The organism is Rhizobium sp. AB2/73 (genome assembly GCF_020871915.1).
GTDB lineage: Bacteria > Pseudomonadota > Alphaproteobacteria > Rhizobiales > Rhizobiaceae > Rhizobium > Rhizobium dioscoreae.
In genome coordinates this window covers 338,082-393,550 of the sequence record NZ_CP067071.1, presented here as the reverse complement: position 1 = coordinate 393,550, position 55,469 = coordinate 338,082, and the positions used below count along the sequence as shown (strand labels likewise).

Below are 55,469 nucleotides of genomic sequence, written 5' to 3'. Positions count from 1 at the left end.
CCATCAAGGTAACCTGCGGGAGCGTCCGTCGCCCGACCTCCAGGCCGATCTGCGCAAGGTTTGCCGTCCCGACCACCTCTATGTGGTCGAACGTCTCCAGCACGGCTTTCAATCCGTCCAACACCACGGGATGATTGTCGATCAACAGAACACTGATCCTGTTGCTTTTCATGCTGCATCCACCTTTGCTCTTGGCGAGGCGTTGGCCGATTTCGGCAGCATCGCAATCAGTGTGGTACCATCCGCCGTGCTTTGGACGAGAAGAAGGCCGCCGAAATGTGCCATCCGCTCCTGCATGTTCCTCAGCCCAAGTCCGCCCTTGCCGTCGCCGGTGCCGTCGAAACCAATGCCGTTGTCCGAAATTCTCAAGCGTGCGCGCCCGCGATCACTCCAAAGTTTGATCGCAAGAACAGTCGCCCCGGAATGGCGCTCCACGTTGTTCAAGGCCTCCTGCGCGACACGGTAAAGCGCGGTATTGGCTTCCGGCTTCAGCATGCTGGTGAAGCCGGAAGCCTCGATCTCGGTTGCGATCCCGGTCCGCTCGGCGAAATTGTTCGCGAGCGCGGTCAGCGCCGCCGTCAAGCCGAGATCATCCAGCACGCGGGGACGCAGATCATGCGAGAGCCGCCTGATGTCCTTGATCGCGCTGTTCAGAGTATCGATACCCTTCTCGATCGTCGTAGCGGCATCATCGACCTGGTTTCGTACCTTGCGGTTGGCAAGGTCCATGACATAGCGCACGCCGAGGAGATTCTGTGACACGCCATCGTGCAGTTCACGGGCAAGGCGGGCGCGTTCCTCCTCCTGCGTATCAATCACTCTTTGCGTCAGCTCCTTCAGCCGACCATCGGCCATGCGTCGCTCACGGAAGGTCAAGAGCATGCAAGTCGTGAAGACGACCAGAACAGCAGGGACGGCAATGAGTGTGACGACGACAAAGGTTCCTTTTATGTTTGCCCGCATGGCGGCATTGGCCGCCGCAGTCTGGGTGAAAATATCATCCAGATAGACGCCGGTTCCGACAACCCAGTGCCATTTATCAAGGCCGACAGCGAATGAGAGCTTATCGGCGACACGGCCGGTGGAAGGCTTCTCCCATTTGTATTGGTGCAGGCCCCCGCCAGTTTTTGCGGTCTTGATGAGCTCCGCGATGACCTTGTCGCCGTCCGGATCGGTCAAATCGATCCAATTGCGCCCGTTGCGAAATCTCTCGCGCGGATGAACGACGTTGTTGCCATCGTAGTCGTAGACAAAGAAGTATCCGTCCGGTCCATAATCAAGCGACGTCAGGATCGCGGCTACCTTGTCCTTCGCGGCCTGATCGTCCGGGGCTGCGTCCCGATAAATCGCCTGAATGGCCGACACGGCAAGATTCGTAAGGTTGACGATCTCCGTTTCCTTCGCCCTCAGCATGTTCTGTTCGAAGGTCTCGATATTGCTCTTGGTAAGATTGGTCGACTGCCAGGTAATGAAGGCAGTGATTGCCAGGATCGAGATGACGAGAGGCGCGAGCGCGAGCGCAATAATCTGGTTGCGTAGTGTCAACGACTGCTCCTCCCAAGAACCGGCGCGGAACAATGACCCTTGTCCGGCATGAATTCAACAGTCTCTCGGCGGCGTTGATGTCAGCCCGAAATCGGAGCGATGATACAAGGCGGAAAACCTTTCCCACCCCATCACTTCGCGAATATCAGTCGAAGGCGATGGCGCGATCAAGCTCGCTGAGCGGCTGGACGCCGGCAAGCAGCGCGCGTGCTTCGTCCTCATCCTTGCGGATCTGCGCGACCAGCGGATCAAGACCGTCGAACTTCAGTTCGGGGCGGAGATAGCCGAAGAAGGAAACCGAACAGATCTGGCCGTAGAGATCGCCGCTGAAATCGAAAACGTAGGTCTCCAGCAGCGGCGAGCCGTTGTCCGTCACCGTCGGACGCCGGCCGTAGCTGGCGACGCCATCGCGGACGATACCGTCGGCCGTTCGAAAGCGAACCGCATAGATGCCTGCCCTCAGCGATGACTCCGGCGGCAGCTGCATGTTTGCCGTCGGGAAGCCGAGCGTGCGGCCGAGCTTCTCGCCGCCGATAACGGGCGCCTGAACGGTATAGCGATAGCCAAGCAGACCGGCGGCTTGGGCTACATCGCCTTCCGCGAGCAGCGCGCGAATGCGGCTCGACGAGATGACCTCCGTGTTTTCGTCGCGGAAGGCATCGATCAGCGTCACGCCGAAGCCGTTATGGCTACCGGCATTCATGAGGAAGGCGGGGCCTCCCTGGCGATCATGGCCGAAATGGAAATCGAAGCCGGTGACGACTTCCGACGCGTGCAGCCAGTCGATCAGGATCGAATGCACGAATTCATCCGCCGAACGCTGCGAAAAGAGGCGATCGAAGGGATATTCGATGACGGCGTTGAAGCCGAGCGCTTCGAGGAGACGTGCTCTGAGCGGCGCAGGCGTCAGACGGAAAACGGGCTGATCGGGTTTGAAGACGGTGCGCGGATGCGGCTCGAAGGTCAGCACCAAAGCAGGCAGGCCGCGCTCCCTGGCAATCTCCAACGCACGCGTCAGCACCGATTGATGGCCCCGATGCACACCGTCGAAATTGCCGATGGCGACCACCCCGCCCCTCAGGGCATGGGGAAGCGGCTCGCGGGTTTCGTTGCGATGGAAAACGGTCATCGACTGCCACTCTCCTCAGACAAGGCGCGGCATCCACCACTTCGGCGAGGCCTGCTCGCGCGCCAGGAAGGCGCCAACAGCGGCCTCATCCGTATGCCCTTCGACGACATATTCCCGGGCGTGGATGCCATGGCTGATATAAAGAAGATCGAGGCCGTAATCGAGTGCGCCACGCACGTCGGTCGGCATGCCGTCGCCGATCGCCACGACGCGCGACAGCGGAAATTCGCTCTTTACCTCGCGCGCTGCCGCAATTGCCGCATCATAGATCGGCTGGTGCGGCTTGCCGGCGATGCGCGTCTGTCCGCCGAGCCGCTCATAATAGGCGGCCATGGCCCCGGCACAGGGTATCATGCGATGGCCGCGCTCAACGACGAGATCCGGATTGGCGCAGATCAGCGGCACCTTGCGAGCCGACCAGGCCGTCAGCATGTCGGTATAATCGTCAGGTGTTTCGGTCTCGTCGTCAAAGAAACCGGTGCAGACGATGCTTTCGGCCTCGCCAGCCTCGACGCGCTGAACGTCAAGGCCTTCGAGGATGCCGATGTCACGCTCGGGGCCGAGCAGAAACACTTTTTTCGGTCCCTCGGCAATCAGCCTGCGGGTGACATCGCCCGAGGTGATGATGCGATCGTAAACGCTGTCGGGAACCCCGATCGCACGCAGCTGCTCGACGACCTTCGGAGCAACGCGTGGAGAGTTGGTGATAAGGACGACGGCAAGGCCTTCGCCGCGGGCCGCTTCGAGCGCGATGGAGGCCTCCTTGTAGGCCGTGACGCCGTTATGGAGCACGCCCCAGACATCGCAGAGCGCGACATCATAAAGTCCGCCGATGTCGCGAAAGCTCTCGATCCGTTTGCCCATGCCATCCTCGCAACAAATAAATCACGGGCTGACATCGCAAACCGGCCGGCAAATTACAAGAGCGGCATGCAAGGTTTTTGCGGCGCACAAGTCCTGAGAAGCAGACGTGCGCAAGATCGGCGAGCGGCAAGATTGCGCAGCGGAAGCAACAGCATGACACTCTGGAAAAAGCGCGATCTGACCCTTTCCGGAGAGGAGAAAATGAGAGGAACTTCGCAACGACGTGCTACACGCCACCGCCATCGGCGTTAATCATCCTCAAAACAAGCCGTTACGCGCCGTAAAAAATTCACAGTGCTGTCCTTGACTCGCTCGGAAGCCACCCCTAAATCACCGTCGCTAGCACTCGCCAACAGTGAGTGCTAACAAAGTCCATACGGATCCCCCGCTGATCCGTGAATGTCATTTGATCGAGGGATTAGACAATGGCAAGCACCAATTTCCGCCCCCTTCATGACCGCGTCGTCGTTCGTCGCGTCGAGTCGGAAGAAAAGACCAAGGGTGGCATCATCATTCCCGATACCGCCAAGGAAAAGCCGCAGGAAGGCGAAATCGTCGCCATCGGCTCCGGCGCTCGCGATGAATCCGGCAAGGTCGTAGCACTCGACGTCAAGGTTGGCGATCGCGTTCTGTTCGGCAAGTGGTCCGGCACCGAAGTCAAGCTCAACGGCGAAGACCTTCTGATCATGAAGGAAGCCGACATCATGGGCATCATCGGCTAATCCGGCCGGTTCCCTTTTCCGATACAGCTGACGGGTCTTAAAGCCCGGAAAACGCGAATTCAGGAGTTTCAAACATGGCAGCTAAAGAAGTAAAATTCGGCCGCGGTGCCCGCGAAAAGATGCTTCGTGGCGTCGATATCCTCGCTGACGCAGTGAAGGTCACGCTCGGCCCGAAGGGTCGTAACGTTGTGATCGACAAGTCCTTCGGCGCTCCGCGCATCACCAAGGACGGCGTTTCGGTCGCCAAGGAAATCGAACTGGAAGACAAGTTCGAAAACATGGGCGCCCAGATGGTCCGCGAAGTCGCTTCGAAGACCAACGACGTCGCCGGTGACGGCACCACCACTGCAACCGTTCTCGCCCAGGCCATCGTTCGCGAAGGCGCCAAGGCTGTTGCAGCCGGCATGAACCCGATGGACCTGAAGCGCGGTATCGACCTCGCTGTTGCAGAAGTCGTCAAGGATCTCCAGGCCAAGGCCAAGAAGATCAACACCTCGGAAGAAGTTGCCCAGGTCGGCACGATCTCCGCAAACGGTGAAAAGCAGATCGGCCTCGATATTGCCGAAGCCATGCAGAAGGTCGGCAACGAAGGCGTCATCACGGTTGAAGAAGCCAAGACCGCCGAAACCGAACTTGAAGTCGTCGAAGGCATGCAGTTCGACCGCGGCTACCTCAGCCCCTACTTCGTAACCAACCCGGAAAAGATGATCGCCGACCTTGAAGACGCGTTCATCCTCCTGCACGAGAAGAAGCTCTCGAACCTGCAGGCAATGCTCCCGGTTCTCGAAGCCGTCGTTCAGACCGGCAAGCCGCTCCTCATCATCGCTGAAGACGTCGAAGGCGAAGCTCTTGCTACGCTCGTCGTCAACAAGCTGCGCGGTGGCCTGAAGATTGCTGCCGTCAAGGCTCCCGGCTTCGGCGACCGCCGCAAGGCCATGCTGGAAGACATCGCCATCCTGACGGGCGGCACCGTCATCTCCGAAGATCTTGGCATCAAGCTCGAGTCCGTGACCCTCGACATGCTCGGCCGCGCCAAGAAGGTTTCGATCTCCAAGGAAAACACGACGATCGTCGACGGCGCTGGCGCCAAGTCCGACATCGAAGGCCGTGTTGCCCAGATCAAGGCTCAGATCGAAGAAACCACCTCCGACTACGACCGCGAGAAGCTGCAGGAACGTCTTGCCAAGCTCGCTGGCGGCGTTGCCGTCATCCGCGTCGGCGGCTCGACGGAAGTCGAAGTGAAGGAAAAGAAGGACCGCATCGACGACGCTCTGAATGCGACGCGCGCCGCTGTTCAGGAAGGTATCGTCCCGGGCGGCGGTATCGCTCTCCTGCGTTCTTCCACGAAGATCACTGCCAAGGGTGAAAACCAGGATCAGGAAGCCGGCATCAACATCGTTCGCCGCGCCCTGCAGTCGCTGGTTCGCCAGATCGCTGAAAACGCTGGTGACGAAGCTTCGATCGTTGTCGGCAAGGTTCTCGACAAGAACGAAGACAACTACGGCTACAACGCCCAGACGTCGGAGTTCGGCGACATGATCTCCATGGGCATCGTCGACCCGGTCAAGGTTGTTCGTACGGCTCTGCAGAACGCAGCTTCGGTTGCTTCGCTGCTGATCACCACCGAAGCCATGATTGCTGAACTGCCGAAGAAGGATGCCCCTGCTGGCATGCCGGGCGGCATGGGCGGCATGGGCGGCATGGACATGATGTGATAGGCCAGCGGCCTAATCGCGGGAATGTCCATAAAGCTTCGCCCATGCACTTCAGTGCTCCAGGCCGCCAAGCGGTCTGGAGTGGCGGCATGGACATGATGTGATAAGGCCTCTGCCTAATTGCGATCGTTCAATCCGACATCCGTAATTGACGAAGGGCGGCCCTCGGGTCGCCCTTTTCGTTTCGGCATCTAAGATTTCAAGCAAGGTTGCCAAGTTTTACGATAGCGCAAATTTACGCAATTTGCCCCATTGCCGTTTTCAAAAAAGCTCTTATAAATCGCAGCGCAGCGATTTGAGATGGTTAGCTGAAATGCGCGTAAATTTTACTTATTTTCGGCGCGATTAATCGGCGCCCATGCATGGATATGATCTTCCGAGTTTATGGTTGTCCGGATTTTTTACTTGAAATGACTTCATAATCGGAATCGGCAAGCCGGAAGAAGCATGGCAAAAAATGGAAGCAGCAGAGAGGAATGTTCTGCTTTTCATTCAGCGTGGCATGCAGGAAGACATCCCATCCGGAAGAGGCATGGGAACTTGGACGAAGCGCAAGGGGGACCTAGCGCTCAAATGGGGATCATCTTGTTCAAGATTGCCAAAGCCAATTTTTCCGCACCATTTGCTCCCGGCTCGCTGGAGTTCGAAGGCCATGACCCCGATCTTCTGGTACAATTCTGTGTTTCCGAGGGATGGACGGGCGATCTTTCAAGCGGCCTCATCAAACTTGGGCAGTGGAGCACGATGCTGCACGGGCTGAGCTCCTCGGAATGTGGCTTGCTGAGCCTCATGCATTGCTATGATCCGCACGATCGAGCGCGTATCCTCGATCTCTTCGAGCAAGCGGCAACCGCGAACTCTTCTTTCTGTTATTCCACGACGACGCTTGGCATCGGCGGCCATCGCCAGCCGGTCTTTTGCGTTGGCGAATCCGTTGCTGCCGACAAGCAACGTGCCGGCAGCATGGTCGGCGTCTTCCTGTTTCCACGCTTCAAGCTGGAACCGGGCAGCCAGCTCGCCACCCGGCAGTAAACGGCTGTCGATGATGGTCGGGTGAGTTCGCCTGACCAGTTACTTGGTTCAACCTGATCAATCCCGCTTAGGAATGCTGAGACCACGCTGGCTTGCCGGGCGCGCAAGGGCTCGCTCCAGCCAGGCCATGACCGAGGGGAAACTTTCGAACTCCAGCACCTCGCGGCCGCCGTAGAAGACGTCGACGCCGCGGACCCATGGGAACGTGGTGATGTCGGCGATGGTGTATTCATCACCCATGATCCACTCGCGCCCCTGCAGGCGGTTCTCCAGAACGCCGAGCAGGCGCTTGGCCTCATCGCGATAACGCTCGACCGGATAGGAGTTATTGGCAACTTTTTCGGCGGCGAATTTGAAGAAGTGGCCGAACTGCCCGAACATCGGGCCGATGCCGGCCATCTGGAAGAAGACCCATTCCAGCGTTTCATAGCGCATGGCTGCGTCGCTTGGCATGAGCTTGCCGGTCTTCTCCGCCAGATAGACTAGGATCGCGCCGGATTCGAACAGGCCGATCGGCTTGCCGTCGGGACCATTGGGGTCGATGATTGCCGGGATGCGGCCATTCGGGTTCAACGAAACGAATTCCGGAGACTTCTGGTCGTTGGTGCCGAAGGAGATCAGATGCGGCTCATAGGGCAGACCAAGCTCTTCCAGCGCGATCGACACCTTGACGCCGTTCGGCGTCGGCAGCGAGTAGAGCTGGATAATATCCGGATTGCTGGCTGGCCAGCGCTTCGTGATGGGAAACGAGGATAGATCGGCCATGGGATTTCCTTCCGAAGATCATGATTTGGCGGATAAATTCGCGCCACCATAGCCGATATGGAGCCGATGGGAAGAGCGCGCGCACAATACCATTGTTCAATGATTGTGAACTAATTGTGCGCAGTTGTTTATCTTTCCAACCTCCCAAAAATCACGAATATCTGTCTCCAGAAATTGTCGCCACCCGATCCCGACTGAATTTACTGGAGACTGTCATGTCCAACACCAACACCAACAACATCATCATTCTTGTGGCGCGCATTCTGCTCGCCTTCATGTTCATCTTCGCCGGTTTCGGCAAGCTGACCGATCCGGCCGGCACGGCTGGCATGATTGCCGGCGCCGGTATGCCTGCTGCAACGCTGCTTACCTATCTTGCCGGCGCGTTTGAATTCGTCACCGGCGTCTGCGTCCTCATCGGCTTCCAGGTCCGTATCGTCGGCTGGCTGCTCGCCCTCTTCTGTGTCTTCACCGGCATCGTCTTCCATCTGGGTACCGTCAACGTTCCGGACTTCCCGGCTGCCGCCAACGGATGGATCAACGGCCTGAACTTCGTGAACTTCCTGAAGAACATCACGCTCGCCGGCGCCTACATCATGCTCGCCACCAACGGCGCAGGCGTCTACTCGGTCGACGCACGCCGCGGTGCCTACGCCGCCGCCTGATTGCCGCAGACTTTCCAAGACAAAAGGCCCGCCGGAATTCCGGGGGGCCTTTTCGCGTGAACAGGAAATTGGAAAATCAGAGCGCGCTGCGCACGGCAGATATGATGCGCTCAACCATCGGATCGCCATTGTGGCTTTCCTTGCGGGCACGCACCAGACACGCCTCAGAGCGCAGGATGACGCCATCCGACAGGACCTTCAGATGGTTCGCTCTAAGCGTCGAGCCGGTAGAGGTGATGTCGACGATGATGTCGGCCGAGCCGGCAGCGGGTGCCCCTTCCGTCGCACCGAGGCTTTCGACAATGCGATAGAGCTGAATGCCATGCTGGCTGGAGAAGAACTGCTGCGTCAGCCGCCAGTACTTCGTCGCGACCGTCAGCCTGTGACCATGACGGGTACGGAAATCGGCGGCAACGTCGCCAAGATCGGCCATGGTATCGACATCAAGCCAGATTTCCGGCACTGCCACGACGACATCGGCGTGACCGAAGCCGAGCCTGGCGCAGAATTCGACGCGGCGATCAGCCTCCGCCATGCCCTCGCGCACGAGGTCTTCGCCGGTAATGCCGAAATCGACGCTGCCATTGCCGATCTCTCGCGAGATTTCCGAGGCCGACAGAAAGGCGATCTCGACGCCATCCCAACCTTCGACACGGCCGCGATAGGAGCGGTCATTGCCGACGGCGACGATCGGCATGCCGGCGCGCTCGAAAACAGCCGAGCAATCGTCCTTCATCCGACCCTTGGAGGGAAGCGCAATGGTGATGGTCATCAGGCCGTCCTCGCGGTTTCGATACGGTCGAGCCAGAGCGCGAAGCCGACGGCAGGAATATGGTCCTTGGCGCCGAGCAGGGTCATCAGCCGATCGAAGCGGCCGCCACCGGCCAGCACCGCGCTCGATCCCTCCACCGTCACTTCGAAAACGAGGCCCGTATAATAATCAAGCGGACGGCCGAAGGCGGCGCGATAATCGATCTTCGAGGCATCGACGCCGGCTTTGGCTAGTGCCGCAACGCGGGCATCGAAGCTCTTCAATGCGCTCCCGAGCTTTAACCCTGCAGCGTCGGCAAAACCTGCCAGTGCCGCGGAAGCATCCGAGAGCGGCACGCTCAGGGACAAGAACTCCTCCAGCACGCGGAAGGCCGCATCGTCGAGCCGCGTTTCCGACAGGACCAGCTTCTCACGAAGGCGGCGCGCGATCTCCTGCGGCGAGCGGCTGGCATTGGTGGAATAGCCGGTTGCGTGCATGGTAGCATCGATATGCCTGACCAGCCCCTGCTCGTCGCCCCGGCTCAGGAAATCGAGTACATGGGCATCGAGCCCGGTGACCGGCTGCGGGCTTGCAAGATGCGCCAGCAAGGTTTCGAGCTGCATCATGTTGCCGAAAGCGTGTATCAGGCGCTTCTGCCAGCCGGATGGCAGGCCGAGCGCCTGCACCACGGCCTCGAACACGGCCTGATCGCCAAGCGTCACGGAGAGCGGTTTGCCGGGCACCACGCGATCGAGGATACCGATGGCATCGCTGATGGCGCGGGCGTCGGCACTCGCCGTATTGCCATCACCCAAATCCTCGATGCCGGCCTGATAAAACTCATGGCCGCCTTCGCGGCGCTGGCGGAAGATTTCACCGAGATAGGAATAACGCTTCGGCGTGCCGGTGGCGGTCTCGATATGGCGCAGGCAGACCGGAATGGTGAATTCCGGGCGCAGGCAAAGGCTGGCGCCGGTTTCGCTTTCGGTCATGAAGATGCGCCGGCGGAGATCCTCGCCGGCCATATCGAGAAAGGGTTCGGCGGGCTGAATGATGGGCGTATCCACCCTCTCCGTTCCGCGAACGGAAAATTCGTCCAGCAGGTCGCCGGCAAAATCCGGGAGGTTGATCAGGGGCATGGGGCTATTCTCCCCTTCTCCCCGGCGGGGAGAACGGGAAAGCGAGACTGCTCGATCCACTCAGCCATTGCCGAGCGCCCTCTTCCGGTCTTCCGCCTGCGCCGCCAAGATAGCTTTGACCTTCTCGATCAATTCGGCCTCCGGCACGGTTTCCTGCGCGACACGGGCCTCGCGCCAGCTGGCATTGTCCTCGATCTCGCCGGAAAGGCGCTTGCCTTCGATCAGATCCTTGATCTGGACGACGCCCTGGGCACGTTCGTCGCCGCCCTGGATGATGGCGATCGGGCAGCCGCGGCGGTCGGCATATTTCAGCTGGTTGCCGAACTTCTTCCAATTGCCCTGGAACATCTCGGCGCGGATGCCGGCGGCGCGCAGCTGCTGCGTGAAGCGCTGGTAGCGTCCCATGGCATCGACATCGCCGTCCATGACGGTGACAAGCACGGGCTCGATTACCTCGTCCATGCCGAGCTTGCCGAGATTTTTCAGCGCCGTCATCAGGCGCGACACGCCGATGGAAAAGCCTGTGGCCGGCACCGGCTGGCCCATGAAGCGCGAGACTAGCCCATCATAACGGCCGCCGCCGCCCACCGAGCCGAAGACGACCTTCTCGCCCTTCTCGTTGGTGACGTCGAACAGCAACTCGGCTTCGTAGACGGGGCCGGTATAATATTCGAGACCACGCACGACGGACGGATCGATCTTGATGCGATCCGCTCCATAGCCGGCGCTTGTCACAAGGCTGCCGATGAAATTCAGCTCCTCGACGCCTTCGCCGCCTTTGGACGTGCCGGCGACAAGCTCGGCAAGCTGGGCGGCACTTTCGGCATAGTCCTTGATGCCGACGAAGAAGAGCACCTTCTCGATCTGGTCGCTGCTGAGGCCGGCACCCTTGGTGAAGTCGCCGGACTCATCCTTGCGGCCGGGGCCGAGCAGCAGCGCCACGCCTTCCGGACCGAACTTGTCGAGCTTGTCGATGGCGCGCAGCACGTTCAGCCGCTGGGCAGCCTTGTCATCGCCGCCAAGACCGATGGCTTCCAGGACGCCATCTAGAACCTTGCGGTTGTTGACGCGAACCACATAGTCGCCCCGCTTGATGCCCAAAGCCTCCAGCGTGTCGGCCATCATCATGCACATTTCGGCATCTGCCTGCACGCCCGGCGCGCCGACGGTATCGGCATCGAACTGCATGAACTGGCGGAAGCGGCCAGGACCCGGCTTTTCGTTACGGAAGACATAGCCGGCGCGATAGGTGCGGTAGGGAAGCTGGATCTCGTTGAAATTTTCCGCGACATGACGGGCGAGCGGCGCCGTCAGATCATAGCGCAGCGACATCCACTGCTCGTCATCATCCTGTAGCGAGAAAACGCCCTCGTTCGGCCGGTCGCTATCGGGCAGGAACTTGCCCAGCGCATCGGTATATTCGAACAGCGGCGTTTCGACGGGATCGAAACCATAATGCTCGTATACCCTACGGATCTTGGAGGTCATCTCGTTGACGGCGCGAATGTCGCTGGCCGAACGATCGACAAAGCCGCGCGGCAGGCGGGCCTTGAGCTTCTGCGGTTTCTTTTGTTTGTCGCTCATCTCTAGGGTAATCCGGTATGGGAACAGTCGCGGTTAACTAGCGGATTGGGCTGAATGCGGCAAGGATTGTTATATGTTGGCGGCCGACAAACCGACAAACGACGGATGACAGACGGACAAGAAAGATCTATATTTGGGATACGTGCATCCCAATCCCTACCGAGGCCACCTCGATGAGCAAACAAACCGCCATCCGTCTGCCAGATGAAACCTACGAGCGCCTGCAGGCTCTGGCCACGCGAACGGGCCGGACCGCAACCTTCTACATTCGTCAAGCCGTTGAGGCTCACTTGGACGAAATGGAAGACGTATACTTAGCAGAACGCGCCATGGAGCGAATTAAGAACGGTGAAGACGAGGTCGTAAGCTCCGAGGAATTCTGGCGTGGCATGGACGATTGAGTATGCGCGATCTGCTCGCAAATTTGTCGAAAAACTGAATCCGGAGACACGTAAGAGAATAAGGAGTTTTCTCGAGGAACGTCTCGCCACTTTGCATGATCCCCGTCAGGTTGGCGATGCTCTGCAGGGTGCGCGGTTGGGGAATTACTGGCGTTATCGAGTCGGCGATTACCGAATTATCTGCGACCTGCAGGATAGTCGCCTGGTTGTGCTTGTTATCGAAATCGGAAACCGTCGCGACGTCTATCGTTAGGCGCAATTTTGGATTTGCAACAATAACGGAAAATGGCGGCTTGGCGCCGGATTCGCTTCATCCTATGTTGATTGCATGCGTTTCTTTGCGATCCTGACAATGGTGATTGCCTGGCTGTTCTACGGTGCCATGCCGGCGCTGGCGAACTGTCCTATCTGCGATTCCGTCACCGCAATTCCCGCCACATCAACCATGGCCATGCATGATGGCAAGACCGATATGCCTGGCATGGCCGGTCACGGCAACATGGGCGAGCCCCAGCAAACGAAGCCGGAAAATCCTTGCGCCGGCGGCATGGCGCATGTGGCCTCCTGCGCTGCCTGCCTTGCCTTGATGCCGACCCTTGCAATAGAAGAGGGCAAACACGCCATCTCCTATCCGGTGCCGGCGGCCGGCCAGCGCCTTGCCGGTTCCCTGCCGCAGCCGACAGCGCCCCCTCCCCGTTTCACCTGACGATCTCCTGCATTCAATCGACGAGCGGCTGCCGCTCAAATCCAGATACCGTCCAGAAACGGAGAGAATACCTATGTCCACCTCAAAATCGCTGATGATTGCCGGCGTATTCGCGCTTGCCATCGCCCTTCCCGCCTTTGCCGACGATATGAAGGGCATGGACATGAGCAAGCCGATGGGAGACCAAGGCGCTTCCAGCAAGGCGTTCAACGACGCCATGGGCAAGATGCACAAGGACATGATGATCCACTATAGCGGCGATGCCGATGCGGATTTCGTCCGCGGCATGATCCCGCACCATCAAGGCGCGATCGACATGGCTAAGATCGAGCTCAAATACGGAAAAGATCCCGAACTGCGCAAAATGGCGGAAGGTATCATCACTGCGCAGGAAGCCGAGATCAAGGAAATGAAGGCCTGGCTGCAGAAGCACGGCAAGTAATTCACCCGATCACGGGAGGCGGCATGTCTGCCGCCTCTCTCACATGCTCAGTCCATGATTGCAGGCAGGCGTGCGGCGAGCAGGTCGATGACCACGCGCATTTTCAGCGAAAGCTGCGGCACCTGCGGCCAGACGGCATAGACGTTGACGGGCCGGCTTGAGACATTGAGCACCTGCATGAGCTTGCCGGCGCGCACATAATCCCGCACCAGCCAGCAGGGCAGCCAGGTAATACCCATTCCGGTAGCGGCTGCATCGGCAATGACCTCCAGGTCATCAAGACGCAACCGCGTCTGCGGAAAATAGTCGACGGCCGCTCCATCGCCCTGCAGAAAGGTCCATCGCTTGGCTTCCCCCGATCTCGCATAGACGACGAGATCGTGGCTATCGAGATCGGCAATGGTCTGCGGCATGCCTCTTGCAGCGAGATAATCCGGCGCGGCGCATAGCGTCATGCGATGGAGGGCGATCTTGCGCGCGGCAAGGCCGGCTTCATCCCGCAATATGCCGTTGCGAATGGCGAGATCGAAGCCCTCGTCGAAGAGATCGACCACGCGATCACTGAAGGAAAGATCGAGTTCAAGCTTGGGGTGAATACGCGCCAATTCCAGCAGCAGCGGAGCAGCGCAGCGACGACCGAAAAGGACAGGCATGGAGATACGAAGACGTCCGGTCACCTCGCGCTTGCCCGATTCCAGCATGGCCTCGCCAGACTGTATCTCGTCCAGCGCCCGGCGGCAGCGCTCGTAAAAAGCTTGCCCCTCGTCGGTGAGGCTCTGCATGCGGGTGGTGCGGTGAAACAGGCGCACATTCAGGCGCCGCTCCAGTTTAGCGATGGTCTTGCCGATCGCCGAGCGGGAGAGATTCATGCGCGCCGCCGCCGCGGAAAAGCCGCCGGCCTCGACCGCCTCCACGAATTCCGGAATGCCGTTGAGCATGTCATTCATGATGATTGCTTCCCTTAAGGAACCAGTACGCGGAAATAATATCGCCACTGGCGATCGGAAAGCAACGATATGCTAGGCCCATTGCTTCCAATTTCTCTCAGGAGATCATGATGACGAAGACCATGAAGCGCTGGACTCTCGATACGATTGCCGTCGGCGCTCCCTTGAACCTCACGGAAACGGCAGTACCCAAGCCCGCGCGCGGCGAAGTGCTGGTGCGGGTCAAAGCCGTTTCGCTGAACTATCGCGACAAGCTCGTGCGCGAAACCGGCATGGGCCTGCCGCTCCAGTTTCCCTTCGTGCCGGCCTCCGATATGGCGGGCGTCGTCGAAGCGGTGGGAGACGACGTAACCAGATTCTCTGTCGGCGATCGGATCATTTCAACCTTCCACCCCGGCTGGATCGACGGCAAGCCGCTCGGCGATGCCCGTACACCGCCCTACAAGACGCTTGGCGGCTTCTATCCCGGCGTGCTCTCCGAATATATCGCCATGCCGGAGGGTTGGTTCGTATCGGCACCCAAGAGCCTCGATTATGCCGAGGCAAGCACCTTGCCCTGCGCCGGCCTTACGGCCTGGTTCGCGCTGGTGGAGCGCGGCAAGATCAAGCCCGGTGATAGCGTATTGGTGCAGGGTACGGGCGGCGTGGCGCTGTTTGGCCTGCAGATCGCCGCGGCCCAGGGTGCCGAGGTCTTCGTAACCTCCTCTGGACCGGAAAAGCTCGAGCGGGCCAAGGCTTTGGGCGCTCGTCACGGCATCGACCGCAACAAAGCCGATTGGGTGGAAGAGGTCTATCGCCTCACCAACGATCGGGGTATCGATCATATCATCGAAATCGCCGGCGGGCCGAACCTCGGTCAGTCGCTGAAGGCGGTTGCGCCGCATGGCCGGATTTCCGTTATCGGGGTCCTCGAGGGCTTCGACATCTCCGGTCCGGTGGCACCGCTGCTGCTGAAGTCCCCCACGGTACAGGGCATCGGCGTCGGTCATCGCCGCTCGCTTGAAGACTTCGTGCTCGCGGTCGACAGCATCGGCCTGGAGCCGGTCATCGACCATCGTTATGGACTCGGCGAGGTACCGGCCGCCTTCGATCATCTCGATCGCGGCCCCTTCGGCAAGATCGTGATCGAGCTTTGACGTGGAGCCGGGCCGCCGCGAAAAGCTGCGGCCCGGCTTTGCATGATATCAGGCCTTCGGCTCGAAGGGCTGCGGCACGCGCTGGGCGCCCTGACGGGCCAGCATCCAGCCGGGATATTCGGGCGCAAGCGCGCTGACGTCATCGAGCTTGGCCATATCGTCGGCATCGAGCTTCAGCTTGACGGCCGCCAGATTCTGATCGAGCTGATCGAGACGCTTGGCGCCGATGATGATGCTCGTGACGAAGGGCTTCGCCAGGATCCAGGCAAGTGCCACCGTGGCGACGCTTGCACCGTGCTTCTCGGCCACTTCGCGCATGGCGGCGACGCAAGCCCAGGCGCGGTCCCTGTCGACGGGCGGGAAATCGAAGCTCGCGCGCCGTCCTTCGCCGTTGCCCGGGGCGTCCGGACCATACTTGCCCGAGAGCAGGCCGCCGGCCAACGGCGACCAGACCATGAGCCCGAGCTTTTCCTCAGCCATGACAGGCACGATTTCGCGCTCCAGATCGCGGCCGGCGATGGAATAATAGGCCTGCACGGTTTCAAAGCGGGCGAAACCGCGGCGCTCGGAAATGCCGAGCGCCTTCGCGATGCGCCAGGCCTGCCAGTTGGAGACGCCGACATAGCGTACCAGACCGCGCGAAACGAGATCGTCCAGCGCCCGCAGCGTCTCGTCGATCGGTGTCACGATATCCGTGCCGTGGATCTGATAGAGATCGATATGATCGGTTTGGAGACGATCCAGGCTGGCCTGCACCGAGTCCATGATATGGCCGCGCGAGGCGCCGCGATCGTTGGGCTTGTCACCCATGACGCCATAGACCTTGGTGGCGATGACGACATCCTTGCGGGGAACGCCGAGGTTCTTCAGGGCCTGGCCGAGCAGCTTTTCGGAATTGCCGAAGGAATAGACGTCGGCGGTGTCGATGAAGTTGACGCCGGCGGCGAGCGAGCCTTCGACGATCTTATCGGCCAGCGCCTGGTCGACATCTGCGATCGAGCCCCAGGGCGTGTTGGGATTTGCTTCACCGAAGGTCATCGTGCCCAGGCAGAGTTCGGAGACGAAAAGGCCGGTATTGCCGAGTTGGTTGTAACGCATAGGAGAAATTCCCTTGTGGTCAGCCGGAAGACTCTTCCGGCCGGTGAACGCTTATCTTTTCGCTATAGATTGGCCTCGGCACGGCAGCCGCTGTCGGCGCTGCCCTGGGAGGTCATAAGACAGTCGTCGAGGCCGGACTCTGGCTCCGCGGCGATCGAGACAACAAGGACATAATGCACCGGAAACCGATTTCAACGCGAGACCTCGGACCGATCACGATGCGGTGACCGACGCTTGCTCTTGCGTCCGACCGGGCGCGGATTATATCATGCGCAGAACGGATAGACCGATGACGCAACGTCCCCTCACGACAATCGGCTTCGACGCCGATGACACGCTCTGGCAGAACGAACAATTCTATCGGCTGACGGAACTGCAGTTTACCGAGCTACTCGCCGATCACGCCGCAAGCGATGTCATTTCCGCGCGCCTGCTGGAGGCGGAAAAGCGCAATCTTCGTCACTACGGCTTCGGCATCAAAGGTTTCACCCTCTCGATGATCGAAACGGCCATCGAGATCACGGAAGGCGAAGTGCCATCGACCGTCATCGCCCAGATCCTCGATATCGGCCGCGATCTCCTCGCCCACCCCGTCGAGACATTGCCGCATGTGCGTCAAACGCTGGAGGCCCTCTCGGGAAAGTATCTGTTGGTGCTGATCACCAAGGGGGATCTCTTCGATCAGGAGCGCAAGCTTGCGCAATCCGGACTCGGCGACCTCTTCGATGCGGTCGAGATCGTTTCGGACAAGAACGCGTCGACCTATCGCCGCATCTTTTCCAAGGTGGGCGACGGGCCGGAACGGGCGATGATGATCGGCAATTCGCTGAAATCGGACATCGTGCCGGCGCTTGCTGCCGGCAGCTACGGTGTCTTCGTGCCCCACGAACTTACATGGTCGTTCGAGCATGTCGAGGAACCGACCGACGCACCACGTTTCCGCAAGATCGGCCATCTCGGCGAATTGCATGGCGTGATCGAAGCGTTGCAGTAACCCTCACTGTCCCTGCTTCGAACGCGGCGGAAACAGCATCGGTCCCTGATCCTTCTGCTGATCAGCCGGCGCCTGCTGCGCGGCCGGCGGATTGGGGTCGATGAGGATCTCGTATGGCGCACCGAGACCGCGCCGGCGCGTGACGCGCGAATAATAGGGCTTGATCAGCCAGGTCGTATCCTCATTGACGGTGACGTCGGCGGTGTTGCCGTCTTCATCCGTGCCGAAGAAGGATTCATCCTCGCTCGACGAGAGGTCGAAGATTGCCATATAGGCATATTTGCTTTTCGAGCTGAAGGTGATCCGCACATGCTGGCCCTTCTTCAGCGGCAGCATGTACACCTTGCCCTTGCCGAATTTCGTCCAGCCCGTCAGCCTCTCGAGGACAGCCGGCAGGGCGATCTTTTCAAGCTTTTCGCCACGGTCGAGCTGCGGCAGCTGCTGTTGCTGGGTATTGCTTTGCGCATGGGCCACTGCGGCGTTGAACAGCGCAACCATCGTCAGCGAAAGACAAAGAAGCACAGCTCTCACGGCCGCACCAATGCGCAGCGCATCGCCTCCACCTCTTTCCGGCAATAGCAGCCCTCGATATGGTCGTTGACCAGGCCCATGGCCTGCATGAAGGCATAAACTGTGGTCGGGCCGACAAAGGTCCAGCCGCGTTTCTTCAGATCCTTCGAAATCCGCACCGAAGCCGCCGTCGTCGGATTGGCGCGCAGATGGGCAAGGTCAAAGATCTCCGGGCGCTCGGCGGCGGTCGGCTCATGGCTCCAGAAATAGCGGGCGAGCGAACCGAATTCGTCGCGCATCTCAATGGCGCGGCGAGCATTGTTGATGGTGGAAACGATCTTGCCGCGATGACGGATGATGCCGGCATCGGCGAGACAGCGCTCGATATCCGCCTCGCCAAACTTGGCGACTTTCTCGAAATCGAAGCCCGCAAAAGCGGCGCGAAAATTCTCGCGCTTGCGCAGTATCGTCAGCCAGGACAGGCCTGACTGGAAGCCTTCGAGGCAGATCTTCTCGAAGAGCCTGATGTCATTGACAACAGGCCGACCCCATTCCTCGTCGTGATAGCGCTGATATTCCGGCAGATTGCCGTGCCAGAAGCAGCGGTCCTTGCCATCTTCGCCGGTGATAATGCCTGTTTCGGCCATTTTCGCGTTTCGTCCCCTATTTCAGCACGCGCTACCGGGAGCCGGTAAGCCACTATCGGATAAATTGAGATCAATCAAACGCTTAAATTCATAGACTGACTTCGACGACTGCGCATTCCGATTCATGATTTACCACTTGCAAACCATCTTTCCAAACCAAGCGGTAACCCTGACAAAGCTTTATCGGCTTCGCGGCATTTTGATGAATAGATGTTTACCATTCGCTCGCGTGCAAGTGGCACCATGGTTTCGACCGGGTGCTTTCGCGCCCATCTTCGGCCCATGTGTAGAGAGTTTGTCCGATGATGAAACATGCCGTCCTGTTTACCGCGGGCGCTCTAAGCCTGCTTGCCTCCACCGCCTTTGCCGACGATCGCTATCAGTCGCGCCCGCCCGTCATCGTCAGTCCCGATCTGACCGCCCCCTGGGTGATGCAGCTTGGCGGCGGCAACGTGCAGCCGGTCGTCTATCCCCGCCCGATGGCGCGGCGCGCCGCCGATCCCCGAATGGAGCAGCAGGCCAATCCGCAGGTGCGCCAGGTCGTGCAGCCGCGCGGGCTGTTTGCACGTCCCGCCGTGCAGCAGGTCGCCATGGCCCGTCCGCAATATCCGGCAATCCGTGGCCAGATCGATCCGCAGTTCCTGCCGCAGATCGTCGACTATCAGACGAAGGAAAAGCCCGGCAGCATCGTTATCGATACCAACAACCGCTTCCTTTATCTGGTGATGGATGGCGGCAAGGCGCGGCGCTATGGCGTCGGCGTCGGCAAGCCGGGCTTCGAATGGGCCGGCGCCCACACCGTGACCCGCAAGCAGGAATGGCCGGACTGGACGCCGCCGGCCGAAATGATCTCCCGCGAAGCAGCCAAGGGCCATTATCTGCCAGCGCATATGGAAGGCGGTGAAGGCAATCCGCTCGGCGCCCGCGCCATGTATCTCGGCTCCACCCTCTATCGCATCCATGGCACCAACGCGCCCTGGACGATCGGCAGCGCCGTCTCCTCCGGCTGCATCCGCCTGCGCAACGAGGATGTCATCGACCTCTACAACCGCGTCAAGGTCGGCACCCGCGTCACTGTCATGTAATCTTGAACTACGGGGACCTGTGCGGCGATACTATCCCATCGAAGGGGCAGTATTCGCCGCACCGGAAAGCCCTTCACTATAGTTCAGACTATAGTCTGAACCGTGATAGAAGAGAGGCCGGTTCTTCCTGGCCATTCTCCTCATCGGGCATTTTGATCTTGATCCCTTCGTCGGTTCCGGTAGTTTCCTAGCGAATTCAACGAGGGAAATGCCATTATGAAAGCAGCATTGTCGATCGTGACGACAGGTGTCGTTGCGGCGTGTCTTCTTGCAGCATCGAACGCAGCAGCCTTCACCGCTTCAGCACCCATTGCGACGTCGCTCACGCGCACCGACGTAATCAAAGTGGCGATGGAACCGCAGGGCCAGGTGAAGCCGCAGTTCCAGCGGCGCATGGTGCGGCTGGCAACGAACGAGGAGCCGGGCACAGTCATCGTCGACACCAACAACAAGTATCTCTACCTCGTCGAAGGCAATAATCGCGCAAGACGCTACGGCATCGGCGTCGGCCGCGACGGCTTCGGCTGGTCGGGCGTTGTCAAGGTCGGCCGCAAGGCGGAATGGCCCGGCTGGACTCCGCCGCCCGAAATGATCGTTCGCGAAGCCAAGAAAGGCCACAAGCTGCCGGCCTATCAGGAAGGCGGCGAGGACAATCCGCTCGGCGCGCGCGCCATGTATCTCTATCGCAACGGCAACGACACTGCCTTCCGCATCCACGGCACCAACCAGCCATGGAGCATCGGCCTCAATATGTCTTCCGGCTGCATCCGCATGATGAACAAGGACGTGATCGATCTCTACGATCGCGTTCCGGTCGGCACGAAGGTCATCGTCGTGGGTCCCGGCAACAAGCAGGGCGAGGTCAGCTACCAGGATCGCGGCGTCGATGTGCTGAGAACCCTGTTCGGCGGCTGATAGACTCCGCCCGAATCAGGCATCAAGATAACGGGCGTCCCTTCCTGGCATGGCATCACTCACGCCACGGAAGGACGCCCGTATCACTTGCAATAGCCTATTGCACGCAGGCGCGGATGGAGACACTGTTGCGCCGGTGTTACAGCCTGAAACTTATCACGCTGCACCGCTGAAAAACGGCGCGTCGCCTTCAGTTTGACGTCAGTTTTCCCGCCTAAGCCGTACTTGCCTACCCATGACTGCAATAGAAGTGTCATGGAAGCGCGTTTAGATGGCGGCACTTTGGCATTCGGGGATTTCATATGCATCGTGCATTTCGCATCAAGCAGCCGGCATTCGCCGCGCTTGCAACTTCCGCATTCATATTTGCCGCAAGCTCTGCCTCGGCAGAGATGCAATTCTCCGCATATGGCGGCATCCAGGGCGCGACGGGCAGCAATGTGACCACGTCGGACGGCGCCGATTTCGACCCGAACTGGTCGGGCAAATCCTTCAAGATGCCGCCCTATTTCGGCTTCCGCGGCATCTGGTGGCTTGACCAGTTCGACAAGCCGAACTGGGGCGTGTCGCTCGATTATACCCATGCGAAGGTCTACGGCGATCTCGGTAATACGCCCGGCTGGTCTCATTTCGAGTTCACCGACGGCCTGAACATGTTGACGCTGAACGCGCTCTATCGCTTCCAGGACCCTACCCGCAACTGGACGCCCTATGTCGGCCTCGGCGCCGGCATCAACGTGCCGCATGTCGAAGTCACGCGCGCTTCCGGTACGACTTTCGACTACCAGTTCGGCGGCGCTTCGCTGCAGGCGCAGGCGGGCGTCAGCTACCAGTTCGCCAAACACTGGTCGACCTTTGTCGAATACAAGGGCAACTACAACTTCGTGAACAACGTCTCTATCGATAGCGGCGACACGCTGAAGACCCGGGTCTTTACGCACGCCCTCAACTTCGGCGTTTCGTTCAACTTCTGACGTTGCCCAGGCTGAAGTCGCAATCGATCCCTCAAGCCGGTTCAGGCTTGGGGGATCTTGTGCTATGTTTCAGCCATGAGCTTTTTCTACTACCGATGTGACTGGATCCATCCGGAAAGCGAGGAGCCAGTCATCGTTTATTATGAAGTCGATGTCGCCGGCGATGTTCCGCGACTGATCGACGTGTTCGCGGACGGCCGCCGGCATTGTATGTCGGTTGCTGACTATGCTGCATTTGGCCGTGAGAGGCCGCGGCTCACCAGCCTTGTGGAAGGCTCGTTCTATGACGGCATCGCCGGCCTGGTGGATGGCCTCTTCTTCGAGGAAGGGCAGGATCGCATCAGCATGACGCAGATTGCCGCCGACCGGTTCGAGGTCGAATGGCAGGCTCATCGCCTGCCCACGCCGGACAAGCTGCATTAGTACGCAATTCCGGACGGAAAATAGCTCTGCACTTTTCCTGGAATTGCTCTAAGCCGCCGCCGGCTGCAGGCCCTTCAGTTTCGCCGGCATCTCCCCGCCATAGGCCCAATCCAGCAATTCCACCGTATGCAGGATGGGAATGCCGGTTCCGGTGGCGATCTGGGTGATGCAGCCGATGTTGCCCGTTGCGATGATATCGGCTTTCGTCGCTTCGATGTTCCTGACCTTGCGTGCCTTCAGCTCGGCCGAAATTTCCGGCTGCATGATGTTGTAGGTGCCGGCCGAGCCGCAACAAAGATGTCCCTCCGCCGGGTCGCGCACCGTGAAGCCGGCCGCCTTCAAAAGCAGCTTCGGCGCCATTGTGATCTTCTGCCCATGCTGCATAGAGCAGGCGGAATGATAGGCGACCGCGATGCCGCGCGGCATATGTGACGGAAGGTCGAGACTTGCGAGATATTCCGTGACGTCCTTGGCAAGCGCCGAGACCCTTGCCGCCTTGTCTGCATAGGCCGGATCGAGGCGCAGCATATGACCATAATCCTTGATCGTCGTGCCGCAGCCTGAGGCGGTGACGATGATGGCATCAAGCCCTCCGGCCTCGATCTCGCGCAGCCACACATCGACATTGGCGCGGGCGGCGGCGAGCGCCTGTTCCTCGCGGCCCATGTGATGAACCAGCGAACCGCAGCACACTTCCCCCTCCGGCACGACGACCTCGACACCGAGGCGCGTCAGCAGGCGGATGGTGGCTGCGTTGATTTCGGGATCGAGCACCGGCTGGGCGCAGCCGGTCAGGATCGCCACACGACCGCGCCGTTCAGCCTGCGGTTCGTAGCGGGCGGGCTTGGCAAAGGTAGATGGCGCCGGGATGCTGCGCGGCGCAAGATCGAGCATGGCGGCGAAAGCCTTCAATGCTGGAACGCGCTTCAACAGCCCCTTGAACGGTCGGCCGAAATTCGCCAGCTGCAGGGCCAGCCGGAAGCGGCGGGGATAGGGCAAAACAGCGGCCAGCACATTGCGGGTCAGCCGGTCCATCAGCGGACGTTTGTAGGTATTCTCGACATGGACGCGCGCATGATCGATCAGGTGCATGTAATCGACGCCGGAGGGGCAGGTCGTGGTGCAGGCAAGGCAGGAAAGGCAGCGGTCGATATGCGTCACCACTTCGGCATCGGCCGGCCGGCCGTTTTCCAGCATGTCCTTGATGAGATAGATGCGGCCGCGCGGGCTGTCGAGCTCATTGCCGAGCGTCACGTAGGTCGGACAGGTGGCGGTGCAGAAGCCGCAATGCACGCATTTGCGCAGGATCGCCTCGGATTCGGCCACATGCGGATCGGCAAGCTGTTCGGGCGTGAAATTGGTTTGCATCGGACTCCCCTACTTTCTCACCGAAAGAGAGAGTGTTGCGCGCGGCGTCACCCAAAGCCCCCTCATCCGCCCTGTCGGGCACCTTCTCCCCAAGGGGAGAAGGGCGTAAGGGCGCCATGACCCTCCACTTTCGAACCCGACCATCGAAAGGCAACGCAACGCTGGGTCATCCCCTCTCCCCCGCGGGGAGAGGGTTAGGGTGAGGGGGTCACCAGCCAAAGACTCCATCCGCATCACCCCATCTTCCCCGGATTGAAAATCCCCGCCGGATCGAATTTTTCCTTCACGCGCGCCGAAAGCAGCGCCACCGCTTCGGGCTGCGGCTGGAACGAAGCTGTCGTCGCGCGGTGGGCCGGGGTGGCGCGCATCAAGGTGGCATGCCCACCGCCTAAAGCATGAATGTAGCGCCTGAGCATATCGCCTTCGGGTTCTGCTTCCATGCGCATCCAGACAAGACCACCCTGCCAGTCATAATAGGCATCCACGCCCTCTTCCAGGCGAAGTGCCGCGACGAGCTGGTGGCCGATGCTGGGTGCCACGGACACACGCCAAACGGGGCGCGTCGTACCATCCGCATAGGGCTTTACATCGCGGATCTCGCGCCAGAGCCTGCGGCTGTCGTCTTCTGCAAGGCGCTTCACCGATCCGAGCCGGCCCATGGCAGCCGCAAGCTTTTCACTCCGGACCGAGACGGAGCCCGGAAGACCCTCAATGCGCAGCACGGTCGCTTCCCCTTGCGGCAGCTTGCCGTCGAGAAAGGACCAGGCTACGCTCAGCGGCAGATGGGCGGCACCCGATACCTCGAGCGGCAGAGCCATGGCCGCGGCCATGGCATTGGCGGCTTCCGCATCGTTGAGGCCGGAGAGGACGATCGTTTCCTCCGTCTTCGCCTTTGGCGGCACGCGGAACGTCACTTCGGTCAGAAGGCCGAGCGTGCCGTGCGAACCGGCCATCAGCTTGACGAGATCGAGGCCGGTGACATTCTTCATCACCCTCCCGCCGGCCTTGACGATCTCACCCTTGCCATTGACGAAGCGGACGCCGAGCAGGCTGTCGCGCGCGGCACCGCTGACGAAACGGCGCGGCCCGGAGACATTGGCCGCGAAAATGCCGCCGATCGTCGGCTCGCCTTCGGTCGCCATCAGTGGCCTGTGATCCATGGGCTCGAAGGCCATCATCTGGCCGGCCTCGGCAAGAGCGGCCTCGATCTCCGCGGCCGGGGTGCCGGCACGGGCCGTCATTACCATCTCACCAGGATTGTAGGCGACGATGCCAGTCAGGCTACGTGACGAGAGCACCGCTTCGGACGCGACCGCATTGCCGAAGCCGGATCGCGTATCGCCACCGACGATCGCCAAAGCCGCGCCGCGTGCCGTATGATCGCCGATAATCGAGGCGGCTTCCTCCTCGGTCCTGGGATGAAATACGGTCATGCAGCGTTGCGTCCGTCGAGCGGGAAGACCTTGGAAGGATTGAGGATCCAGCCGGGATCGAAGGCCGCGCGGACCGACATCATCTGGGCGAGATCGACATCGGCATATTGGTGGCGCATCAGGTCGCGCTTCTCGATGCCCACACCATGCTCGCCGGTGAGGCAACCGCCGGCATCGACGCAGAGCCGCAGGATATCGTTGCCAGCCGCTTCCGCCTTGGCTGCCTCATCGGGGTCATTGGCATTGAAGAGGATCAGCGGATGCATGTTGCCATCGCCAGCGTGGAAAACATTGGCGACGCGCAGACCGTAGCCGTCGACGATCTCGCTTGTCTTCTTGAGTACATAAGAGAGCTGGCTGAGCGGCACGGTGCCGTCCATGCAGATATAGTCGGCAATGCGGCCGGTGGCACCGAAGGCGGATTTCCGGCCTTTCCAGATCAACGCCGCCTCGGTTGCCGACTGGCATTCGCGCACGGTCTTGACCTTGTGGGTGCGGGCAATGGCGACGATGCTGGCAAGCATATCGTCCATCTCCGCCTCGGAGCCCTCCACCTCGACGATCAAGAGAGCCTCAACATCAAGCGGATAACCGGCTTTGGCGAAGGCTTCGCAGATTTCGATTGCCGGCTTGTCCATGAACTCGATCGCGACGGGCACGATGCCGGCGGCGATGACATCGGCGACACATGCGCCGGCCTCCTCGGAACTGTCGAAGCCGAAGAGCACCGGCCGGGCGCCTTCCGGCTTGGCGATGAGCCGCACCGTCGCCTCTGTGACAATGCCGAGCTGGCCTTCGGAACCGCAGACAAGGCCGAGCAGATCGTAGCCGGCCGCATCCAGCGCCTTGCCGCCGAGATCGATGACGGTGCCGTCGGTCAACACCAGCTTGACGCCGAGCAGATTGTTCGTCGTGACGCCGTATTTCAGACAGTGGGCGCCGCCGGAATTCATGCCGATATTGCCGCCGATGGTGCAGGCGAGCTGCGAGCTCGGGTCGGGCGCATAGAAGAAGCCGTCGGCCGAGACGCTTTCGGAGACGTGCAGGTTCGTCACCCCTGCCTGTACCGTCGCGGTGCGATTGGCATAATCGATATCGAGGATGCGGTTCATCTTGGAGAGGCCGAGGACGACGGCATCCTCCTGCGGTATCGCGCCGCCGGAGAGCGATGTGCCGGCACCACGCGGCACGACGGGAATTCCGTAGCGGTGACAATATTTCATGACGGCCGCCACTTCCGCCGTCGAGCGTGGCAAGGCGACGGCGAGCGGCAGGCGGCGATAGGACACGAACGCATCGGTTTCGAAGGGCACGAGCTCGCGCTGCTCGTGGATCAGGCATTCCGGCGCGAGAAGATCCGCGAGGTCGGCAACGATCGCGCTGCGGCGGGCCAGAACATCCGCACGCGGCTCCAGAAATGAAATGGCCTCGGCCATGCCGTCCTCCTTCTGCATCCCATTACGGACACAGCCCCTTTTAGCGCATTACAGGCTTAGCGCTTTCCCAAGTTTGGAGCAAATGATAAGCACTTATTCCAAAACAGGAAATAATTCTGCATGACCAATTTAGGGGATCTCGAAATCTTTGCGAGTGTCGTGGCGACCGGCAGCATGTCCTTGACCGGCCGCGCGCTCGGTTTCTCGCCCGCCGTCATTTCCAAGCGCATCAAGCGCCTGGAAGACAGGCTCGGCACGCGGCTTCTGCAGCGCACCACGCGGCAGATTTCGCTGACGGAAGCGGGTCAGGGTTTCTACGATCGGGTGCTTGCCATTCTTGCCGGGCTGGAAGAAGCGGAAGCCTATATTGCCGGGCGCTCTTCGCAGATGCACGGCACCCTGAAAATCTCCGCTCCGACATCCTTCGGCCGGATGCACATCGCACCGCATCTGAAATCCTTCATGCAGGCCCATCCCGAACTGGCGCTCAATCTGGTGCTCAGCGACGAATTCGTCGATATCGTCGGCGGCGGCTTCGATCTTGCCATCCGCATTGCCGAGCTCACGGATTCCAGTCTCGTCGCGCGCAGGCTCGCGCCGGTGCGCCGCGTGCTTTGCGCCTCCCCTGCCTATATCGAGGCCCATGGCATGCCCGAGGATATCGACGATCTGCGCCGGCATATCTGCCTACCTGCGCACAATCTCGATCCGTGGCGGCTGGAGGGACCGAAAGGCAGCCTGATCTTCCGCCCCGAAGGCAGGCTCATCACCAATTCCAGCGAGGTCGTGCGCGAAGCCGTCATTGCCGGCCTCGGCATTGCGCTGCGTTCCACCTGGGATATCGGGCCGGAATTGCGGGACGGCTGCCTCGTTCAGGTGCTGCCGGCCTATGAAGGCTCGCACAATGTGACGCTCTCGGCCGTTTATCCCAGCCGGCAGTTCCTGCCGGCGAAAGTGCGCGTCTTCATCGACTTTCTGGCGGAACTTTACGGCCCTGTTCCCTATTGGGAGCGATGAGCACCCTTTATAGGATCGAGGAGACATCATGTCCGCGCCCGAGAGCATCCGTTCCGATCTTGATCTCAACTCGAAGACACGCCTTACCGTGATGCTTGGCGATATCACCAGGCTTTCGGTCGATGCCATCGTCAATGCGGCCAATAGTAGCCTGCTCGGCGGCGGTGGCGTGGACGGGGCGATCCATCGCGCCGCCGGGCCGGATCTCCTGGCGGAATGCCGGACGCTGAACGGCTGCAAGACCGGCCAGGCAAAGATGACCGGCGGATATCGCCTGCCTGCAACGCATGTGATCCATACGGTCGGCCCCGTCTGGAATGGCGGAAACCATGGCGAAGAGAAGCTGCTTGCCGACTGCTATCGCAACAGCCTCAACCTTGCCCGGCAACACGATCTGAAGACCATCGCCTTTCCTGCCATTTCCACCGGCGTCTATCGCTTTCCCGCCGAGCCGGCGGCGGCGATCGCGATCCGCGCTACCCTTGCCGAAAGCGAGGATGGTGCCTTCGATGAGATCATTTTCTGCTGCTTCGGCGGCGAAATGGCGGCACTCTACGACCGATTGCTGCCGCAGGCGCTGTCCGGAGCCTGATGCCTATCGCGCCAGGTTGAGATAGGCGGAAGCGACCAGGGCATCGATGTCAGTGGGAACGGGGATGACGCAGGCTTCCTTGCCGAGGCTGCCCCTGGCGACCCGCTCCAGGCATCGCGCCTGCAGGGCAAAGCCGAGATCCATGGATTCGACAGTATTCCCCAGCGGACGCGGGCCGGCCAGATTGGCCATGTGGCCGCCGCCGAGAATGTGGAAGGCACGGCCATCTCGCATGCGGACGGTCTCGATCTGCTCAGCTTCGTAGCGATCGACGCCGATGACATCGGGACTGTCGCGGAAGCCTTCGACGTCGATCTCATGCGGGAAGTGGCCGCCGTTCATCAGGATCGCGCCGTCCTTGATCAAGGGCAGATCGGCAACCGTGATGATGTCTGGATAGCCTGTCACGGTGATCAGGATATCGGCAGAGCGGATCGCCGATTCACGCAGCGGCGTCGTGAAGCCGTCGAGATGTGCTTCAAGCGTCGTAACCGGATCGATATCGACGACGCTGACGGTGGCGAATGCGTTGCGGAAGCACGCCGCCGTGCCCTTGCCACAAGCGCCGTAGCCGAAGACGGTCACACATTTGCCATTGGTAGAGCGGTTGGTGAAGCGCAGATAGCTCTCGAACAGGCTTTGCCCGACAGCATGCCGGTTTTCGGCGAACTGCTTAATCGGGCTGTCGTTGATGACGAGGATCGGCATGTTGAGCTTGTCGCGCATCGGCATCAGCCGGGTGCGGCCGGATGTGGTTTCCTCGGTGCCGCCAAGCAGATTGGCATAGGGCCTGTCGGCCGCGCGAGCGAAGAGATCGCCGCCATTGTCGAGCAGCAGGTCCGGCTTTTCCGCCAGGATTGCGTCGAGGCTCGCACCATGCTCCTCCGCATCGCGGGTCTGTGTCGCAAAGACCTTGATGCCCTGAGCGCGCAGATAGTCCACCGTTTCCGGCTGGGTGCTGTTGAGATTGCCGGTGCAGACGAGATCCGCGCCGCCGGCACGCAGCGTCATCAGCAGCGCAACGGTCTTCGGCTCGAGGTGAATGCCGGTGCCGATTGTGAGGCCGGCAAAGGGTTTTGTGTCACGAAATTCCGCTGTTGTGGCCGCCAGCAGACGGCAGCTGCGCGCCACCCAGTCGATACGCGAAAGAGAAGAAGGCTGATCCATGATGCGCTCCTGCCGGTTGGTTCGATGCCGCGATCTGGCATGATCGCAAAGGAGGTGTCGATGGACATTGCATTGCGTTGCATGGCAGAAAATCTGCCATGTGAAGCGTCTTTCTTTGATGCTGTGCTAAGCCGGTGCGGCCCCCGCCTCGCTTAGCCAATCCGCCAATCGTACCAACGCCGGCTCCTTCACATCGCTGCTGCGAATGCTGAGGCTATAGCCCGCCGGCCTACGGATGAAGCCGAATGGCGCGACCAAAGTACCGCGATCGAAATCCTCGCCAATGGCGGTGCGCGGGGCGATGGCGACCCCGAGGCCCGAGCGGGCGGCGCCGATCGCAAGCAGCAGGTCTTCGAATTCGCGATTGCCGGCAAAGCGGATGGGGACATGACCGCTTTCGGCAAACCAATCCTCCCACAGGGTTGGGGCGGAACGGCTTGCAAGGGCAACGGCTCCGGCAAGCGCAGGAACACCGTTGGCAAGTCCGAGGCGATCGGCGACATCGGGCGTTGCGATGGGACCGAACTCATCCTCCATGAAGCGGATAGCGGTGATATCTCGCATCGGCCGGTATTCGCCGCCCATGATGACCGCTTCCAGGTCGGGGCGCTTGACAAGCGGCTCGACTGTCGCCATCGGCACGATGTCGATGTCGATATCCTGAAGTGCCGTCTGAAGCGCGGCGACGCGCGGCATCAGCCACCAGACGGCAAAGGCCGAGGGAACGCCGAGCCGAATTGACCGCCGATCGCCAACGGAAAGTTCGGCGGAGGCCCGCGCGAGGATGCCAAAGGCGACGCCAACGGAATCCGCGAATGTCCTGCCCTTCGCCGTCAACACCAGCCTGCCATTCTCCCGATCGAACAGGGGTACGCCAAAATGTGCCTCCAGCAGGTTCAGCTGTTGCCTGATAGCCCCGCGCACGACGCCGAGCTCATCGGCTGCCTTCAGGATGCTGCCGCAGCGCGCAACCGCATCGAAGGCACGCAGCGCGTTCAAGGGCGGCAGGCGTCGAGGCGGGATGCGTTCGGACATAATAAGTTTTTCTTTCTTTCCAAAACGATAGCAGCCACATCCATGCGATTGCGCCATCTGCGGCACGAAAATGCTGTTGAATGTCGCTTTCAGCACAATCGCTGGCGAATATCAGAAGACAAATCTTTGCATTTTTCTCTACGCAACACTCAATAATTTTGTGGGGAAATACCATATAGCCTTATATGGAGCGCAAAATTTTTCCGCACCGTGATAATATAGATTCCAGCCTTCACTCCAACTCTCAAAGGTGAACCGACAATTGGCCTTTCTCAGCCGCATAGCAAATGATGTGCAACTCATGTTTCGGCGTCCGCCGCGACAACAATATGCTGCGCTTTGTTATCGGGTGAAAAAGAAAACCGGTCATCTTGAGATGTTGTTGCTGACCAGCCGCGACACCGGTCGCTGGGTCATCCCCAAGGGATGGCCTATGCCCGACAAGCTCTCCCATGAAGTTGCTGCTCGCGAAGCCTATGAAGAGGCAGGCGTGCGCGGCGTGGTGGAAACTGAGCCGCTCGGCTCGTTCGGCTACGACAAGGTGCTGAAGGACGGCATCCAGGTGCCATGCCGCGTACAGGTCTACGCTCTCGAAGTCAGCGAACTCGTCAAGAACTTCAAGGAAAAGGGCGAGCGCTCCATGGAGTGGGTCTCCTGCGAGGAAGCAGCCGAACGCGTTCGCGAACCGGAACTGCACGATCTCATTCTCGCCTTCGCGCGCCGGATGCCGGCCGCTCCGGTGGTTTCGCAGGCCGAATAAGCCACATTACTCACAAAAAACTGTGCCAGTATGCTTGGTGGATATTGCGCGCCTTATCGGTCAGCGCAATACGAGAGTTTTGATTCAGAGAATTGCATGCCCGACCGACCGGCCACACCTGTAAAAAGGACGCTCGACAAGGACCTCGACAAATTCACCTATGTCGAGGACGCGACGCATCACGTCACGAGGCGTCTGGTGGCGCCGGGTATCGGCCTGATCTTCCTCGGTCTCGCCATGGTCTTCGCCGGCATCTACGTTTTCAACCAGCCGCGCGCGACGCTGATCTTTGCCGCCGTAGCCCTTGCCGGCTACATGGCCATGAACATCGGCGCGAAGGACGTCGCCAACAATGTCGGCGCGGCGGTCGGTGCGCGCGCGATCACCATGACGCAGGCCCTCATCATGGCCGCCATCTTCGAGATCCTCGGCGCGACGATTGCCGGCGGCCCCGTCATCAACACGATCTCGACCCATATCGTCGATACCAATCGCATCGTCAGCATCGGCAAACTTGCCTGGCTGATGATGGCGGCCCTGCTTGCCGCGGCACTCTGGATCAATTTCGCCACCTGGCTGAAAGCCCCCGTCTCGACTACCCATACGATCGTCGGCGCCGTCGTGGGTGCAGGCTTTGCCGCTGTCGGCCCGGAACTCGTGAACTGGAACACGCTGGCGGCCATCTCGGCCGGCTGGGTGATAACACCCTTTCTTGGCGGCACCATCGCGGCCAGCATCCTCTACTTCATAGAGACCTTCATCATCTATCGCGACGACAAGATTGCCGCCGCCAGATATTGGATTCCGATCCTGATCGGACTGATGGCCGGCTCCTTCTCGGGTTATCTCGTGGTCCAGCTCGAACCCAAAGGTACGATACCCAATATCCTCAATCTTGCGATCGGCCTCTGTGTCGGCATCATCGCGTGGCTCGGCGCATGGCCGCTTGTGGCGGCGCAATCGGTGGGATTGGAAAACAAGAACAGCTCGTTGCGCAAGCTTTTCCGACTGCCGCTGATCTGTTCGGCAGCCCTGATGTCCTTTGCGCATGGCGCCAACGACGTCGCCAACGCCATCGGCCCGCTCGCTGCGATCGTTCGCGATGTCGGGCTTGGCGGCTCGCTCACCGTGCTGGCCGAGACAACCACGCAGAAGGCGCCCTTCTGGGTCGTCATGATCGGCGGCTGCGGCATCTCCGTTGGCGTTCTGCTCTATGGGCCGCGACTCATCCGCCTGCTTGGCGAACAGATCACCAAACTCAATCCGATGCGTGCCTATTGCGTCGCCGTGTCTGCGGCCCTCACCGTCATCGTCGCCGCCTGGTTCGGTTTCCCCGTGAGCTCGACCCACATTACCGTTGGCGCGGTCTTCGGCATCGGCTTCTTTCGCGAGTGGTCCACCGTCCGTTCCAAGCGGCGATTTGATTATATGCGTAAAAAGGCCGAGGCGGCGGGCATACCCTGGAGCGAGCCGGAAGCCACCGATGAGCGCAATCCCGATGAGGTTCATCGTCGCCGGCTCGTGCGCCGCTCGCATTTCATGACCATCATCGCCGCCTGGGCGATCACCGTGCCGGTCGCTGCCCTGCTTGCCGCCGCCGTATATTGGGTTATGGTCGCGCTCTTCATTTAGAGCGGTTCGGCTTCTCGCCGGATCTTCGAGCCGCTCCATCTCAGTGTTCCAGTTGATTCCGGGGGTAATCCATGCGCGCCAATTTCCGCATGCAGCGGCTGTACGTGACGTCAGACATCAAGGCTGGTACCACCATCGAGGTTGACCAGGATCAGTTCAACTATCTCGCCAACGTGCTGCGCATGGAGGATGGTGCTGAACTTCTTGTCTTCAACGGCCGCGACGGGGAGTGGAAAGTCAGTGTCTCCTTCCCCACCCGCAAGCGCATCCTGCTGACGCCGGTCGAGGAGACACGCCCGCAGCCGCCCTCCTCCGACCTGCACTACCTTTTCGCGCCGCTGAAAGTCGGGCGACTGGATTATCTCGTGCAGAAGGCGGTCGAAATGGGCGCCGGCCTTTTGCAGCCGGTCATGACTCAGCATGTGCAGGGTAAGATCACCAACCTCGACAAGGTCAGGGCCAATGTCATCGAGGCGGCGGAGCAATGCGGCATCCTCGGCATTCCCGACGTGGCCGAACCTGTGAAGCTTGCCGATCTGCTCGCCCGCTGGCCGCGCGAACGCCGCATCATCTATTGCGACGAGGGCGATGCCGGCCAAAATCCGCTGCCGCTTTTGACGCAGGTAAAGGAGAAGCATCTGGCGCTGCTGGTCGGCCCCGAAGGCGGTTTTTCGGAAGAAGAGCGCTCCCTCTTGCGCAGCCTCGATTTCGTCACAGCCATTCCGCTTGGCCCGCGCATCCTGCGTGCCGATACGGCGGCTGTTGCCGCCATGGCGGTGATCCAGGCGGCGATCGGCGACTGGAACTGAGCCTTCACTCCAAGACGGCGGCGACGGTCGCAACGATCAGCAGCATCGCCAGCGAGATGTTGACGATCCGTGAGATCTTCGGATCTTGAAGGAAACGGGCTAGGGAAGCACCAGCGAGAAGCCAGACCATATGGATCGCGACGATCATGGCCGTGAGCAGCGCGATCTTGGCGGCGGCGTCGAGCAGCCTCTGATCCTGAAACAGGCTGACACCGGCAAAGACGGCGGCGATCGCGAGATAGGCCTTGGGATTGGCGACGGCCAGCAGGAACCCACCGGAAAAGGCAGGCGCCGCGACCTGATCGTCGCGGCGAGACAGCGGCGGCGCGGTGGCGATCTTGAAGGCGAGATAGAGGATATAGACGGCGGAAATCATCGTCAGCAGCAATGCGCCGTTTGGCACGGACAAGAGAAAGGCAACGACGCCGGCGGCAACGGCCAGCAAGACCGTCACGGTGCCTGCGATGAGACCGGAGACATAGGCCAGCGATCGCCGGAAACCATAGGCCGCGCCCATTGCGGTCGCGCTGATCGTGGACGGGCCTGGGCTGCCCATGATAACCACCGAAGCCAGCAGCAGTGTGAGTATGGAATAGTAAAGGGCGTTCGGGCCGTTCATCGATATGCTCCGCTTGATGTCAGTGGAAGCAAAACTATCGGCGTGAATAGCGAAACGTCTTGAACGCTTGTGCAAATATGCTTGTGCCTGCCATCGGTGTGATGCAGTTGCGAGACATAAAATCCTATTTTTTTGAACGACCCTTGAAAGAAATTCACTTGCACCGTACGTCAATCCGCGTCAATCACCCTCCTGTTGACCTGCGGCAGGCGCGGGTTCTTCTCCGAGATCTAAGGTAATACCATGGCGCGCGATACCACCGACCAGACCCCGCTCTCCTCGGTCTCGGAAATGACAGCGTATCTGGCTGCTGGCAACAAGCCGAAGGAGAAATTCCGCATCGGCACCGAGCATGAGAAATTCGTGTTCTTCCGCGCCGACAACAGCCCGGTCCCCTATTTCGGCGAGGCCAGCATCTCCGCGCTCTTGAAGGGGCTGCAGGCAAAGTGCGGCTGGGATCCGATCATGGACGGCGACAATATCATCGGGCTTGGCGAACCCTCGGGCATGGGCGCCATCTCGATCGAGCCGGGCGGGCAGTTCGAGCTTTCCGGCGCGCCGCTCGAAACCATTCACCAGACCTGCAAAGAATCGAATGCCCATCTAGCGACGGTGCGCGAAATCGCCGAGCCGATGGGCATCCGTTTCCTCGGCGTCGGCGGCAGCCCGAAATGGACGCTCGCCGAAACGCCGCGCATGCCGAAATCGCGCTACGAGATCATGACCCGCTACATGCCGAAGGTCGGCACCAAGGGTCTCGACATGATGTACCGCACCTGCACGATTCAGGTGAACCTGGACTTCTCGTCGGAAGCCGACATGCGCCGCAAGATGCGCGTGTCGATGAAGCTGCAGTCGCTGGCAACGGCGCTCTTTGCCTCCTCTCCCTTCACCGATGGCAAGCCGAACGGGCTTTCCTCCTGGCGCGGCGAAATCTGGAAGGATACCGACAATCGTCGCGGCGGCCTGCTCGATTTCACCTTCCGAGACGATTTCGGCTTCGAAGACTATGTGAAGTGGGCGCTCGACGTGCCCATGTATTTCGTCGTTCGCGACGGCCGCTATCACGACTGTACGCACGTCACCTTCCGCCAGTTCATGGACGGTGCGCTGAAGGGTGAGATCGCTGATTGGGAGCCGACGATGGGCGACTGGACGAACCATCTCTCGACGCTGTTCCCCGATGTCCGCCTCAAGCGCTTCCTTGAGATGCGCGGCGCGGACGGCGGCCCCTGGCGCCGCATCTGTGCGCTGCCGGCCTTCTGGGTCGGCCTGCTCTATGACGACGAGGCACTGACAGCCGCCGACGAGCTGACCAAGGACTGGAACTTCCAAGAGGTCAATGCGCTGCGGAACGTCGTACCGGCACAGGGCCTGAAGGCGGCGATCAAAGGCCATGGCCTCCTCGACATCGCTCGCGAAGTGGTCGGCATTTCCCGCCTTGGCCTGAAGAACCGCAATCGCTTGAATGGCGACGGGCAGGATGAAACCGTCTTCCTCGCACCGCTAGACGAAGTGCTCGCCAAGAAGGGCACGCTCGCCGACGATCTCTTGATGCTCTACAACGGCCGCTGGAACCAGTCGGTCGAGCCGATCTTCGAGGAATATCAGTACTGATAGGCGCTTATCTGCCGTCGCTGCCCGGCGACTTCACGGCAGAAACCGGTATGCGCCCTCCCTTTTCCGCTATACTATCGGAATCAAGCGCCGCCTGATTCCGAAGCGGCCTCATAGCGGGGAAAGGGACTTCGATGCTGCCACTCTTCGACATGATGATGCAGGCACAGAATGGCGCCGCCACGGAAGCCATGGCCAAGCAGTTCAATCTGGCGCAGGAGCAGGCGGCGAAGGCCATGGCCGCGCTGATGCCGGCCTTTTCCTCCGGCTTCAAGCGCAGCGCCACCGATCCCTATAATTTCGTCGGCGTGATGCGGGATATCTCGTCCGGCAATTATGCCAAATATTTCGAGGACATGACCAAGGCCTTTACGCCCGAGGGCATTGCCGACGGCAATGCCGTGCTCGGACGGCTGTTCGGCTCGAAGGACGTTTCTCGCGCGATCGCTGCCCAGGCCGCACAGATGACCGGCATCGGCCAGGAGATTTACAAGCGCATGCTGCCCGCCATGGCCGATACGCTGATGGGCGGTCTCTTCAAGGAAACCAGCGGCCAGATCCCGCAGATGGCCAATCCCTTCCTCAACACCGATATGGGCGAGATGATGCAGGGCTGGCTGCAGAGCATCGGCTTTGCGCCCAAGCAGCAGCCGACGCCGCAGGCGAGCATCTTCGACAATCCCTTCACCCAGGCGATGGAGCTGATGTTCGGCGCCGATTCGGTCAAGCGCGAGAAGCCGGCGCCGACCAATCCTTTCCTCGACAATCCCTTCGCCAAGGCGTTTCAGGACATGATGAAGAACTTCCCGATGCCGTCAGAGCCGCCGAAGGAAGAGCCGAAGGCCAAGCCCGCCGCCGCCGTCGACATGACGGCCTATACCGAGATGTTCAACGCCATGTTCGACAGCGGCCTCGAAGTGCAGAAGACCTATCAGAAAAACATGGAAGCGATCTTCGACAGCTATTTGAAGAGCGAGGACAAGCCTGCTCCGAAACAGAAGTGATGCTTGCCTACTCGCTTTCGATTCCTGCTCACTGTTCGCAATTCCGCACAGCCCGTACACATTGCACCCGGTTATCATACACTGCGACTGAGCCTATTTCTGCTTCATCTTGAAAAGGAGATAGCCATGTCCAGCATCGATCAATCCGGAAGCTTCGCTCTCGGCAACCTCAAGGTCAAACGGCTCGGCTACGGCGCCATGCAGCTTGCAGGGCCTGGCGTGTTCGGCCCGCCAAAAGACCACAAGACGGCGCTTGCGGTTCTGCGCGAGGCCATCAGCTTGGGCGTTGACCATATCGACACCAGCGACTTCTACGGACCGCATGTGACCAACCGGCTGATCCGGGAAGCGCTCCATCCCTATCGCGACGATCTCGTCATCGTCACAAAAATCGGCGCACGGCGCGGCGCGGATGCCTCCTGGCTCCCGGCCTTCTCCGCCGATGAGCTGAAGCAGGCGGTGCACGACAATCTAAACAATCTGGGGCTGGATGTACTCGACGTCGTCAATCTCCGCGTCATGATCAACCCGCATCATCCGACAGAGGGCTCCATCGAGGCTCCGCTGACCGCCCTTGCCGAGCTCAAGCGGCAGGGTCTGGTGCGCCATATCGGGCTGAGCAATGTCACGCGCAGCCAGATCGCCGAAGGCCGTAGGATTGCCGATATCGTCTGTGTCCAGAACCTCTACAATCTGGCTCAGCGCGCGGATGACGCGCTGGTCGATGAGCTTGAGCGCGACGGGATCGCCTATGTGCCCTTCTTCCCGCTCGGCGGCCTCACGCCGCTGCAGTCCTCAGCGCTTTCCGATGTCGCTGCCCGGCTGAACGCGACGCCCATGCAGGTGGCTCTTGCCTGGCTGCTGCAGCGCGCCCCCAATATCCTGCTCATTCCAGGTACGTCGTCGCTTACGCATCTCAGGGAGAACATCGCGGCGGCCGAGCTAAAGCTGCCGGAGGATGCGATCGCCGAACTCGATCGCATCGCCGGCGCCGGCCACGCCTGACGCGCCTACTTACCGATCCGAAACGGCTCGAGCAGGCAGTTCGAGCCGTCTCTCTATGCCGATATTGTCGAGAAACACCTCGTCGTGGCTGACGACCAGAAGCGCGCCGTCATAGGCCCGCAGCCCAGCTTCGACCGCCGCGATCGAATCGATGTCGAGATGGTTGGTCGGTTCATCGAGGATCAACAGCGATGGCGGCACCGTGCCGCCGAGCACGCAGGCAAGCCCGGCGCGCAGAAGCTGCCCGCCGCTCAGACTGGAGACGATCTGCAGCGCGGCATCAGCCCGGAACATGAAGCGCGCCAGGGCGGCTCGGCAGGCATTTTCGTCCGCATCCGGATTGATCCGCCGGAAATTGTCGCGGATCGAAATCGATGGATCGAGAAGGCTGACCCTTTGGTCCAGCAAGGCGGAATGGACGACCCGCACCGTGCCGCTCCAGGGTTTTAGCGCGCCGGAGACCAGCGCCAGCAGTGTCGTTTTGCCCGAGCCGTTCGGCCCGGTGACGGCAACGCGTTCCGGCCCCGTGATGATGAAATTGAAGTCGCGCAGGATTGGCCGTTCTGGCTCGTAGCCAGCGGTGACGCCCTCCATCCTGAGGACGATCCTGTTTGACGGCAGCCCTGATGTCGGAAGCTTGACGGTCAGCGGCTGCAGTATCTCGATCTTCTCGCGGGCGGCAGCGGCGTCCCGCAGAGCCTGGGCGCGGCGGCGTTCGGCGAGCCGCGTATTCTCCGCGCTTGTCGTTTCAGCCCGCTCCTTCAAGCCGCCGAGCATGATGCGCGGAATACCGCCCTTGGCCGCCATCTTCCGGCCCGCCTTGTCTCGCCGTGCCTGCCGTTCGACGGCCGCCTGGGCGCTTCTTTCCACTTCGGCGACACGCTTCTCTGCCTCGGCAAAGTCATGCTCGGCGGCGGAAAGCTCCAGCGCCTTGCGCTCGCGATATTGAGTCCAATTACCGCCGTAGCGCGATGCACCGAGCGGGGTCAGTTCGACGATCGCATCCATGGTGTCGAGCAATTCGCGATCGTGGCTGATGACGATCGCGCCTGCCCTCCAACCGGCAAGCAGATCGATGACAGCTGCGCGACCGTCGCGATCGAGATTGTTTGTGGGTTCGTCGAGAATGAGGAAATCGGGATCGTCGACGATGAGGGCAGCAAGTCCGCAGCGCGTACGCTGTCCTCCCGACAGCGTCATGAGAGGCGTTTCTGGGGTGACATCGAGCCCGATGCGGTCAAGGGCTGCGGCAATGCGCGCCTCAAGTGTCCAGTCGGCCGAGGCGAGCTCGTCATTGGTCGCCTCGCCGGCTTCCGCCCGCTTCAGGACGGTAAGCGCTTCGCTTGCACCGAAGAGATCGGCGACAGTTTCGTCCGCCTCCACCTGCACGCTCTGGCGCAAAATCCCCAAGCGACCGTTGAACGAGATGTTGCCGGATTGCGGCTGCAGCTCGCCGGAGACCAGCTTGATCAGCGTCGTCTTGCCGACGCCGTTGCGTCCGACAAGGCCGGTGCGCTCGGCGCCGAAGCTCAGATCGAGATGAGAAAGAAGCGGCCGGCCGTCAGGCGTGGACCACGAAAGATTGGATAGAACGATGGATATGGGCATGAGCAAGAATGTCCTCGATGGCAAGGCTGAACGGCATTGCGGTCGAGGTGGAATCCATTGCTGCACACATCCTGTTGGTATCAACGATGCTCATAATTAGGCGAGCGGCATCTTCAGTTCAAGTCCTGCGAGCGAAGATGCAGGCATTTCAAGTCTTGGCGTCGATGGCATCAAGGAAGTCGATGACACGTTTCCAGGTGAGATCGGCGGCCTGGGCGTTATAATCCGGCAGGCTGGCATCGGTGTATAGATGGCCGCCGCCCGGATACCGAAAGATTTCTGCCGCGACACCGGACTTGGTGATGCCTTGCCGCCAGGTGGCAACGTCTTCCTCCGGTTCGAATGGATCGGGATCTGCCAGATGAAGCTGCAGGGGCAGACCCTTGCGGGCATTTTCGGCGATGGAGGCAATCCCATGCAGGAACAGGATGCCGGCGGTCTTTTCCCGCTTGGGCCAGAGGCTGGCCGCGACGGCGGCGCCCATCGAAAAGCCGGCCAGCACGGTCGGAGCCGGCAGCCCGGCCAGCGCCCATTCGGCGCGCTCGCAGATCGTTGCCCAGCCGATCTCGTCCTTGAATTCGAACCCTTCTTCGATCGACCGAGCGATCAGGCCGTCATAGAGATCCGGCGCGAAAGCCTTGTGTCCGGCCGCCTGCACACGCTCGACCGCCTCGTGCTCAAGCGAGCGCAGACCATAGACGGAATGGAAGAAGATCACAGTTGCCATCATCGCTTCCCTATTATCGGATCAGGTCGTTAGATAAGACAGTTGCCGCCGGAAGCAACTTGCCCGCGCGTGACCTATGACGGAAACCCGGTCTCCAGAAAGAAAAAACCCGGTGTTGGCCCTTGGGCCGAACACCGGGAAAGAGGCAGGGCTTATTGGCTATCACCCTGCGGGGAAACTATGATCCGCCATCAGCCTCTTAAGCTGCTGGAGGCAGAGAGGCGCGCGCAGCGACGCGCGGAATTGGTGAGATGGCCGGACGGATCCCCGAAGAAGGTCGAGGTGGTCAGCGCAGCGTTCAGATCCTGCCTGGTGAGGCCGATATCGTGCAGCTGACTGTCGTTCAGCTCATTCAGATATTCGATTTCCTTGCGATTTCGGATTGCGCGCCAGATCGATGCGACATTGCTCAAAGCAAGCACAACGCGTGCCGTTAGCGACAGCGATGGCGTTGCGAGGCCGAGGTCAAGGGTCCGATCTGTCGTGCGCATTTCCATATTCCTTCTTTGGGCACACGCAAGCCGAGCCCCTTCCCGATGATCCGGAAAAGGGGCGCAGGCCGGGAGGAGTTCGACAGGGTTTCAGTTCGATTGGTGTGCTGAATTGCATTCAGAAGATGCCAAAGGCCTATTGATCAGTCCAACGAATGTTTCTAATGATAACTATCAAAGTCCTTTATAGGTGAGCCCATGTCCGCGCCGCTTGATATCGATCAGTTGCAGACCTTCATCGCAATCGTGGATTCCGGAAGCTTCACCAAGGCGGCCGACCGCGTATTCAAGACGCAATCGGCCGTCTCCATGCAGATGCGGCGACTGGAAGAACGCGTCGGCAAGCAGCTTTTCATCAAGGACGGCCGCGGCAATCGACTGACGGCGGAAGGCGACAAGCTGCTGAACTATGCCCGCCGCATCATTCGCCTGAACAACGAAGCCATCGCCGCTTTCGATGACAACCGTCTCGAAGGCACGCTGCGCATCGGCACACCGGATGATTATGCCGACCGCTATATGCCGGAAATCATCGGCCGCTTCGCCAAGACGCATCCGAATGTCGAGCTCTACATCGTCTGCGAGCCGTCGGTCGACCTTGCCGAGCGCATGCATCGCGGCGAGCTCGATATTGCGCTCGTGACCCACAATCCGCGCGAACGCATGTCGGACGTCGTTCGAACGGAGCCGCTCTGCTGGGTCGGCTCGGCCAACCATCCGCTGCGCGACGATGCGCCCATTCCGCTCGCCGTCGGCCGTCGTGATTGTCAGTGGCGCCAGCTCGCCTGCTCGGCGCTTGATGCCGGCGGCCGCGACTATCAGATCCTGTTCACCAGCTGGTCCTGCACTGTCGTTGCCGCAGCCGTGCTGGCTGGCATGGCGGTATCGGTCATGCCGGAATCGGCGTTGCGCACCGGCATGAAGGTGCTGACCCAGGCCGATGGCTTCCCGCCGCTGCCGCCGGTGCAGATCGGCATCATGAAGCGGGCCGGCCTTTCCGTATCGCTGATGAACGCCATCACCGCGCATATTTCGGCCTGCCTCGACAACATCACGCCGGCTGCGGTGGACGACGATCTTGATGGCGAGGTGAAGACCTATACGCGCTTCTATCCGCGCCTGCGCGCTGGGCACATTCTACCGGGCTGGTGAGATCGAAGCGCACCAGCCTGTTACTTTCGAGTGGTTACTGCTCCGGCTCCGCCAGCAGGGTGGCGCGGATCACCTGCTTCCATTCGTGCAGCATGCGCTTTGCCATCTCGTCGTCGCTCATGATGGCAAAGCGAACGGATGCGCCGATCAGATGACTGAACAGCTGCGTGCGCGCCTCGAGGTCGATGCGGCTTTCAGCCGGCAGAAAAGGCCGAATGCTGTCCAGAAAAATTTCGGCGACACGATTGCTGTGTTGAATATTGAGCTGAAGGATATCCCTGTCGATGTCCGTACCTAGCCAGACGCCGAGATAGGCGGGGTCGCTGCGAAACTCGCGATAATACCAATCGATCATGGTGCAGACGAGCTCGATGGCGTGATCGAGCGATGTCACGAAGGCAAAAGCCTCTCCGACCTTTAGCCTGATGCGGCTGGAATGCCGTTCGAGCAAGGCACGGACGATCGCCGCCTTGTCCGGAAAATACTGATAGACGGAGCCGATCGGGATCGCGGCAACCGCAGCCAGCTCGGTCATCTTCATTGCGCTCACCCCCTTCTCGGCGATCAGCGCGGCCGCGACCGACAGAATGGCATCGACACGCTGGATGCTTCGCTCCTGCTGTGGCCTCTTTCGGAACGTAATGCGGTCGGGACTATCCGGATTCATGCTCTTCCCGTTTCATTCTCACACTGAACGGCGCTCAAGCGCGCAGACGCTATGACACTAGACGCGTTCAATGCGCGTAAACGGGAAAAGCTCAATTTTAATCATCACTTAGGAGCCGTAATCGGACTCCGGAAAACGAGGCCGAAACATGGTTTCGCCCACGTAACCAACCGATCGCCGACACGTCGACATCGGTGACTTGCGTCGTTCTAGGACACGTATTTCTTCAAGAATTCCACCGTCCTTCCCCAGGCGAGATCGGCTGCCTTCTTGTCGTAACGGGCGGCCGAGGTGTCATTGTTGAAAGCATGATTGACGCCGTCATAGACGAAGATTTCGAAGGTCTTACCGCCTGCCTGCAGCTCCCTGCGATAGGCATCGATACCGGCGTTAATGCGATCGTCGAGGCCGGCATAGTGTAGCAATAGGGCGGCCTTGATTTTCGGAACCTCGCCCGCGGGCGGCTGCGCGCCGTAATAGGCGACGCCTGCCTTCAGCTCCGGCGAGATGGTCGCAAAACGGTTGACGAGGCCACCACCCCAGCAGAAGCCCACAGCGCCGACCTTGCCGTTGGCGCCATCCGTCTTTGCGAGGTAAGTCAGGCTCGCTTCGGCATTGGCGGCCGTCAATGCCGGATCAAGATTGCTGAACATGTCGCGCGCCTTGTCCTCATCCTCGGGCGTGCCGCCGAGCGGAGACAAGAAATCCGGCGCCAGCGCTACGAAACCTTCCAGCGCCACGCGGCGGGCGACATCGCGGATATGCGGGTTAAGGCCTCGGTTTTCGTGGATGACGATGACACCACCGAGCTTGCCGGCCGCATCCTTCGGGCGGGCGAGATACCCCTTCATCTCACCCTTGCTGCCGGCAAAAGTCACATCCTTCGTTTCCAGCCTGCTGTCATCGGCGGCAATGATCTCGGCACTCGCCTTGTTGGCGGCAAGCAGCGGCGCGATGGCGGCGGCGGCCCCGGCCGAGCCAGCAAGCTTGGTCAGCTTTTCCATGAAACCCCGACGATCGAGCGTCAGATGCGTATATTCGTCATAGGCGTTGATCATCGCCTGCGTCACAACGGGCTTTTCCGTGCTCATGGTCCTGTTCTCCCTGTTTCCCCGGCAGCAGGCAACAAACGACCGGCCACCCGCTGACAAGATAGGTCAGCGGATCTCAGCGCAATGGGAAAGGAAAAACACAAACGCGTTACCGCAGGTTGCGGCTTGGAGAATGCAGGCAGCCTCAGGAGAAAGCGAGCCAGATACCGAGCCAGCCCCACATGCAGACCAGGGCTGCAAAGCCGAGAGCGAAAAGCGGACTGCGATAGCGCAGATCGTTGCTGGTCACATGCACGAGGGCATGAGCGTAGCGTGCCGCGACAAAAATCCAGGCGAGGATCACGGCCGCCAGATTATCCGCCTGGGCGGTGTAGAGCACGATGCAGCCGACATGGAAGAGCAAGGGAAGTTCGAATTGATTGGCGAGGCTGTTTCGCACCACCAGGCTTTCCGCTGGCTCATCGGCTGCATGGTTTTCGCGGAATTGGTCTGGCTGAATGCGGCCGGCCTTCACCAGCACACGGCGGCGCCATCCCAGGAGCGCATAGAGGATGAAAACCAAGACCGCATGCGCCACCATGGGCCAGAACATTTCATAGCCTGTCACGCGGCCAACTCCTTTGGAACTTCCGAAAGCTATACAGTAGATCTCAAATGCTGCAGCGACCTTTGCGCGTCACATATGACGCGCGGCACTGTAGTCGATCAGGACGGTTTGGAACCGTCGCGCGATAGGTAGCGAAAAATCGCAAAACGGGCCAGCAGAATCGCTGTCACAACCAGCGTCAGGAATTTCAGCCTGATGATGATGGGCAGCAGGGTCGCAAGCAGCGATACCGTGGCATCGGAGGGCATTGCCGGCGGATAGAGCATCAGGCCGGCGATATTCTCGGCATAATCGACAAGCGTATAAAAGATCGGCAGGCAGAAAATGACCGTGGTCCCACCCGGTGGGATCGGCCGGCCGAAGAAAAAGCCGCCGGGGCCGACCAGCCGCATCAGGCAAAACAGCAACCCGCCCAGCACCAGCGGGAAGATCAGCTCCGGCCCGAGATACATGGAATGCAGGATCGCGGCCGGATCGGGATGCTCCTTGAGATAGCGCAGCATGGCGATGACATCTTCGCTCTCATAGCCGCCGATGCGCACATCGAGCATCGACTGGCCGGCGGCGGCATCGCTGAATGCTCTGGCGAAGCCGGCCTGGATCCAGGCGAAGAGTGCCAGCGAAAGAGCCGCAAGGATCGCCGCCAGGCCCTCTACAGCGCCGCGTGTCATATGTGACACGCAAAGGTCGCTGTAGCACTTTTAATCTGCTGCATAATTTTATCCTTAAATCGATCACGATTTAAGGAATTATGCAGTAAGGACCTGGCATTGCCCAAAGCGCGATCCGCCATCAATCAGCCGCCTGCGCCCGGATAGTTCGGGCTTTCGCGGGTGATCGTGACGTCATGGGCATGGCTTTCGCGCAGGCCCGCGCCGGAGATGCGCACGAAGGTCGCGCGCTCCTGGAAATCCTTGAGGTCGGCACCGCCAACATAGCCCATGGCTGCCTTGAGGCCGCCCGCGAGCTGATGCAGCACGCCGGAGACGGGCCCCTTATAGGGAACCTGGCCCTCGATGCCTTCCGGCACGAGCTTCAGCGTGTCGCGAACCTCGGCCTGGAAGTAGCGGTCAGCCGAGCCGCGCGCCATGGCGCCGACTGAACCCATGCCGCGATAGGCCTTGAAGGAGCGGCCCTGGTAGAGATAGACCTCACCCGGGCTTTCATCCGTACCGGCAAGCAGCGAGCCGATCATCGCGGCGGATGCGCCGGCGGCGATCGCCTTTGCCAGGTCGCCGGAGAACTTGATGCCGCCATCGGCGATGACGGGAATGTTCTGAGCCTGCGCAGCCTCGACCGCCGACATGATGGCTGCGAGCTGCGGCACGCCGACACCGGCGACGATACGGGTCGTGCAGATGGAGCCGGGGCCGATACCGACCTTGACGGCATCCGCGCCGGCATCGATCAGCGCGCGCGTGCCGTCATAGGTGGCGACATTGCCGGCCATGATGCGGACGGAGTTGGACAGCTTCTTGACGCGGGTGACGGCATCGAGAACGCGCTGCGAGTGGCCATGGGCGGTATCTACGACCAGAAGGTCGACGCCAGCCTCAATCAGGCGTTCGGCGCGTTCGAAACCGTCATCGCCGACGCTGATGGCGGCGGCAGCGCGCAGGCGGCCCTGGGCATCCTTCGAAGCGTTCGGGTTCAGCTGCGACTTCTCTATATCCTTGACGGTGATCAAACCGACCAGACGGCTGTCAGCGTCAACGACAAGCAGCTTTTCGATGCGGTGCTTGTGCAGCAGGCGCTTGGCTTCCTGCTGCTGGACGCTTTCTGCGACCGTGACCAGATTTTCGCGGGTCATCAGCTCGTAGATCTTCTGTGAGGGGTCGGAGGCGAAGCGGACGTCGCGGTTGGTGAGGATGCCGACGAGGCGATGCGACTTTTCGACGACCGGGATGCCGGAAATGCCGTGGGCCTTCATCAGCGCGAGCGCTTCGGCAAGCGTGGCGTCGGGACCGATGGTGACCGGATTGACCACCATGCCGCTTTCGAACTTCTTGACCTGACGGACTTCTTCTGCCTGTTGCACCGGTGTGAGATTGCGGTGGATAACACCCATGCCGCCGGCTTGGGCCATGGCGATCGCAAGACGGCTTTCCGTGACCGTATCCATGGCGGCGGAAAGGATCGGCAGGTTGAGCTCGATATCCTGGGCGATGCGGGTGGCGATATTCGTCTGGCCCGGCATGACCTCGGAGTGTCCCGGCTGCAGGAGCACGTCGTCGAATGTCAGAGCATCCAACCCGGTTGACGTTTCAATAATGCGTGCCATGGCCAATTCCTTCGTCTGTGAAAAACAGGAAAGCCCGGAACGAATCGTCTACCGGGCGATCTTGCAAGTGTTGCTTGGAAGTTGGCGAGGGCTGGTAACACGTTCATGACAGGAAGGGAATAGCAAAAAGCGCGGGGCAGATATGCTAGGCCTTGGCATGCTCCTGTCCGAGCGGTCGCGCTGCTAAGAACCGATCTGGCGAAGCAATTGCCGCCCCATGCAAGCCGAAGATTTTCGCTTGTTGTCAAAAACCGGTTTTGTCATGCTCAAAAGCCTCTCGCATCCGCATTTGGCCGGAGGAGGAATGGCACATGAAGACAGTCACAGCCGGCGTTCTGGAAATAGCTTATCGGGAAAGCGGGCCGCCCGACGGCCAGCCGGTGATCCTTTTGCACGGCTTTCCGTATGACATTCATGCTTACGATCAGGTGGCCGAGGGACTCGCGGGAGACGGATGGCATTGCTTCGTGCCGTTCTTGCGTGGATTCGGCTCGACGCGATTCCTTTCCGACGAAACCTTCCGGTCAGGAGAGCAAGCCGCTCTCGGTTCGGACCTTCTGGCTTTCATGGACGCGCTTGGCATCTCTTCGGCGACGCTTAGCGGCTATGATTGGGGTGGCCGGGCAGCCTGTATTGTCGCTGCCCTTTGGCCCGAACGTGTTCGCGGTTTGGTAAGCTGCGGGACGGGATACAACATCCAGAACATCACCGCCGCCGGCCAACCCGCGTCGCCCGAGGAGGAATATCGCTATTGGTATCAATATTACTTCCATTTGGAGCGTGGCCGAAGAGGACTGACCGAGAAACGCCACGAGCTTTGCCGTTTCATCTGGAAGCTATGGTCTCCCACATGGAGTTTCGATGACGCAACTTACGAACAGAGCTTTGCGGCATTCGAAAATCCGGATTTCGTCGACATCGTCATTCACTCCTATCGACATCGGTTCGGCGGCACTCCCGGAGATCCAGAGCTGCAGTCCATAGAGGCAGAACTAGCCAAGCAACCTGATATCGTCGTGCCAACCTTTGTTCTGCAAGGCGCCGACGACGGGGTCGATCCACCTGATGCAATCGACCATGCCGCGCCGCATTTCAAGGCCGCGTTTTACCAACGACGTATTATTGCAGGGGTTGGACACAATCTGCCGCAGGAGGCGCCTGCTGCTTTTGCAGACGCCATTCGTGCCGTTACGCATCAAGATAATGGTCTCTTTCGCGACCGTTCTTGAGCCTGCATCCCGCCGTCAAGTCGCTGTCTTCAAACATCGAACTGGTAGCTTTTCGGAATGTAGCGAAAACCTTCCGGCTGCTTTTCGACGAAGCCGACGGCGGGGAAAGGCATGTGGAAGCCGAGGAAGGGGATGCGGTCGGCGGCGATCATATCGAAGATACGGCGGCGGGTTTTCGCGGCCTGCGCCTTGTCCGCATCGAAACGGACTTCCCAATCCGGGCGGCCGAGCGATAGGACATAATGGTTGGCGGTGTCGCCGGTCATGACGAGCTGCCTGCCATCGGATTCCAGGTGGAAAACGAGATGGCCGGGCGTGTGGCCGGGCGCCAGCATGGCGGTCATGCCGCCCACGATCTGGTCGCCATCCCTAAGGAAGGTCATCTTCTCGGCGAAGGGCACGACATTGGTAAGGACTGCCTTATGCCCGCCTTCCGCCGGCGTTCCCTCGCGCGCCTTGTCGGTCCAAAATCCGTATTCGATCTCGCCGGCAACGTAGCGGGCGTTCGGAAAGGCCGGGCCATCCTCTTCCATCAATCCGTTGATATGATCGCCGTGCAGATGCGTCAGCGCAACGACGGTAACCTGTTCCGGCGTGTAGCCGACCGCCTTCAGCCCCTCGCGAAAGCGGCCGAGGCCACGAGCGCGACCGGCCGCACCAAAGCCGGTATCGACGACGATCACGTCGGAGCCGGTGTCGATGATGGCGGGCGCATAGCTGTTGACGAATTTTTCCGTCGGCAGGAAATTCTGCTCCAGCAGTTTGCGAACGGTGTCCGGCGTCTGGTTCGAGCCGAAAGTCTCCCAGGGGTTGTCCATGATGTTGGCGCCGTCCTTGACGACGGTGACGGTGCAGGATCCCAATTTGAACCGATGCGTATCCGGGGGCAGGACGGCAGTCATGATTTCACTCCTTCTGCTGATGCGCAGCGTAAGCCGCGCCTGTCGTCGCCGTCGGCAGCAGTAGTTCGGGAAAGTCGTTCTGTCCGGCCAAAATTTGGTCATGACAAGACAATCCAATTCCGCTAATACACCGGCGACGTTTTATGCGCTTAGCATTTCCATGCTCTTAGCATATGTCAAACCCTGCTTTTCACGCCCTGCGGTGTCGGACATCACGAAGACGTGATCCCCTGTCGTCCATCGAGCGAAATCCAGGATTGGCAGCGACCGCGCATAGGACTACAGAGCGGCTGATCGCGCCCTGAGCGACGGCCTTACCGTACACAGACTCATCAAGGCAGATGCCCATGAATCGCATCGTTCCATTGATCCTCGCCGTAGCCCTTTTCATGGAACAGATGGATTCCACCGTCATCGCGACAGCGCTGCCGGCTATCGCCAATGATCTGCATGTCGGTCCGATCACGCTCAAGCTGGCGCTGACCTCCTACATGGTGTCGCTGGCCGTCTTCATCCCGATCAGCGGCTGGATGGCGGATCGCTTCGGCGCGAAGAACATCTTCCGTGTCGCTATCTGCGTCTTCGTCATCGGTTCCATCATGTGCGCTTTTTCCGGCGGCCTTCTGGAGTTCGTCTTTGCCCGCTTCCTGCAGGGTGTCGGCGGCTCGATGATGACGCCGGTCGGGCGGCTCGTGCTGGTGCGCACCACGCAGAAGAGCGATCTCGTTTCGGCCATGGCGCTGCTCTCCATTCCCGCGCTCGTGGGCCCGCTTGCCGGTCCTCCGCTCGGCGGTTTCATCACCACCTATGCTTCCTGGCACTGGATCTTCCTGATCAACGTGCCCGTCGGCATCCTCGGCGTGATCTTGGCGTCTATCTTCCTGCCAGAGGTGGAAGCGACCAAACCGCCGAAGCTCGATGTCATCGGTTTCCTGCTGACATCTTTTGCCGCCTCCGGTGTCGTCTTCGGCATGTCCGTCATCAGCCTGCCGGCGCTGCCGCCCTATATCGGCATTTCGGCTGTCGTCATCGGCTTCGTCTGCGGCATTCTCTATATCGGCCACGCGCGCCGCCATCCGGCGCCGATCCTCGACCTATCGCTGTTGAAGAACGCCACCTTCCGCGCCTCGGTCACCGGCGGCACGCTGTTCCGCATCTGCATCGGCGCCATGCCCTTCCTGACACCCTTGATGCTGCAGCTCGGCTTCGGCCTCAATCCATTCCAGTCCGGCCTGATTACCTTTGCCGGCGCCATCGGCGCGATTTCGACGAAGTTCATCGCGCGGCGCGTCTTCACCGCCGTCGGCTTCAAGACGGCGCTGCTTTCGGCTGCCGCCGTTACGACAGTTACGACGATCTGCACCGGCCTTTTCCAGCCATGGACGCCGCATCTCATCATCGTCGGCATCCTGCTGATCGGCGGCTTCTCGCGCTCCTTCTTCTTCACCGGCATCAACGCGCTCGCCTTCGCCGATATCAACGACAAGCAGGCAAGCCAGGCGACGTCGATGAGCTCGGTCATGCAACAGATCAGCCTGGCGCTCGGTGTCGCCGTCGCCGCCATGATCCTGGAAACCTCGACCTTCTTCAGCGGAACGGAACTGCAGGTCCGCGATTTCCATATCGCCTTCTTCTGTATCTCGGTTCTGACCGTGCTTGCGACCATCCCCTTCATCCGGATGGATCGCAGTGCCGGTGCCATGGTCTCCGGCCACAAGGCCGGTCTCAAGCGCGTCGCCGCCCTTCAGCCGCAGGTGCAGCAGCCGGCCGCAAAATGACAACACGATCCCTACGCTTGGGCAACGCCGTAGCGTAATCGAGATCTCGCCGATTCATGGATCGAGAGCCGCCGAACTTAACGCACGGCGGCGGCTTCCGCCTCTTCTGCCTTGCCTTCCGGCTTCCGGCCCTTGAAGCCCTTTGCCAGCAGGAACATTTCCACCGACTCGGCTCTGGATGCGCCCGGCTTCACATGGATGACCTGACGGAAATTTTGCTTGAGGAAGGTCAAGAGGTCTCGCTCGGTCCCGCCCTGGAAGGTCTTGGCAAGAAAATGCCCGCCTTCCGCCAGTACCTCGACGGCGAAATGCGCAGCCACTTCGCAAAGATGCATCGTGCGCAGGTGATCTGTACGGTGATGGCCCGTCGTCGGCGCCGCCATATCGGATATCACGAGATCCGGCGTACCGCCGACGGCTTCAATCAGCCGCTGCGGCGCTGTCTGATCGAGGAAATCGAGCTGCAGGATACTGACGCCTGGGATCGGCGCCATTTCGAGGAAATCGATGGCGGCGACGCGGATATCCTCCTCGGTCGATCCGGTCACCTTGGCGGCGATCTGTGACCAGCTGCCCGGAGCGGCACCCAGATCGATGATGCGTCGCGCGCCCTTGAGGATCTGATGCTTCTCGTCGATCTCCAGCAGCTTGAAAGCGGCGCGGGCGCGATAGCCTTCCAGCTGGGCGCGCTGCACATAGGGATCGTTGATATGGCGCTGCAGCCATTGCCGCGACGAGGCCTTCAGCTTCTTTTTCTTGACGCGCTGACCGAGCTTGCGGCCCGTACGGTTGCCGGCGATGGTTGGCTTGGTCACGTCTGCGGCCCCTTCATATCCCTCGGTCGATGACCCCGGCGCGAGCGGCCCCGCCGCCATACGCCGTCGTCTGCCATCATATCGGTCAGCAGTCCCTCGCGCAGGCCACGATCAGCAACGCGCATGCGCGGGCTCGGCCAGCGGCGGCGGATCGCCTCCAGAATGGCGCAACCCGCCAGCACCAGATCGGCACGATCCGGCCCGATGCAGGGATTGGCGGCCCGACCGGCGAAATCCCATGACAGGAGCTTGGCCTGCATCGCACTCACTTCGTCATCCGACAGCCAGACGCCATCGACCCGGCGCCGATCGTAGCGCGGCAGATCGAGATGGACGCCGGCAAGCGTCGTTACCGTGCCGGAGGTCCCGATCAGGTGGAAGTCGCCGCTGTCGCGTGCGGCGCCATGAACCGGCGGGCAATCGAAACGCTCGAGCATGCGCTGAACCTCACACACCATCGTCTCGAACAGCTCCGGCGTTACATCGCGCCCACCATGCCGCTCCGAGAGGGTGACGACACCGACGGGCAGCGAAGTCCAGTGGGTGATGTGATTGGCCAGCCGGCTGGAGCGATTCTCGCCGATGCGAATGACGGCAATTTCAGAAGAGCCGCCGCCAATATCGAACAGCACGACCGAGCGCGCCTCCGGCCCCACAAGCGACGAGCAACCGGAAACGGCAAGCCGCGCCTCGGTTTCGCGGTCGATGATTTCGAGCTGCAATCCGGTCTCTTCGGTCACCCTTGCTAGAAACGCTTCGCCGTTGTCAGCGGCGCGGCAGGCCTCGGTCGCAATCAGCCGCATGCGCCGGATCTCGCGGGTCTTCAGCTTGGCCGCGCAGATGCGCAGCGCTTCCACGGCGCGGTCCATGGCATCGCTGGACAGGCGGCCACTGGCGCCGAGCCCTTCGCCAAGACGCACGATGCGGGAAAATGCATCAACCACTCGAAACTGACCCGGACGAGTCGGCTGTGCGATCAGCAGACGGCAATTGTTGGTGCCGAGATCGAGAGCGGCATAGAGATCGAGCGGACGGGAATCGGTGTCGGCATGGTGATGATGCTGCCCCTGGCCTTCACGTCGCGGCTGAGGCTGCCGGTTTTGACGGTGATCGTCATGGGCCGGCGCGTGGACATTAGCCTGCGTATTCGCTGGAGCGACGATCTGCGCCGTCTTCTCATGCACGAGAGGCCGACCCTGCAGGCCGCGCTTGCTGCGATGCTTGCGCCGATTCTTGCCGCTCTTATGCGAGGAGGGATGACCATGCTCAGGCGAAGCGCGATGCTCCGCCTGTGATGAAAACTGCTGTGTTGACGAAGAAGGCTGCGCGCCACCCTGGGCTGCGCCGCGTGCACGCCGGCGGCGCTTGCGCTTTCTGGCCGGCGAGCCAGCCTCATCTTCTGCTGGGCGCTGCGCCACCTGGCTGGACTTACCTGCCTGGCTAGCCTCCGCAGAATGAGCGTTCGGGCGACCATGACCGCGCTTACGCTTCGCGCGCCGGGAGGATTTACCCTTCCTGCGCTCTGCTGCCGGCGCCCCGTCTGCGTGCGGCGCTAGGCCGCTTTCGGGGTCACTCACGTATCTTTTCCACCGCACCGCGCAAGGCCTTGGGGGCATGCTGCTGGCGCTCGTTCGATTTTCGTTGGGCAAAGAATACCAGCAGGATGGGTTTTCGCCAAATTCTTTTTGAATTACGCCATTTCACTCGCGCCGGAAACAGCCATCAGGCGATGAGGTTCGCCTTGACATCAGCCGCAAGTTGCTGCATCCGGTCTATCGGCGCGTGACCGATCAGCATGAAGGCGTGTGTGGCGCTCGACCAATAGACGACATTCATGCCGCGACGATTTTCCATGTCCGGCGCGGCCATACCCCTGGTGGACTGAACGATGCAGAGCGCCATCGGGCCGCTTTCCGGGTCGAGATAAGCGATCTGGGCGAGTGGCTTGCTGTCATAGTTCAGGATCTGAGCACGCTTGAATTCTATGCCCGGCATGGCAATCGCTTCGGGCGCCAGCGGCAGATCCAACTTGGCACCGACCTCATTCAACTGCGCCACCTGCTGCGCATGGTCTCCGGCCGGAGCACTCAGTGTATCCGCCGTATAGAGTGAAAGATATTCCGCCACTACGGCACGCCATTCGGCATCCTCGTCCGGCTTCGAAAGCTTACGGCCGATACCGATCACCGCGCGGTCGATAGCAATGGCGGCTACGAAACTCGCGGCCATTGCGGCCAGGAAACCACGGCGGCCAATGCCAGCGGCGCGGACCTTGCTTTCCTTTGACGAGGGAATGGCGGCAAGCATGGCATCCAGCTTCGCGGCCGGCGCCTCGGCGAGTATCGGCTGAAACGCTTCAGAAAAGGGCAGCGTGCCGCGCGACAGAAAATCGAAACGCTCCGCCACGTGCTCGTCGCTGGCGATTAGCCCCTCGATCCTTTCGCGGTCGGCAGCATCCAGCTCGCCATCGATGAAGGCGGTGAGCTGTTCGTCCGTAACCGTCTGTCCTTTGTTCAATTCACTCATTTTCATTCCCCAGTCGCCCACCTCCGGACGCTTTTCCGTCAGCCATCGCCCCCATGCCATCCGCAAGTTTCGCCCGCGCTGCCGCCAATCGGCTCATGACGGTTCCGATCGGCACATCGAGAATTTCGGCCACTTCACGATAGGAAAGCCCCTCGACATAGGCCAGGAACACGGCAGTGCGCTGTGCTTCCGGCAATGCCTGCACGCGCTGCAAGACCTGCCCGGCGAGAACACGCGTTTCGGTTTCCTGTGCGCCGTCAAATACGAGCGTCTCGTCGGCATCGACGAAGCCCTGCCCCATACGCACCCGGCGCGAACGGACCTCGTTCAGCCAGATCGAGTGGAGGATGGCAAACAGCCAGCGGTCGAGCCTCGTGCCGGCGGTAAACTGCGCCGCCCGCTCCAAAGCCCTGACGCAGGTTGCCTGCACGAGATCATCCGCCACATCGCGCTGACGCGACAGCACCACGCCATAGCGCCACAACCGCGTCAGGTGCTCGGACAGGCCTGCCCTGATATCCTCTTCGCTCGCTATGACATCCTCCGCGGCATTCGCAGGTCCGGAAACCGCCGACCTTTTCGGCGGCTCCGTTGCTGTCAGACTATAAGCAGAAATAGCACCACGAGCGACCGGCATCACTCCCATATCTCTCGCAAAGCTCCCTGCTTGCCGTCTTTATCACTGACCCGGACCTGCGATCACAGGCTGGACGGGTTCATGATCGCAGCGTGGAGATCGCGATACTCCTCGCAGCTCGTATTGCCGCAGAGCGTCTTGATCGTGTTCAGCTGATCCTTGGCGAGGTCCATCTGGCCCTTGATGACGTAGGCTTCGCCGAGATATTCACGAACCAGCGTGTACTTCGGATCCATGGCGACGGACTTCTGGTAATAGGAAATGCCTTCGTCCGTGCGGCCGAGCTTGCGGGTAACATAGCCGCGATAGTTCAGCGCTTCTGCCGTATTGGGGTTCTTCATCGTGTCGAGAACCGCCAGGGCTTCCTCGTAACGATGATCCTTCTTGGCGAGCGAATAGGCGTAGTCGGCGCGGTTTTCGTCGGTGACATTGGCGCTCTGCTGCTTGACGCACTTCTTCGCCTTCTGATCGTAGATCTCGCCCTTCTTGCAAGTCGGTGTCGTGCTGGAATCGTCGCCGGCGGCGAAGACGGGAACGGCGAAAGCGCCGAGGGTCAGGCCTGCACCGAGGGCGATGGAAGCCAGGCGAAATGCTTTGGTCGTCATGAACTGTCTCCTTGGCAAAATGAACGTTGCGAGGAGAGAACACACCGTCCGGACATTTTATTCAGAGGGCGCGCGAATTTTTTTCTGATTATCCCTGGGGCCGAGCGCCGTCACTCTTTCGTGACTGTTCCGGCATCGAATAGACCGTGGCCAGCGCGTGTTTCCACCACATGCCCCTCAAGGGCACAGGAGAAACCCGTGACTGATAGCATCAAACTTCTAAGCCTCGCTGTAGCAACACCGGACAACATCATCCCTCAAACGGAAGCCGCCGAGACGGCGGGCCGTCTGTTCTCGGATCGCTTTCAGGATTTCAAATATCTCGCCCGCGTGTTCGAGAGCACCGGCATTCGCAAGCGCCATGTGGCGCGGCCGCTTTCCTGGTTCGAAGAGCCGCATGGCTGGCAGGACCGCATGGCCGCCTATGCGGAGGTGGCCTCCGAACTTTTCCGCCGTTCCGCAACAGCAGCGCTGCAGCGGGCCGATCTGGAGGCCAGAGAGGTCGACTGCATCGTCACGGCTTCGTCCACAGGGCTTGCGACGCCGAGCCTCGAGGCACGGCTTGCCGGCGAAATGGGCTTCCGTAGCGATATCGAGCGCGTGCCGATCTTCGGGCTCGGCTGTGCTGCTGGCGTATCCGGCCTCGCCGTTGCGACGAAGATGGCAAGAAGCCGGCCGGGCGCCGTCGTGCTCTTCGTCGCGATCGAGC

The 55,469-nt window shown here is 60.6% G+C and carries 58 protein-coding genes (2 of these 58 cut by a window edge); 26 read left to right on the top strand and 32 right to left on the bottom strand.

From position 1 onward, the window contains the following. The 4 genes from I8E17_RS02005 to I8E17_RS01990 all read right to left on the bottom strand — a co-directional run. Positions 1-172: the start of a response regulator transcription factor gene (locus I8E17_RS02005; RefSeq protein ID WP_069612399.1), read on the bottom strand. Its footprint begins 470 nt before the window's first position; 172 of the gene's 642 nt are visible here — the first part of the coding sequence; it begins with the start codon at positions 170-172; the stop codon falls past the left edge of the window. Beyond that, positions 169-1,545: a cache domain-containing protein gene (locus I8E17_RS02000; protein WP_069612398.1), complete on the bottom strand. Its 1,377-nt coding sequence runs from the start codon at positions 1,543-1,545 to the stop codon at positions 169-171. The genes I8E17_RS02005 and I8E17_RS02000 overlap by 4 nt, the downstream gene beginning before the upstream one ends. A gap of 145 nt (positions 1,546-1,690) precedes the next feature. Beyond that, on the bottom strand, positions 1,691-2,674 hold the full coding sequence (locus tag I8E17_RS01995) for a bifunctional riboflavin kinase/FAD synthetase (RefSeq protein WP_069612397.1): 984 nt from the start codon (positions 2,672-2,674) through the stop codon (positions 1,691-1,693). Positions 2,675-2,689: 15 nt separating this feature from the next. Continuing rightward, positions 2,690-3,538, bottom strand: a complete 849-nt coding sequence (locus tag I8E17_RS01990; RefSeq protein WP_113367236.1) for a TIGR01459 family HAD-type hydrolase — start codon at positions 3,536-3,538, stop codon at positions 2,690-2,692. A gap of 425 nt (positions 3,539-3,963) precedes the next feature. On the opposite strand from I8E17_RS01990, the gene groES reads away from it, so the two are divergent. The 3 genes from groES (at position 3,964) to I8E17_RS01975 (ending at position 7,007) form a co-directional block, all read left to right on the top strand. Beyond that, entirely contained in the window at positions 3,964-4,260 is a 297-nt protein-coding gene (gene groES / locus I8E17_RS01985; RefSeq protein ID WP_069612395.1) for a co-chaperone GroES, read from the top strand. 74 nt (positions 4,261-4,334) lie between these two features. Then, positions 4,335-5,975, top strand: a complete 1,641-nt coding sequence (gene groL / locus I8E17_RS01980) for a chaperonin GroEL (protein ID WP_069612394.1) — start codon at positions 4,335-4,337, stop codon at positions 5,973-5,975. A gap of 573 nt (positions 5,976-6,548) precedes the next feature. After that, complete coding sequence (locus tag I8E17_RS01975; RefSeq protein WP_069612393.1) at positions 6,549-7,007, top strand: hypothetical protein; 459 nt, start codon at positions 6,549-6,551, stop codon at positions 7,005-7,007. A gap of 57 nt (positions 7,008-7,064) precedes the next feature. On the opposite strand, the gene I8E17_RS01970 is transcribed toward I8E17_RS01975, so the two are convergent. Beyond that, positions 7,065-7,772, bottom strand: coding sequence for a glutathione binding-like protein (locus I8E17_RS01970; protein ID WP_069612392.1), 708 nt, complete (start codon positions 7,770-7,772; stop codon positions 7,065-7,067). Between the two features lie 215 nt (positions 7,773-7,987). Here I8E17_RS01970 and I8E17_RS01965 point away from each other — a divergent pair, with 215 nt between their 5' ends. Continuing rightward, on the top strand, positions 7,988-8,437 hold the full coding sequence (locus I8E17_RS01965; RefSeq protein ID WP_069612391.1) for a DoxX family protein: 450 nt from the start codon (positions 7,988-7,990) through the stop codon (positions 8,435-8,437). Positions 8,438-8,513: 76 nt separating this feature from the next. Here the strand turns inward: I8E17_RS01965 and hisG are convergent, their stop codons facing one another. Genes hisG through hisS form a run of 3 tightly spaced genes read right to left on the bottom strand, consistent with a single transcriptional unit; the run spans position 8,514 to position 11,911 of the window. Beyond that, complete coding sequence (gene hisG / locus I8E17_RS01960) at positions 8,514-9,209, bottom strand: ATP phosphoribosyltransferase (RefSeq protein WP_069612390.1); 696 nt, start codon at positions 9,207-9,209, stop codon at positions 8,514-8,516. After that, positions 9,209-10,327, bottom strand: a complete 1,119-nt coding sequence (locus I8E17_RS01955) for an ATP phosphoribosyltransferase regulatory subunit (protein WP_069612389.1) — start codon at positions 10,325-10,327, stop codon at positions 9,209-9,211. Before I8E17_RS01955 ends, hisG begins: the two co-directional genes overlap by 1 nt. Before the next feature lie 60 nt (positions 10,328-10,387). After that, on the bottom strand, positions 10,388-11,911 hold the full coding sequence (gene hisS / locus I8E17_RS01950) for a histidine--tRNA ligase (RefSeq protein ID WP_069612388.1): 1,524 nt from the start codon (positions 11,909-11,911) through the stop codon (positions 10,388-10,390). A gap of 173 nt (positions 11,912-12,084) precedes the next feature. On the opposite strand from hisS, the gene I8E17_RS01945 reads away from it, so the two are divergent. The 4 genes from I8E17_RS01945 to I8E17_RS01930 all read left to right on the top strand — a co-directional run bounded on the left by I8E17_RS01945 (position 12,085) and on the right by I8E17_RS01930 (position 13,460). Then, entirely contained in the window at positions 12,085-12,312 is a 228-nt protein-coding gene (locus tag I8E17_RS01945) for a DUF6290 family protein (protein WP_069612387.1), read from the top strand. Then, positions 12,296-12,565 carry a type II toxin-antitoxin system RelE/ParE family toxin gene (locus I8E17_RS01940; protein WP_083258161.1) on the top strand — a complete coding sequence of 90 codons (270 nt, stop codon included), beginning with the start codon at positions 12,296-12,298 and terminating at the stop codon, positions 12,563-12,565. The genes I8E17_RS01945 and I8E17_RS01940 overlap by 17 nt, the downstream gene beginning before the upstream one ends. Before the next feature lie 75 nt (positions 12,566-12,640). Beyond that, on the top strand, positions 12,641-13,018 hold the full coding sequence (locus I8E17_RS01935; protein ID WP_069612386.1) for a hypothetical protein: 378 nt from the start codon (positions 12,641-12,643) through the stop codon (positions 13,016-13,018). Positions 13,019-13,091: 73 nt separating this feature from the next. Further along, positions 13,092-13,460: a DUF305 domain-containing protein gene (locus tag I8E17_RS01930; protein ID WP_069612385.1), complete on the top strand. Its 369-nt coding sequence runs from the start codon at positions 13,092-13,094 to the stop codon at positions 13,458-13,460. A 47-nt stretch (positions 13,461-13,507) separates the two neighbouring features. Here I8E17_RS01930 and I8E17_RS01925 read toward each other — a convergent pair whose 3' ends face one another. Beyond that, positions 13,508-14,407 carry a LysR family transcriptional regulator gene (locus tag I8E17_RS01925; RefSeq protein ID WP_069612384.1) on the bottom strand — a complete coding sequence of 300 codons (900 nt, stop codon included), beginning with the start codon at positions 14,405-14,407 and terminating at the stop codon, positions 13,508-13,510. Between the two features lie 110 nt (positions 14,408-14,517). Between I8E17_RS01925 and I8E17_RS01920 the strand changes: the two genes are divergently transcribed. Then, complete coding sequence (locus tag I8E17_RS01920) at positions 14,518-15,543, top strand: NAD(P)-dependent alcohol dehydrogenase (protein ID WP_069612383.1); 1,026 nt, start codon at positions 14,518-14,520, stop codon at positions 15,541-15,543. Positions 15,544-15,591: 48 nt separating this feature from the next. On the opposite strand, the gene I8E17_RS01915 is transcribed toward I8E17_RS01920, so the two are convergent. Further along, positions 15,592-16,641, bottom strand: a complete 1,050-nt coding sequence (locus I8E17_RS01915) for an aldo/keto reductase (RefSeq protein WP_069612382.1) — start codon at positions 16,639-16,641, stop codon at positions 15,592-15,594. 289 nt (positions 16,642-16,930) lie between these two features. Between I8E17_RS01915 and I8E17_RS01910 the strand changes: the two genes are divergently transcribed. Next, on the top strand, positions 16,931-17,635 hold the full coding sequence (locus I8E17_RS01910) for an HAD family hydrolase (protein ID WP_015338919.1): 705 nt from the start codon (positions 16,931-16,933) through the stop codon (positions 17,633-17,635). Between the two features lie 3 nt (positions 17,636-17,638). On the opposite strand, the gene I8E17_RS01905 is transcribed toward I8E17_RS01910, so the two are convergent. Then, positions 17,639-18,133, bottom strand: a complete 495-nt coding sequence (locus I8E17_RS01905) for a hypothetical protein (protein ID WP_173002507.1) — start codon at positions 18,131-18,133, stop codon at positions 17,639-17,641. A 29-nt stretch (positions 18,134-18,162) separates the two neighbouring features. Next, complete coding sequence (locus tag I8E17_RS01900) at positions 18,163-18,792, bottom strand: DNA-3-methyladenine glycosylase I (RefSeq protein ID WP_069612380.1); 630 nt, start codon at positions 18,790-18,792, stop codon at positions 18,163-18,165. A 302-nt stretch (positions 18,793-19,094) separates the two neighbouring features. Between I8E17_RS01900 and I8E17_RS01895 the strand changes: the two genes are divergently transcribed. The 4 genes from I8E17_RS01895 (at position 19,095) to I8E17_RS01880 (ending at position 22,189) form a co-directional block, all read left to right on the top strand. Further along, positions 19,095-19,877: a L,D-transpeptidase gene (locus I8E17_RS01895; RefSeq protein ID WP_069612379.1), complete on the top strand. Its 783-nt coding sequence runs from the start codon at positions 19,095-19,097 to the stop codon at positions 19,875-19,877. Between the two features lie 216 nt (positions 19,878-20,093). After that, positions 20,094-20,792: a L,D-transpeptidase gene (locus I8E17_RS01890; protein WP_069612378.1), complete on the top strand. Its 699-nt coding sequence runs from the start codon at positions 20,094-20,096 to the stop codon at positions 20,790-20,792. 302 nt (positions 20,793-21,094) lie between these two features. Further along, positions 21,095-21,766, top strand: coding sequence for a porin family protein (locus I8E17_RS01885; protein WP_069612377.1), 672 nt, complete (start codon positions 21,095-21,097; stop codon positions 21,764-21,766). 75 nt (positions 21,767-21,841) lie between these two features. Continuing rightward, positions 21,842-22,189, top strand: a complete 348-nt coding sequence (locus I8E17_RS01880; protein ID WP_069612376.1) for a hypothetical protein — start codon at positions 21,842-21,844, stop codon at positions 22,187-22,189. Between the two features lie 48 nt (positions 22,190-22,237). On the opposite strand, the gene glcF is transcribed toward I8E17_RS01880, so the two are convergent. The 3 genes from glcF to I8E17_RS01865 all read right to left on the bottom strand — a co-directional run bounded on the left by glcF (position 22,238) and on the right by I8E17_RS01865 (position 26,426). Next, positions 22,238-23,557, bottom strand: a complete 1,320-nt coding sequence (gene glcF, locus I8E17_RS01875) for a glycolate oxidase subunit GlcF (protein ID WP_069612375.1) — start codon at positions 23,555-23,557, stop codon at positions 22,238-22,240. Positions 23,558-23,790: 233 nt separating this feature from the next. Continuing rightward, a complete protein-coding gene (locus I8E17_RS01870; protein WP_113367237.1) occupies positions 23,791-24,990 on the bottom strand; it encodes an FAD-binding protein in 1,200 nt (399 codons plus the stop codon). Beyond that, positions 24,987-26,426, bottom strand: coding sequence for an FAD-linked oxidase C-terminal domain-containing protein (locus I8E17_RS01865; protein WP_069612373.1), 1,440 nt, complete (start codon positions 26,424-26,426; stop codon positions 24,987-24,989). The genes I8E17_RS01870 and I8E17_RS01865 overlap by 4 nt, the downstream gene beginning before the upstream one ends. Before the next feature lie 120 nt (positions 26,427-26,546). On the opposite strand from I8E17_RS01865, the gene I8E17_RS01860 reads away from it, so the two are divergent. Both I8E17_RS01860 and I8E17_RS01855 read left to right on the top strand, forming a co-directional pair. Then, a complete protein-coding gene (locus I8E17_RS01860; protein ID WP_069612372.1) occupies positions 26,547-27,443 on the top strand; it encodes a LysR family transcriptional regulator in 897 nt (298 codons plus the stop codon). 28 nt (positions 27,444-27,471) lie between these two features. Further along, the gene (locus I8E17_RS01855; RefSeq protein ID WP_069612371.1) at positions 27,472-28,035 is read left to right on the top strand and encodes an O-acetyl-ADP-ribose deacetylase; all 564 of its coding nucleotides are present in this window, start codon (positions 27,472-27,474) and stop codon (positions 28,033-28,035) included. Positions 28,036-28,038: 3 nt separating this feature from the next. Here I8E17_RS01855 and I8E17_RS01850 read toward each other — a convergent pair whose 3' ends face one another. Both I8E17_RS01850 and I8E17_RS01845 read right to left on the bottom strand, forming a co-directional pair. Further along, positions 28,039-29,202 (bottom strand): adenosylhomocysteinase, encoded by a 1,164-nt coding sequence (locus I8E17_RS01850; RefSeq protein WP_069612370.1) that lies wholly within the window; start codon positions 29,200-29,202, stop codon positions 28,039-28,041. 126 nt (positions 29,203-29,328) lie between these two features. Then, positions 29,329-30,237 carry a LysR substrate-binding domain-containing protein gene (locus I8E17_RS01845; protein ID WP_069612453.1) on the bottom strand — a complete coding sequence of 303 codons (909 nt, stop codon included), beginning with the start codon at positions 30,235-30,237 and terminating at the stop codon, positions 29,329-29,331. A 262-nt stretch (positions 30,238-30,499) separates the two neighbouring features. On the opposite strand from I8E17_RS01845, the gene I8E17_RS01840 reads away from it, so the two are divergent. From I8E17_RS01840 to I8E17_RS01830, 3 genes are all read left to right on the top strand, one after another. Then, complete coding sequence (locus I8E17_RS01840) at positions 30,500-30,997, top strand: NUDIX hydrolase (RefSeq protein WP_113367238.1); 498 nt, start codon at positions 30,500-30,502, stop codon at positions 30,995-30,997. 96 nt (positions 30,998-31,093) lie between these two features. Further along, complete coding sequence (locus I8E17_RS01835) at positions 31,094-32,629, top strand: inorganic phosphate transporter (protein ID WP_069612369.1); 1,536 nt, start codon at positions 31,094-31,096, stop codon at positions 32,627-32,629. A 71-nt stretch (positions 32,630-32,700) separates the two neighbouring features. Further along, on the top strand, positions 32,701-33,438 hold the full coding sequence (locus tag I8E17_RS01830; protein WP_069612368.1) for a 16S rRNA (uracil(1498)-N(3))-methyltransferase: 738 nt from the start codon (positions 32,701-32,703) through the stop codon (positions 33,436-33,438). A 4-nt stretch (positions 33,439-33,442) separates the two neighbouring features. Here I8E17_RS01830 and I8E17_RS01825 read toward each other — a convergent pair whose 3' ends face one another. Then, positions 33,443-34,057: a LysE family translocator gene (locus tag I8E17_RS01825; RefSeq protein WP_069612367.1), complete on the bottom strand. Its 615-nt coding sequence runs from the start codon at positions 34,055-34,057 to the stop codon at positions 33,443-33,445. A 243-nt stretch (positions 34,058-34,300) separates the two neighbouring features. Here I8E17_RS01825 and I8E17_RS01820 point away from each other — a divergent pair, with 243 nt between their 5' ends. From I8E17_RS01820 to I8E17_RS01810, 3 genes are all read left to right on the top strand, one after another. Next, complete coding sequence (locus I8E17_RS01820) at positions 34,301-35,674, top strand: glutamate--cysteine ligase (protein ID WP_069612366.1); 1,374 nt, start codon at positions 34,301-34,303, stop codon at positions 35,672-35,674. 134 nt (positions 35,675-35,808) lie between these two features. Beyond that, a complete protein-coding gene (locus tag I8E17_RS01815) occupies positions 35,809-36,678 on the top strand; it encodes a DUF937 domain-containing protein (RefSeq protein ID WP_069612365.1) in 870 nt (289 codons plus the stop codon). 126 nt (positions 36,679-36,804) lie between these two features. Further along, a complete protein-coding gene (locus tag I8E17_RS01810) occupies positions 36,805-37,683 on the top strand; it encodes an aldo/keto reductase family oxidoreductase (protein WP_069612364.1) in 879 nt (292 codons plus the stop codon). Between the two features lie 9 nt (positions 37,684-37,692). On the opposite strand, the gene I8E17_RS01805 is transcribed toward I8E17_RS01810, so the two are convergent. The 3 genes from I8E17_RS01805 to I8E17_RS01795 all read right to left on the bottom strand — a co-directional run bounded on the left by I8E17_RS01805 (position 37,693) and on the right by I8E17_RS01795 (position 40,509). Next, positions 37,693-39,291 carry an ABC-F family ATP-binding cassette domain-containing protein gene (locus I8E17_RS01805; protein WP_069612363.1) on the bottom strand — a complete coding sequence of 533 codons (1,599 nt, stop codon included), beginning with the start codon at positions 39,289-39,291 and terminating at the stop codon, positions 37,693-37,695. 148 nt (positions 39,292-39,439) lie between these two features. Beyond that, entirely contained in the window at positions 39,440-40,018 is a 579-nt protein-coding gene (locus I8E17_RS01800) for a dienelactone hydrolase family protein (protein WP_069612362.1), read from the bottom strand. A 191-nt stretch (positions 40,019-40,209) separates the two neighbouring features. Further along, positions 40,210-40,509 carry a DUF1127 domain-containing protein gene (locus I8E17_RS01795; RefSeq protein ID WP_069612361.1) on the bottom strand — a complete coding sequence of 100 codons (300 nt, stop codon included), beginning with the start codon at positions 40,507-40,509 and terminating at the stop codon, positions 40,210-40,212. A 198-nt stretch (positions 40,510-40,707) separates the two neighbouring features. On the opposite strand from I8E17_RS01795, the gene I8E17_RS01790 reads away from it, so the two are divergent. Further along, complete coding sequence (locus I8E17_RS01790) at positions 40,708-41,661, top strand: LysR substrate-binding domain-containing protein (protein WP_069612360.1); 954 nt, start codon at positions 40,708-40,710, stop codon at positions 41,659-41,661. A 34-nt stretch (positions 41,662-41,695) separates the two neighbouring features. On the opposite strand, the gene I8E17_RS01785 is transcribed toward I8E17_RS01790, so the two are convergent. From I8E17_RS01785 to guaB, 5 genes are all read right to left on the bottom strand, one after another. Further along, entirely contained in the window at positions 41,696-42,328 is a 633-nt protein-coding gene (locus I8E17_RS01785; protein WP_069612359.1) for a TetR/AcrR family transcriptional regulator, read from the bottom strand. Positions 42,329-42,537: 209 nt separating this feature from the next. Then, the gene (locus I8E17_RS01780) at positions 42,538-43,419 is read right to left on the bottom strand and encodes a dienelactone hydrolase family protein (RefSeq protein ID WP_069612358.1); all 882 of its coding nucleotides are present in this window, start codon (positions 43,417-43,419) and stop codon (positions 42,538-42,540) included. A gap of 145 nt (positions 43,420-43,564) precedes the next feature. After that, positions 43,565-43,987 (bottom strand): MAPEG family protein, encoded by a 423-nt coding sequence (locus tag I8E17_RS01775; protein ID WP_069612357.1) that lies wholly within the window; start codon positions 43,985-43,987, stop codon positions 43,565-43,567. Positions 43,988-44,085: 98 nt separating this feature from the next. Further along, on the bottom strand, positions 44,086-44,658 hold the full coding sequence (locus tag I8E17_RS01770; protein WP_069612356.1) for a hypothetical protein: 573 nt from the start codon (positions 44,656-44,658) through the stop codon (positions 44,086-44,088). Between the two features lie 125 nt (positions 44,659-44,783). Next, entirely contained in the window at positions 44,784-46,268 is a 1,485-nt protein-coding gene (gene guaB / locus I8E17_RS01765; protein ID WP_069612355.1) for an IMP dehydrogenase, read from the bottom strand. A 311-nt stretch (positions 46,269-46,579) separates the two neighbouring features. Here guaB and I8E17_RS01760 point away from each other — a divergent pair, with 311 nt between their 5' ends. Continuing rightward, on the top strand, positions 46,580-47,497 hold the full coding sequence (locus tag I8E17_RS01760) for an alpha/beta hydrolase (RefSeq protein WP_113367239.1): 918 nt from the start codon (positions 46,580-46,582) through the stop codon (positions 47,495-47,497). A 29-nt stretch (positions 47,498-47,526) separates the two neighbouring features. Here the strand turns inward: I8E17_RS01760 and I8E17_RS01755 are convergent, their stop codons facing one another. Next, positions 47,527-48,399 (bottom strand): MBL fold metallo-hydrolase, encoded by an 873-nt coding sequence (locus tag I8E17_RS01755; protein ID WP_069612353.1) that lies wholly within the window; start codon positions 48,397-48,399, stop codon positions 47,527-47,529. Positions 48,400-48,746: 347 nt separating this feature from the next. On the opposite strand from I8E17_RS01755, the gene I8E17_RS01750 reads away from it, so the two are divergent. Further along, positions 48,747-50,177 carry a DHA2 family efflux MFS transporter permease subunit gene (locus tag I8E17_RS01750; protein WP_069612352.1) on the top strand — a complete coding sequence of 477 codons (1,431 nt, stop codon included), beginning with the start codon at positions 48,747-48,749 and terminating at the stop codon, positions 50,175-50,177. Positions 50,178-50,254: 77 nt separating this feature from the next. On the opposite strand, the gene I8E17_RS01745 is transcribed toward I8E17_RS01750, so the two are convergent. The 5 genes from I8E17_RS01745 to I8E17_RS01725 form a co-directional block, all read right to left on the bottom strand. Beyond that, a complete protein-coding gene (locus I8E17_RS01745; protein WP_219510993.1) occupies positions 50,255-50,992 on the bottom strand; it encodes an RlmE family RNA methyltransferase in 738 nt (245 codons plus the stop codon). Then, positions 50,989-52,569, bottom strand: coding sequence for a Ppx/GppA phosphatase family protein (locus I8E17_RS01740; protein WP_069612350.1), 1,581 nt, complete (start codon positions 52,567-52,569; stop codon positions 50,989-50,991). Before I8E17_RS01740 ends, I8E17_RS01745 begins: the two co-directional genes overlap by 4 nt. Positions 52,570-52,714: 145 nt before the next feature. Then, a complete protein-coding gene (locus I8E17_RS01735; protein ID WP_069612349.1) occupies positions 52,715-53,518 on the bottom strand; it encodes a Fis family transcriptional regulator in 804 nt (267 codons plus the stop codon). After that, positions 53,511-54,155: an RNA polymerase sigma factor gene (locus I8E17_RS01730; RefSeq protein ID WP_069612451.1), complete on the bottom strand. Its 645-nt coding sequence runs from the start codon at positions 54,153-54,155 to the stop codon at positions 53,511-53,513. Before I8E17_RS01730 ends, I8E17_RS01735 begins: the two co-directional genes overlap by 8 nt. A gap of 62 nt (positions 54,156-54,217) precedes the next feature. Beyond that, a complete protein-coding gene (locus I8E17_RS01725) occupies positions 54,218-54,760 on the bottom strand; it encodes a hypothetical protein (protein WP_069612348.1) in 543 nt (180 codons plus the stop codon). A gap of 198 nt (positions 54,761-54,958) precedes the next feature. Between I8E17_RS01725 and I8E17_RS01720 the strand changes: the two genes are divergently transcribed. Further along, positions 54,959-55,469 carry the beginning of a type III polyketide synthase gene (locus I8E17_RS01720; RefSeq protein WP_069612347.1) on the top strand. Its footprint extends 542 nt past the window's final position, so 511 of the gene's 1,053 nt are visible here — the first part of the coding sequence; the start codon lies at positions 54,959-54,961; its stop codon lies beyond the right edge, outside the window.

Excerpts from the sequence above, each read along its gene's own strand:
- I8E17_RS01995 (WP_069612397.1), bottom strand. The coding sequence starts at position 2,674 with ATGACCGTTTTCCATCGCAACGAAACCCGCGAGCCGCTTCCCCATGCC.
- I8E17_RS01990 (WP_113367236.1), bottom strand. The coding sequence starts at position 3,538 with ATGGGCAAACGGATCGAGAGCTTTCGCGACATCGGCGGACTTTATGAT.
- groES (WP_069612395.1), top strand. The coding sequence starts at position 3,964 with ATGGCAAGCACCAATTTCCGCCCCCTTCATGACCGCGTCGTCGTTCGT.
- groL (WP_069612394.1), top strand. The coding sequence starts at position 4,335 with ATGGCAGCTAAAGAAGTAAAATTCGGCCGCGGTGCCCGCGAAAAGATG.
- I8E17_RS01975 (WP_069612393.1), top strand. The coding sequence starts at position 6,549 with ATGGGGATCATCTTGTTCAAGATTGCCAAAGCCAATTTTTCCGCACCA.
- I8E17_RS01970 (WP_069612392.1), bottom strand. The coding sequence starts at position 7,772 with ATGGCCGATCTATCCTCGTTTCCCATCACGAAGCGCTGGCCAGCCAGC.
- I8E17_RS01965 (WP_069612391.1), top strand. The coding sequence starts at position 7,988 with ATGTCCAACACCAACACCAACAACATCATCATTCTTGTGGCGCGCATT.
- hisG (WP_069612390.1), bottom strand. The coding sequence starts at position 9,209 with ATGACCATCACCATTGCGCTTCCCTCCAAGGGTCGGATGAAGGACGAT.
- I8E17_RS01955 (WP_069612389.1), bottom strand. The coding sequence starts at position 10,327 with ATGCCCCTGATCAACCTCCCGGATTTTGCCGGCGACCTGCTGGACGAA.
- hisS (WP_069612388.1), bottom strand. The coding sequence starts at position 11,911 with ATGAGCGACAAACAAAAGAAACCGCAGAAGCTCAAGGCCCGCCTGCCG.
- I8E17_RS01945 (WP_069612387.1), top strand. The coding sequence starts at position 12,085 with ATGAGCAAACAAACCGCCATCCGTCTGCCAGATGAAACCTACGAGCGC.
- I8E17_RS01935 (WP_069612386.1), top strand. The coding sequence starts at position 12,641 with ATGCGTTTCTTTGCGATCCTGACAATGGTGATTGCCTGGCTGTTCTAC.
- I8E17_RS01930 (WP_069612385.1), top strand. The coding sequence starts at position 13,092 with ATGTCCACCTCAAAATCGCTGATGATTGCCGGCGTATTCGCGCTTGCC.
- I8E17_RS01925 (WP_069612384.1), bottom strand. The coding sequence starts at position 14,407 with ATGAATGACATGCTCAACGGCATTCCGGAATTCGTGGAGGCGGTCGAG.
- I8E17_RS01920 (WP_069612383.1), top strand. The coding sequence starts at position 14,518 with ATGACGAAGACCATGAAGCGCTGGACTCTCGATACGATTGCCGTCGGC.
- I8E17_RS01915 (WP_069612382.1), bottom strand. The coding sequence starts at position 16,641 with ATGCGTTACAACCAACTCGGCAATACCGGCCTTTTCGTCTCCGAACTC.
- I8E17_RS01910 (WP_015338919.1), top strand. The coding sequence starts at position 16,931 with ATGACGCAACGTCCCCTCACGACAATCGGCTTCGACGCCGATGACACG.
- I8E17_RS01905 (WP_173002507.1), bottom strand. The coding sequence starts at position 18,133 with ATGGTTGCGCTGTTCAACGCCGCAGTGGCCCATGCGCAAAGCAATACC.
- I8E17_RS01900 (WP_069612380.1), bottom strand. The coding sequence starts at position 18,792 with ATGGCCGAAACAGGCATTATCACCGGCGAAGATGGCAAGGACCGCTGC.
- I8E17_RS01895 (WP_069612379.1), top strand. The coding sequence starts at position 19,095 with ATGATGAAACATGCCGTCCTGTTTACCGCGGGCGCTCTAAGCCTGCTT.
- I8E17_RS01890 (WP_069612378.1), top strand. The coding sequence starts at position 20,094 with ATGAAAGCAGCATTGTCGATCGTGACGACAGGTGTCGTTGCGGCGTGT.
- I8E17_RS01885 (WP_069612377.1), top strand. The coding sequence starts at position 21,095 with ATGCATCGTGCATTTCGCATCAAGCAGCCGGCATTCGCCGCGCTTGCA.
- I8E17_RS01880 (WP_069612376.1), top strand. The coding sequence starts at position 21,842 with ATGAGCTTTTTCTACTACCGATGTGACTGGATCCATCCGGAAAGCGAG.
- glcF (WP_069612375.1), bottom strand. The coding sequence starts at position 23,557 with ATGCAAACCAATTTCACGCCCGAACAGCTTGCCGATCCGCATGTGGCC.
- I8E17_RS01870 (WP_113367237.1), bottom strand. The coding sequence starts at position 24,990 with ATGACCGTATTTCATCCCAGGACCGAGGAGGAAGCCGCCTCGATTATC.
- I8E17_RS01865 (WP_069612373.1), bottom strand. The coding sequence starts at position 26,426 with ATGGCCGAGGCCATTTCATTTCTGGAGCCGCGTGCGGATGTTCTGGCC.
- I8E17_RS01860 (WP_069612372.1), top strand. The coding sequence starts at position 26,547 with ATGACCAATTTAGGGGATCTCGAAATCTTTGCGAGTGTCGTGGCGACC.
- I8E17_RS01855 (WP_069612371.1), top strand. The coding sequence starts at position 27,472 with ATGTCCGCGCCCGAGAGCATCCGTTCCGATCTTGATCTCAACTCGAAG.
- I8E17_RS01850 (WP_069612370.1), bottom strand. The coding sequence starts at position 29,202 with ATGGATCAGCCTTCTTCTCTTTCGCGTATCGACTGGGTGGCGCGCAGC.
- I8E17_RS01845 (WP_069612453.1), bottom strand. The coding sequence starts at position 30,237 with ATGTCCGAACGCATCCCGCCTCGACGCCTGCCGCCCTTGAACGCGCTG.
- I8E17_RS01835 (WP_069612369.1), top strand. The coding sequence starts at position 31,094 with ATGCCCGACCGACCGGCCACACCTGTAAAAAGGACGCTCGACAAGGAC.
- I8E17_RS01830 (WP_069612368.1), top strand. The coding sequence starts at position 32,701 with ATGCGCGCCAATTTCCGCATGCAGCGGCTGTACGTGACGTCAGACATC.
- I8E17_RS01825 (WP_069612367.1), bottom strand. The coding sequence starts at position 34,057 with ATGAACGGCCCGAACGCCCTTTACTATTCCATACTCACACTGCTGCTG.
- I8E17_RS01820 (WP_069612366.1), top strand. The coding sequence starts at position 34,301 with ATGGCGCGCGATACCACCGACCAGACCCCGCTCTCCTCGGTCTCGGAA.
- I8E17_RS01815 (WP_069612365.1), top strand. The coding sequence starts at position 35,809 with ATGCTGCCACTCTTCGACATGATGATGCAGGCACAGAATGGCGCCGCC.
- I8E17_RS01810 (WP_069612364.1), top strand. The coding sequence starts at position 36,805 with ATGTCCAGCATCGATCAATCCGGAAGCTTCGCTCTCGGCAACCTCAAG.
- I8E17_RS01805 (WP_069612363.1), bottom strand. The coding sequence starts at position 39,291 with ATGCCCATATCCATCGTTCTATCCAATCTTTCGTGGTCCACGCCTGAC.
- I8E17_RS01800 (WP_069612362.1), bottom strand. The coding sequence starts at position 40,018 with ATGGCAACTGTGATCTTCTTCCATTCCGTCTATGGTCTGCGCTCGCTT.
- I8E17_RS01795 (WP_069612361.1), bottom strand. The coding sequence starts at position 40,509 with ATGCGCACGACAGATCGGACCCTTGACCTCGGCCTCGCAACGCCATCG.
- I8E17_RS01790 (WP_069612360.1), top strand. The coding sequence starts at position 40,708 with ATGTCCGCGCCGCTTGATATCGATCAGTTGCAGACCTTCATCGCAATC.
- I8E17_RS01785 (WP_069612359.1), bottom strand. The coding sequence starts at position 42,328 with ATGAATCCGGATAGTCCCGACCGCATTACGTTCCGAAAGAGGCCACAG.
- I8E17_RS01780 (WP_069612358.1), bottom strand. The coding sequence starts at position 43,419 with ATGAGCACGGAAAAGCCCGTTGTGACGCAGGCGATGATCAACGCCTAT.
- I8E17_RS01770 (WP_069612356.1), bottom strand. The coding sequence starts at position 44,658 with ATGACACGCGGCGCTGTAGAGGGCCTGGCGGCGATCCTTGCGGCTCTT.
- guaB (WP_069612355.1), bottom strand. The coding sequence starts at position 46,268 with ATGGCACGCATTATTGAAACGTCAACCGGGTTGGATGCTCTGACATTC.
- I8E17_RS01760 (WP_113367239.1), top strand. The coding sequence starts at position 46,580 with ATGAAGACAGTCACAGCCGGCGTTCTGGAAATAGCTTATCGGGAAAGC.
- I8E17_RS01755 (WP_069612353.1), bottom strand. The coding sequence starts at position 48,399 with ATGACTGCCGTCCTGCCCCCGGATACGCATCGGTTCAAATTGGGATCC.
- I8E17_RS01750 (WP_069612352.1), top strand. The coding sequence starts at position 48,747 with ATGAATCGCATCGTTCCATTGATCCTCGCCGTAGCCCTTTTCATGGAA.
- I8E17_RS01735 (WP_069612349.1), bottom strand. The coding sequence starts at position 53,518 with ATGAGTGAATTGAACAAAGGACAGACGGTTACGGACGAACAGCTCACC.
- I8E17_RS01730 (WP_069612451.1), bottom strand. The coding sequence starts at position 54,155 with ATGCCGGTCGCTCGTGGTGCTATTTCTGCTTATAGTCTGACAGCAACG.
- I8E17_RS01725 (WP_069612348.1), bottom strand. The coding sequence starts at position 54,760 with ATGACGACCAAAGCATTTCGCCTGGCTTCCATCGCCCTCGGTGCAGGC.